We start from the raw sequence: 55,890 nt of genomic DNA, 5'->3' as shown, positions 1-55,890 counted from the left end.
GCCACCAGCACCGCCAGCGCGGCGAGCAGCGTCAGGTCACGCGATGGCTGCATGAAGCCCATCAGCGCGATACCGACAATCAGGAGAAGTTGGGTCAGCAATAACCAGCCACGCCTGCGGCCGAGAAACGGCGGCGTGTAACGGTCCATCAGGGGGGACCACAGAAACTTGAAAACGTAGGCCTGGCCGACGAGAGAAAAGAAGCCGATGGTTTTAATATCGATATTCTCTACCGCCATCCACGCCTGTAGTGTGCCGGAGGTGAGCGCCAGAGGCAGACCAGAAGCAAAGCCGAGTATCAGAAGTAGGGCAGAATTACGCCGGGTGAAAATGTGCAGATAGTGATTGGACATACGGACCTTAAATCGGGCCCGGCAGGACGCCGGGCCAGAGAGATTAACGCGCGTTTTGCTTAATGAAGTCGTTAACGCTGGTGTCCTGTGCCATGTCGGCAATCACGTCACCCAGTGTGTTGTTGACGACATTGGTGATTTTCTGATTAGTGGCAGAGAATGCGCCCTCAACACTGCTGGTCTGGCGATAATTCTTCACCTGCTTACTGCCATTTTTAGCGGTAGCAATGATAGAGATATCCGCTTTAGTGGTGATGCTGTAGCGCACGTTACCCTGGGTGACGTCGGCATACAGGCCGTTAACCACGATCTGCAGATCGACTGCGCCGCTTGGGCCAACCATGTAACCGCGAGCGGTCATCTGCTTCTCCAGCGTTTCCTGTAACAGGAAGCGCAGGTCACGGGTTGGCGTCAGCGTAATCAGCTGGCCATCACGGTTTACTTTCGCCAGTGCCTGATCGCTACGCTGGTCGGCCCCCGTAATACTAATGGTGATGCCCATCAGGCTTGGGTCGCGCTGCGGCAACTGAATTTTTGGTGAAATGTCGAGCGTATTGCTGCTCCCTGCGCAGCCAGCCAGAATAAACACGGCCAGCAGAGGGAAAAATAATTTTTTTAACATGCTTATTTTCTCGATTTCGTGGGTAGTATTGCTGACAAAACTGCCGTCATCATATCATTGCCTGTCGACAGGGGAAGCCCCGACAGGGCGTAAATTCATCGCGTTGCGAATTTTTCCGACTTCCGCGCGCGTAACCATTCGACCTCATCTCTGCCGCTACGTTGCATCACCGTATTTGAAAAGTGTATAGCGGCAGTAAATATTCGTTAATGTGCAGCGGTTTTGTAGAAAAACCGACTACGATTTAAAGGGATGGGGCGCAGTTCTCTGCATCAGAGGAGTTCAGGTATGATCCGTGAACAAATAGAAGAAAAGTTACGTACGGCGTTTTCACCCGTGCATCTCGAAGTGCATGATGAAAGCTATCGTCACAATGTTCCTGCAGGCGCAGAGAGTCACTTTAAAGTCGTGATTGTCAGCGACAGCTTTAACGATCAGCGTTTTCTTAGCCGGCATCGTGCCATCTATGGGGTACTGGCGGATGAGCTGGCGGGTAGCGTTCATGCGCTGGCATTACACAGCTATACCCTTAAAGAGTGGGCGGGGTTGCAGGATACCGTTCCGGCCTCACCAAACTGTCGCGGGGCCGGCACGCTGGCGTAGCCCGATGTCACAAACTGAAAAAACGGCCTCCGGGCCGTTTTTTTCATTTAAAGAGACTCAAAAACGCGACAGCCAGCAAATTCTTGCGGTTTGATGGCAAAAATGTAAAAAGTAGCGGGGTTTGGGCGAGTGTGTAGCCTCGACTCATCAGGACGTTGTCGCTATAATGCTGCGTCTATTTTTCCGGAATGTCTTCGGGACGCTTCTGTAAAACAGGGAATGTGGTTCTGACATCAGAAGCCGTCCCGGTTCTTAGATTCATCCTGCTACTCAACAGCAGGGTACGTCTGAAGTTGACCGAGCACGTGATTTTTTGAGGTAATAAGATGCAAGTTTCAGTAGAAACAACTCAGGGCCTGGGCCGTCGCGTAACGATTACCGTTGATAAAGATGTGATCGAAAAAGCGGTGAAAAGTGAGCTGGTCAGCGTAGCTAAGAAAGTACGCATTGACGGTTTCCGCAAAGGAAAAGTACCGATGACTGTTGTTGAACAACGTTACGGTGCTTCTGTTCGCCAGGACGTCCTGGGCGATCTGATGCAGCGCGGCTTTGTCGATGCGATCATCAAAGAAAAAATCAATCCGGCTGGCGCACCTAAATATGTGCCAGGCGAATACAAAACCGGTGAAGACTTCACATTCTCCGCTGAGTTTGAAGTGTACCCGGAAGTTGAACTGCAGGGTCTGGAAGCCATCGAAGTTGAAAAACCGGTGGTGGAAGTGACTGATGCTGACGTTGACACCATGCTGGACACCCTGCGTAAGCAGCAGGCCACCTGGAAAGAAACCGATGCCGCAGCAACGGCTGAAGACCGTGCAACTATCGACTTCTCCGGTTCTGTTGATGGCGAAGAGTTTGAAGGCGGCAAAGCGTCTGACTTCGTACTGGCAATGGGCCAGGGTCGTATGATCCCAGGCTTCGAAGAAGGTGTTGTCGGCCACAAAGCGGGCGAAACCTTTACTATCGACGTTAACTTCCCGGACGATTACCACGCTGAGAACCTGAAAGGTAAAGCAGCGAAGTTTGAAATCGTACTGAAGAAGGTTGAAGAGCGCGAGCTGCCAGAATTCACTGAAGAGTTCATCAAGCGCTTCGGCGTGGAAGATGGTTCTGTTGCAGGTCTGCGTGCTGAAGTGCGTAAGAACATGCAGCGTGAACTGAAAGGCGCCGTACGTAACCGCGTGAAAAATCAGGCAATCGACGGTCTGGTGAAAGCCAACGACATCGAAGTTCCTGCTGCCCTGATCGACGGTGAAATCGATGTGCTGAAGCGTCAGGCTGCACAGCGCTTCGGTGGTAACGAGAAGCAGGCTCTGGAGCTGCCTCGTGAACTGTTCGAAGAGCAGGCTAAACGCCGCGTTGTGGTTGGGCTGCTGCTGGGCGAAGTGATTCGCACCCACGAGCTGAAAGCTGACGAAGACCGTGTTAAAGCGCTGATCGAAGAGATGGCTTCTGCTTACGAAGATCCATCAGAAGTGATCGAGTTCTACAGCAAAAACAACGAGCTGATGAACAACATGCGTAATGTCGCGCTGGAAGAGCAGGCTGTTGAAGCCGTGCTGGAAAAAGCGAAAGTGACTGAAAAAGCCACTAACTTCCAGGAACTGATGAACCAGACCGCTACGGCCTGATCTTCAGACTTGTGAGTTGACGCGAAGCCCGCAGCCTTCTGGTTGCGGGCTTTTGTCGTTTATGGGCTAAAATCACACTGCTTTTATGGGCTATTTGCGCATTTAATCTGCAAAATATCGACTATGCTGCTTTTCCTGGTTAGCAGTTGATAAAAACGTTGTTATGCTTGAAATAGCGGGGGAACATCCCCAAATCGGTACAACGAAGTCATCAGACCCGATAACTGTCCGGACGGCATCGGGTGTAAGGCCTGGAATCATAGTGTTCCTGATCGCTCTCAAGTAGAATCACTACAGAGTGTTGCCAAATGAAATTTATCCAGGAGACGATAATGTCATACAGCGGCGAACGTGAACAAACTGCACCTCATATGGCTCTGGTGCCAATGGTGGTCGAACAAACCTCTCGCGGAGAGCGTTCTTACGACATCTACTCGCGCCTGCTGAAAGAGCGCATTATTTTCCTGACAGGCCAGGTCGAAGACCATATGGCCAACCTGATTGTCGCGCAGATGCTGTTTCTGGAAGCGGAGAATCCTGAAAAGGATATCCACCTGTACATTAACTCTCCTGGTGGGGTTATCACCGCAGGAATGTCGATCTACGACACGATGCAGTTCATTAAACCTGACGTCAGCACAATTTGCATGGGGCAGGCCTGTTCGATGGGAGCCTTCCTGCTGACCGCCGGGGCTAAAGGCAAGCGTTACTGCCTGCCTAACTCCCGCGTGATGATCCATCAGCCGCTGGGGGGGTTCCAGGGGCAGGCGTCCGACATTGACATCCACGCCCGTGAAATCATCAAAACTAAACAGATGATGAACGAGCTGATGGCGAAACATACCGGACAGACAATTGAAACCATTGAGCGTGATACCAATCGTGACCGTTTCCTTTCGGCCAGCGAATCTGTCGAGTACGGCTTAGTGGATTCTGTTCTGTCTCAGCGTAACTGATTTAACATGTTGTTGTAACAAGGTGCCGTTGCCTTCGCAGGTTGCTTTGGGAGCGGCCTGCGTAACTAACCCCTGGTGGGAAGGTGAGTGTGACAACTGAGGGGAAGTAAATGACTGATAAACGCAAAGACGGTTCAGGGAAACTGCTGTACTGCTCTTTCTGCGGCAAAAGCCAGCACGAAGTGCGTAAGCTGATCGCCGGCCCGTCGGTGTATGTCTGCGATGAATGCGTCGACTTATGCAACGACATTATTCGCGAAGAGATCAAAGAAGTTGCGCCGCACCGCGAGCGTAACTCGCTGCCCACGCCGCACGAAATCCGCCAACACCTTGATGACTACGTGATCGGGCAGGAACGGGCCAAGAAGGTGCTGGCAGTTGCGGTGTATAACCACTACAAGCGCCTGCGTAACGGCGACACCAGCAACGGTATCGAGCTGGGTAAAAGTAACATTCTGCTGATCGGCCCGACCGGCAGCGGTAAAACGCTGCTGGCCGAGACGCTGGCGCGCCTGCTGGACGTGCCGTTCACTATGGCGGACGCCACCACGCTGACCGAAGCCGGTTACGTGGGTGAGGATGTGGAAAACATCATTCAGAAGCTGCTGCAGAAGTGTGACTACGACGTGCAGAAAGCGCAGCGCGGCATCGTCTACATTGATGAAATCGACAAAATTTCACGCAAGTCAGACAACCCGTCGATTACCCGCGATGTGTCCGGCGAAGGCGTGCAGCAGGCGCTGCTGAAGCTGATTGAAGGCACCGTGGCGGCCGTACCGCCGCAGGGCGGGCGCAAGCATCCGCAGCAGGAGTTCCTGCAGGTCGACACGTCTAAGATCCTGTTTATCTGCGGCGGGGCGTTTGCCGGCCTGGATAAAGTGGTGTCGCAGCGCGTGGACACCGGCACCGGCATCGGTTTTGGTGCGTCGGTGAAGGGCAAGTCAGAGAAAGCGACCGAAGGCGAGCTGCTGGCGCAGGTGGAGCCGGAAGATCTGATCAAGTTTGGTCTGATCCCGGAATTCATCGGCCGTCTGCCGGTGGTGGCAACGCTGACCGAGCTGAGCGAAGACGCGCTGATCCAGATCCTGCGCGAGCCAAAAAATGCGCTGACCAAGCAGTACCAGGCGCTGTTTAACCTGGAAGGGGTGGAGCTGGAGTTCCGTGAAGATGCGCTGACGGCGATTGCGAAAAAAGCCATGTCGCGTAAAACCGGCGCCCGTGGCCTGCGCTCGATTGTGGAAGGCGCATTGCTGAACACCATGTACGATCTGCCGTCGATGGATGACGTGGAGAAAGTGGTGGTGGATGCCCCGGTGATCGAGGGCGACAGCGAGCCGAAGCTGATTTACGGCCAACCCGAAGCGCAGCAGGCATCAGGCGAATAACCTGATGCTATCGCAATAAAAAAGCCCGCAATCTGCGGGCTTTTTTTATGACTGCAAAGCCGTTAGGCTTTCAGTTCATCCCACTGGCTGATGACGTGGGTGGTAATACCGTAATCAACCGCCTGTTCCGGGCTCATCCAGTAGTTACTGTCGGTGTCTTTCTCGACTTTTTCCAGCGGCTGACCTGTCGCTTTGCTGATCAGCTGGTTAATGCGCGCACGTGCACGCAGCAGCTCTTTCGCTTCAATCTCAATATCAGAGACTTTACCGCGAACGCCACCCAGTGGCTGGTGGATCATAAAGCGGGTATTCGGCAGCGAGTAGCGATTGTCTTTATCCGCCGCGAGGAAGATGGTGATGCCCGCGCTGGCAACCCAGCCCGTACCGATGACCAGCACTTTGGGCTTCACAAATTTGATCATGTCGTGGATGGTATCACCGGCTTCGACATGGCCACCCTGGCTGTTAATAAACAGCTTGATCGGCTCATCACCCATCTCCTGCAGGATCAGCAGCTGTGCGGTGACTTTCTCGGCCAGTGCCTGATTGATCTCACCAGAAATGATGATAGAGCGTGACTGCAGTAGTTTATTCACTGCCAGCGATGAATTCTTCTCTTCCTGCCCGTTTTCTTCTTTATTCGGTTCTTGAGGCATGTTTTACACTCCATCGGATAATCATAAGTGACCAGAGTTTAGCATAATCCATTTAGCAGCTAAATCAACTGTAATATCAGGTCGCATTTGTCAATTAAAACATAAAGTTAAATGTTTTTCTCTCCGGTTTTTTCCCTCTTTGTTTGTTTTTTGTACCTGGTGAGCACGGTCATGTTTTTGGCGCCCTGTCACGCAACATGCGGGACTTTTACTCCCAATTGCAGAGGGAAATGGGCTATATTAAGCTCTGGTACGTGTAAATTTAGCAAGGCATGAGGTTAACTGATGACAGATAAGCGCAAAGACGGTTCAGGGAAACTGCTGTACTGCTCTTTTTGCGGCAAAAGCCAGCATGAAGTGCGTAAGCTGATTGCCGGCCCGTCAGTCTACATCTGCGATGAATGCGTCGACTTATGTAACGACATTATTCGCGAAGAGATCAAAGAAGTTGCGCCGCACCGCGAGCGCAACTCGCTGCCCACGCCGCACGAAATTCGCCACCATCTTGATGACTATGTGATCGGTCAGGAACGGGCCAAGAAGGTGCTGTCGGTCGCGGTGTATAACCACTACAAGCGCCTGCGTAACGGCGACACCAGCAACGGTATCGAGCTGGGTAAAAGTAACATTCTGCTGATCGGCCCGACCGGCAGCGGTAAAACGCTGCTGGCCGAGACGCTGGCGCGCCTGCTGGACGTGCCGTTCACTATGGCGGACGCCACCACGCTGACCGAAGCCGGTTACGTGGGTGAGGATGTGGAAAACATCATTCAGAAGCTGCTGCAGAAGTGTGACTACGACGTGCAGAAAGCGCAGCGCGGCATCGTCTACATTGATGAAATCGACAAAATTTCACGCAAGTCAGACAACCCGTCGATTACCCGCGATGTGTCCGGCGAAGGCGTGCAGCAGGCGCTGCTGAAGCTGATTGAAGGCACCGTGGCGGCCGTACCGCCGCAGGGCGGGCGCAAGCATCCGCAGCAGGAGTTCCTGCAGGTCGACACGTCTAAGATCCTGTTTATCTGCGGCGGGGCGTTTGCCGGCCTGGATAAAGTGGTGTCGCAGCGCGTGGACACCGGCACCGGCATCGGTTTTGGTGCGTCGGTGAAGGGCAAGTCAGAGAAAGCGACCGAAGGCGAGCTGCTGGCGCAGGTGGAGCCGGAAGATCTGATCAAGTTTGGTCTGATCCCGGAATTCATCGGCCGTCTGCCGGTGGTGGCAACGCTGACCGAGCTGAGCGAAGACGCGCTGATCCAGATCCTGCGCGAGCCAAAAAATGCGCTGACCAAGCAGTACCAGGCGCTGTTTAACCTGGAAGGGGTGGAGCTGGAGTTCCGTGAAGATGCGCTGACGGCGATTGCGAAAAAAGCCATGTCGCGTAAAACCGGCGCCCGTGGCCTGCGCTCGATTGTGGAAGGTGCATTGCTGAACACCATGTACGATCTGCCGTCGATGGATGACGTGGAGAAAGTGGTGGTGGACGCCCCGGTGATCGAGGGCGACAGCGAGCCGAAGCTGATTTACGTCCAGCCTGAAGCGCAGCAGGCATCTGGCGAATAAATAAACAAATCAATCCAGTTAGTTATCTGAAAAGGGGGAAAATGTTCCCCCTTTTACTTTTCTCGTAACCCCATCATTGAATCTATTCCGTTCATCCCCATATACTCAGATACCTGTGGGTCAAACTGCACTTTGTCTGGATGATGCGGTTCCCCTTACCCTGGCGGAAATTAAACTAAGAGAGAGCTCTATGAATCCTGAGCGTTCTGAACGCATTGAAATCCCTGTGTTGCCGTTGCGTGACGTAGTGGTTTATCCGCACATGGTCATTCCGTTGTTTGTCGGTCGTGAAAAATCCATTCGCTGCCTTGAAGCCGCCATGGATCATGACAAAAAAATCATGCTGGTCGCTCAGAAAGAAGCTTCAACGGATGAACCTGGCATTAACGACCTCTTCTCAGTCGGGACTGTTGCCTCTATTTTGCAAATGCTGAAACTCCCCGACGGCACAGTAAAAGTGCTGGTGGAAGGTTTACAGCGTGCACACATCACCACGCTGTCAGATAACGGCGAACATTTTTCGGCTCAGGCGGAATACCTGGAATCGCCTGAGATTGAAGAGCGCGAGCAGGAAGTGCTGGTGCGTACGGCGATCAATCAGTTTGAAGGTTATATCAAGCTGAATAAGAAGATCCCGCCGGAAGTTCTGACCTCGCTTAACAGCATCGACGATGCTGCGCGTCTGGCCGATACCGTGGCTGCACATATGCCGCTGAAACTGGCTGATAAACAGTCCGTTCTGGAAATGTCAGACATTAATGAACGTCTGGAATATCTGATGGCGATGATGGAATCGGAGATTGACCTGCTGCAGGTTGAGAAACGCATCCGTAACCGCGTCAAGAAACAGATGGAAAAAAGCCAGCGTGAGTACTATCTGAATGAGCAGATGAAGGCGATTCAGAAAGAACTCGGCGAAATGGACGATGCGCCAGATGAAAACGAAGCGCTGAAACGCAAAATCGACGCGGCAAAAATGCCGAAAGAAGCGCGTGACAAAACCGAAGCCGAACTGCAAAAGCTGAAGATGATGTCACCGATGTCGGCGGAAGCGACGGTTGTGCGTGGCTATATCGACTGGATGGTTCAGGTGCCGTGGAATGCGCGCAGCAAGGTGAAGAAAGACCTGCTGAAAGCACAGGAAACCCTGGATACCGACCACTTCGGTCTTGAACGCGTGAAAGATCGCATTCTCGAATATTTGGCAGTACAGAGTCGCGTCAGCAAAATTAAAGGCCCGATCCTCTGCCTGGTGGGGCCGCCTGGGGTAGGTAAAACCTCTCTGGGCCAGTCGATCGCCAAAGCGACCGGCCGTAAATACGTCCGTATGGCACTGGGTGGCGTCCGTGATGAAGCGGAAATTCGCGGTCACCGTCGTACTTACATCGGTTCCATGCCGGGCAAACTGATCCAGAAAATGGCGAAAGTGGGGGTTAAAAACCCGCTGTTCCTGCTGGATGAGATTGATAAGATGTCTTCGGACATGCGCGGTGACCCGGCTTCAGCTCTGCTTGAGGTGCTGGATCCGGAACAGAACATTGCTTTTAACGATCACTATCTGGAAGTGGATTACGATCTCTCCGATGTGATGTTCGTCGCGACCTCTAACTCGATGAACATTCCGGCACCGCTGCTGGATCGTATGGAAGTGATCCGCCTGTCTGGCTACACCGAAGACGAAAAACTTAACATTGCGAAACAGCACCTGCTGTCGAAGCAGATTGAGCGTAACGCGCTGAAGAAAAATGAACTGACCGTGGACGACAGCGCCATTGTTGGCATCATTCGTTACTACACCCGTGAAGCGGGCGTGCGTAGCCTTGAGCGTGAACTCTCCAAGCTGTGCCGTAAGGCAGTGAAAACCTTGCTGATGGATAAAACCATCAAGCACATCGAAATTAACGGCGATAACCTCAAAGATTATCTCGGCGTGCAGCGTTATGACTATGGCCGTGCCGACAGCGAAAACCGCGTGGGCCAGGTTACCGGTCTGGCGTGGACGGAAGTGGGGGGTGACTTGCTGACTATCGAAACCGCCTGCGTTCCGGGCAAAGGTAAGCTGACCTACACCGGCTCGCTGGGTGAAGTCATGCAGGAATCTATCCAGGCGGCACTGACCGTGGTGCGTGCCCGCGCTGAGAAGCTGGGCATCAACAGTGACTTCTACGAGAAGCGTGATATTCACGTGCACGTTCCTGAAGGCGCTACGCCGAAAGATGGTCCAAGTGCCGGTATTGCAATGTGTACCGCGCTGGTTTCCTGCCTCACCGGTAACCCGGTGCGCGCTGATGTTGCCATGACCGGTGAAATTACGCTGCGTGGTCAGGTCCTGCCGATTGGTGGCCTGAAAGAGAAACTGCTGGCAGCGCACCGTGGCGGCATCAAAACCGTGTTAATCCCGGACGAGAATAAACGCGATCTGGAAGAAATTCCGGACAACGTGATTGCCGACCTGGTGATTCACCCGGTGAAACGCATTGAGGAAGTTCTGGCCCTTGCGCTGCAAAATGATCCTTCCGGCATGCAGGTTGTAACGGTAAAAAAGTGATTTAAGGCAAACTCACTGTAAAACTACGGCTGGCAAGTGAATTGGTGCTTGCCAGCCTTTTTTTGTGCCGTTAAGTTAGGATGCTGTTAAGCCAGTGACGGCAAGGTTGCGGGTTGCTGAGGCTCAACAAGCTCGGGCTGAACAGCCATAACCAATGACGCACGTACGTTTCCGGTAGAAAGCCGGTAACAGTGTAAAAAATAAAAGAGGGGATGATTGAGTGAATAAGTCACAGTTGATCGACAAAATTGCTGCAAACGCCGATATTTCTAAAGCTGCAGCGGGACGTGTGTTAGATGCTTTCATCGGTTCAGTTACTGAATCTCTGCAGGCTGGCGATGAAGTGGCGCTGGTCGGCTTCGGGACTTTCTCTGTGCGTGAACGCGCTGAGCGTACCGGTCGTAACCCACAAACTGGCAAAGAAATTACCATCGCTGCAGGCAAGGTCCCTGGCTTCCGTGCCGGTAAAGCGCTGAAAGACGCCGTTAATTAAGTGCGTTGAAGCGTCGCAGAAGCAGATTTCTTCGGCGTTTTGAGGATCGCCAACGCGTTCTCATGTAACATACGGGGCACATCAGCAATCTGATGTGCCTTTTTTATGTTTCAATGACAAACGCGTGCTGCGGTTGTCTAAAATGGCTGAGTGCGTCCTCGGGAACGCGGGACGGCAGCGCAAGGTTTTACATTCACACTACAGCGGAGTGTTGTCACACCATGATGGACAATTTACGCGCGGCGTCGAACCATGTCGTGCTCAAAATTTTACTGGGCCTGATCATCCTGTCCTTTGTCCTTACCGGCGTAGGCGGGTATCTGACGGGCGGTAACGGTGATTACGCAGCCAAAGTGAACGGACAGGAAATCAGTCGCGCGCAGCTTGAGCGTGCTTTCAGCAGCGAACGTACTCGTCAGCAGCAGATGCTGGGCGAACAGTTCTCCGCACTGGCCGGTAACGAAGGTTACATGCAGCAGATCCGCCAGCAGGCGCTCTCTCAACTGATTGACGAAGTGTTACTCGACCAGTATGCCAAAGACATCGGCCTGGCCATCAGTGACGAGCAAATCAAGCAGGCGATATTTAGCCAGCCCGCTTTTCAGACTGACGGTAAATTTGATAACGCTAAGTACATGAGCCTGATCAGCAATTTGGGTTTCTCAGCCGACCAGTACGCGGAAGCACTGCGTAAGCAGTTGACTACCCAGCAGCTGATCCAGTCCGTGACGGGTACCGATTTTGTGCTGGGTAATGAAACGGATTCTCTGGCCGCGCTGGTTTCTCAGCAGCGCCTGGTGCGTGAAGTGACGATCAACGTCAACGCCCTGGTCGCGAAGCAGACCGTGACCCCGGAAGAGATCAACAACTATTACCAGCAGAATAAGAACAGCTTTATGACGCCTGAGCAGTTCCGTGTCAGCTACATCAAACTTGATGCAGCCAGCATGCAGCAGCCGGTAAGCGAGAGCGATATTCAGAGCTGGTACGATCAACATCAGCAGGAATACACTCAGCCGCAGCGCGATCGTTACAGCATTATTCAGACCAAAACCGAAGCGGAAGCGCAGTCGGTGGTTGACGCGCTGAAGGCTGGCGGTGATTTTGCCGCGCTGGCAAAAGAAAAATCAGCTGACCCGATCTCTGCCCGTAACGGTGGTGATATGGGCTGGCTGGAGCCGGCTACCACGCCGGACGAGCTGAAAGAGGCTGGTCTGAAAGAGAAAGGTCAGCTTTCTGGCGTGATTAAGTCATCCGTTGGCTTTATCGTGGCGCGTCTTGATGACATTCAACCGGCTAAAATCAAAGCGCTGGCGGAAGTTCATGATGAAATTGCTGCGAAAGTGAAGCAGGACAAAGCGATCAGCGCCTATTACAAACTGCAGCAGCAGGTCAGCGATGCCGCCAGCAATGACAATGAGTCACTGGCCAGTGCTGAGCAGGTTGCCGGTGTGAAAGCCGTGGAAACTGGCTGGTTTGGTCGTGACACTCTGCCTGCGGAGCTGAATTTTAAAGCCGTACAGGACGCGATCTTTAACGGCGCTCTGGTCGGTCAAAGCGGTACGCCGGGCAGCAACTCAGAGGTGATCAACGTTGATGGTGACCGCGCCTTCGTGTTGCGCATCAGCGAGCATAAGCCAGAAGCGGTGAAAGCGCTGAATGACGTGACCGCGCAAATCACTGAAACGCTGAAGCAGCAGAAAGCGAAGCAGGAAGCGAAAGCCCAGGCCGATAAGCTGCTGGCTGAGCTGAAAGCCGGTAAAGGCGATGAAGCCCTGAAAGCGGCCGGTCTGAGCTTTGGTGCTGAGCAGACGCTGTCACGCACGGGTCAGGATGCCCTGTCCCAGGCGGCGTTCACGCTGCCGCTGCCGTCAGAGGGTAAACCTTCCTTCGGTATTAGCGAAGATGCGCAGGGCAATGTGGTAGTGATGGCGCTCGATAAAGTGCAGAAAGGCACCATGCCGGACGCGCAGAAACAGGCGCTGGTCCAGGGCATAACCCAGAATAATGCTCAGCTGGCCTTTGCAGCGATGTTGAGTAATCTGCGTAAAGAAGCCAAAATCAAATACGGTGCGGCTGCGCAGGCACAGTAAGCCTCGCAAATTCACTGCAACTGATTGCAATACCAAAAGGCCGCTTATGCGGCCTTTTCCATTTCTGAAATCTGCCGTTTGCCGGGTGGAGAGCGTGGCGTTAGGGTAGCCATGCTGTCTAACACATGGAGGAAAACAGCATGTTAAATCGTACTTTACAGGCAATGACTTTTGTACTGTCAGTGGGACTGGCTTTGCCAGTGATGGCCAGCGTTGCACCGGCGCAGGAGAAAGCGGCGTTGGCTGAAGCCCCGGCAGCGGTGAGAAGTCAGGGGGATAACACCGCCCAGGTGAGTATTAACCATGCCACAGCGCAGGAACTGGCTGCCGTAATGAATGGTGTCGGGATTAAAAAAGCAGAGTCGATTGTGAGCTACCGGGAGAAATACGGCCCCTTCACTCAGGTGGACCAGTTGAAAGAGGTGCCGGGCATGGGGAACACGCTGGTGGAACGTAATCTGTCCCATCTTAAATTGTGATCCATCTTCCGGGTCAGTGATGCGCACTGCAAACTTTGCGTACTTGCTGCTAATCTCTAGGAGGTCATACCAGTTGGTATGGCCTTTTTTATCAATGAGGATCCCTGATGCAGACCACGATTAAAGTACGCGGCTATCACCTGGATGTTTATCAGCATGTGAACAACGCCCGCTATCTCGAATTTCTTGAAGAGGCGCGCTGGGCGTGGCTTGAACAGCATGAGGCATTCCACTGGATGAATCAGCACGGCCTGGCCTTTGTGGTGGTCAATATCAACATCAACTATCGTCGTCCGGCCGTGATGGGTGATGTGCTGATTATCGACAGTGAAGTGATCAGGCTGGGCGGGAAGAGTGGGGTGATGGGGCAGAAGGTGTCGCTGGAGTCTGACGGTAGCGAGGTGGCTGATGCGCTGCTGACGTTCGTTTGTATTGATCTGGACTCAAAGAAAGCCCTGCCGCTGGACGGTGAGCTTCGGGCGCACCTCGAAACCCTGTAGGGGCGAGGTCTGCCTCGCCCTGGCGTTAAATCACTGCAATCCGGTTTTGGTTTTCATTGCGAGCATAACGGCAGCCGGATTTTGCTGATACTCGTGCAGCCCGTTGGCGCGCAGATGACAGGCCGCACATTCACCGCAGCCGTCGCCCTGAATGCCGTTATAGCAGGTCAGCGTCTGGTGACGGATCAGGGGAAGCTGCTGCCAGTACTCGGCCAGAGCCCAGGTCTCTGCTTTATTAAGCCACATCAGCGGTGTCTCGAAACGGATATCGCGCGCCATGCCCAGGTTTACCGCCTGATTCAACGCTTTAACAAATTCGTCGCGGCAGTCGGGATAACCGGAGAAATCCGTCTCGCAAACGCCGGTGATCACCGCCTCGGCTTCAATCTGGTAAGCGTAAATCGCCGCGAAGGTGAGGAACAGGATATTGCGGCCCGGCACAAAAGTACTCGGCAGGCCGCTGGCATCCGGGTCGTAAGCCGGGACCGGGATGTTATCGCGCGTCAGGCTGCTGACGGCCAGCTCATTCAGCATGGTCACGTCCAGCACTTTGTGCGCACGCGCGCCCAGTGCCAGTGAAAGATCGCGGGCAATGTCGATCTCGGCGCGGTGGCGCTGTCCGTAATCAAAGGTTACGCAGTGGACCTCATCATACTGTTGTAAGGCCTGAATCAGACAGGTTGTTGAATCCTGCCCACCGCTGAACACCACCACTGCACGTTTCATACTTTGTCTTCCCCATTATTGTCTGGCGCTATGGTAATACCTCGCTGGCGAGAAAGGTATCCTCTTTTATTGTTCTGGTCGCCTGTGCCCCTGCTCATGAAATAGTAACTGGCGGCGGGATCCACGCACGGGAGAAATCAAACCAGCCCCATGCGTTCAGGTGAATGCCTTCCACATCCGGCGGTGCACTGACCTGGTAGCGATAGTTAAATAGCGGAGTGATAACGGCGTCATTCATCAACTGCTGATACAGCGTTTTCACGTGATGGTGGCGTTGTTCCAGCTGCGGGTAGTGTTGCACATCATCCAGCCTGTTGCGCAGTTGTTCCCAGCCAGAATCACCGGTCAGTACCGGCCACAGCGGGTCAAGGCGGAGCCAGCTCTCCAGCGTGAACACCGGCGCTTCACCAATCAGCCGGTCACCCATCACCAGATCGGCTTCTGCCAGCGCGGGATAATCCTGCCAGTTTTTTTGCGGATGAAAGCTGAGGCTCAGCGTGCATCCCTGGCTGGCCAGCAGCTGCTGCAATCTGGTGGCCATCGCATGCAGCTCTACCGGCAGGTGATAGTGCAGGCTCAGCCGTGCGGGCAGAACAATATCCGCATCTGGCTGCCAGTCCGGGATATGCCAGCCCGGCAGCATTTCACGGCTGGGGGTAATCAGCCCCTCCTCCAGCGGGAGCTGTTCGATAATGCCGGATTGATGTACCAGCGACATAATATGCCGGGCCTGTGCGGCCGAGAGTCCGGCGCGTTTACCAATTGCCAGATAACAAAAGCCGAGGCTGATACGCTGGCTGACCGGCTGCAGTGCGGTTAAATCCTGCTGCGCGCCGATAGCAATCTGTACCGGATGGCGACAGCTGGTTCCCAGTTCGGGGTCAAACAGCCGGGGCGCAATCCAGTATTCAATGGCCTGCATCAGAGGGTGAGTGGCGTGATACCAGCCGTGGCTTTCCAGCCGCACCAGTGAGGGCGAGTTGATCATCAGCCGCCACGGTCCCGCACCGATTTCCGGGTTCTCAGGATGGGGCAGCAGGCAGGGTACGCTCGCCAGCCGGTGAGCCAGCCAGTTATCGGGTCTTTGCAGGTCGATGCGCAGACAGAGTGCATGAGCCTCGCTGACGCTGATAACCCCGGACAGCAGGCGCTGGCCGCAAGGGCTGTCAAGGATCATCTCCAGCCGCTGCCGTAACTGCCCGGCGGTGACCACTTCGCCGTGGTGCCAGCGCAGCTGCGGGCGTAAAAAGAAGAACCAGCTCAGACCGTCATCGCTGACCTGCCAGTGGTGTGCCAGGTCGGGAACCGCTTCATCACCCGCCAGGCGGCTTAAACCGGCAAACACCTGATGGGCAAGGTGCTGTTCCGCACGGCCTGGCTGCATCAGCGGGCGTAGCGGATCCAGCGAGCGGTAATAAGGGATACGCAGCGTGGGCTGATTGTTCTGCCACTGTCCCCCCATGAAAGGCTGTAAAAGCTGGCTAAGCTGTTCCGTGGCCAGCGGCACCAGCTGCAGTGCATGCTGTGGATGGCCGTTGTCGAGCTGCTGCAACATCAGCTCACTGCGTAATGTCGCGGGGGACTGCAGGAAGGTCAGACAACCGCGTTTTCCTCGTCCGGAACTGGCCTGCCAGTCAAGCCAGCCGCTGTTCTGCCACTGGCTTAACAGCGTCCGGACGTGACGTTCACTGCAAAAGCAGCAGGTGGCGATTTCTGCGACGCTGGTGGACTGGGGCTGCCCTGCACTGTGCTGCCACAGGCGTTGATACTGGTTCAAACGGTTGATCTGTCTCATTTCACCTTAAACCCTAAACCCGGAACAGTTTAAAGAAACTATTCACTATTAGTTCCGTAAATACCAGAGGATACTCAGTACAAATAACCCCCCCCTTAAAGCGGAGAAAACAGAGTGCGTCTTGCTGCATTTGATATGGATGGTACGCTGCTGATGCCTAATCATCAGCTGGGGCAACAGACCCTGCTCAGCCTGCGTGCGCTGCAGGCGCACCCGGTACAACTCACCTTTGCCACCGGCCGCCACTACATGGAGATGCAGCCGCTGATGCGCGATTACGATCTGCCTGCATTCCTGATTAGCGGCAACGGCACGCGCATCCACGATCCTGCCGGTCAGCTGCTGCACGCCAGCGATCTCGCCCCCGAAGTGGCGCGGCTGGTGATCCACAGCCACTGGAATACCCGCGCCAGCCTGCACGTTTTCAACGATAACGGCTGGTTCACGCAGCATGATGTTCCGGAAATTTTAGCGGCCCATCAGCTTTCAGGTTTTCGCTACCAGCTTACCGACCTGCGAACGCTGCCTGAACATCAGGTGACCAAGGCCTGTTTCATTGCGGATTATCATGAGCTGTGTGAACTGAAAATCCAGCTGCGTGAGGCGCTGGGTGACAGTGCCCATCTCTGTTTTTCTGCTGCGGACTGCCTGGAAGTCTTACCGCTGAACGCGAATAAAGGCGCCGCGCTGACACAGCTAACCGCAAGGCTGGGGATATCGATGGCAGAGTGCATGGCATTTGGAGATGCAATGAACGATCTGGAGATGCTCGACGGCGTGGGTCATGGCTTTGTTATGCGTAATGCGATGCAGGAGCTGAAAGCGCAGCTCCCGCATTTACCGGTTATTGGTGATTGTGCGACACAGGGTGTGTCTCATTTCCTTAATCACTGGCTTACCACACCACACCTGGTCTATTCCCCCGAATAATCAGTTTTGGCCAGTGTACCGGGCACAGGATGCCCGGTTTTTTTATTTAACGCGCAGTGCGGGTTTGACCGCGATGTCAGCCTGACGGCTGCGGGCGCCGCGATACAGCGTCAGTAAAATCCCCAGCAGGAACGGTAACAGCAGCAGCAAAGATTCACGGCTGATACTGCTGCCGCTCAACTCACTTTCCAGCGCCACGGCAATCAGCGGGAAGACCAGAAACACCAGCGACGCCTGGAACGGTTTCGCGACCTGCTGCAGAGCAAAGTAGGCCAGAATACCGCCCACGCCAGCCACCAGGCCAAGGTAAGCAATTGCCGCTAACGCCTGTGGAGCAAAGGTGGTGTAATCCGGCGCTTCCGTCAGCCCCACCAGCGTCAGCAGCACACCCGCTCCCAGGCAGGGCAGGGCGTTATAGCTCAGCACTGAAATCCCTGTGCAGCGTTTCTTACACTGCACGTACATGACGGCGTGGATAAGCACGGCGGCAACCAGCGCGAGGATGCCCGTTATCTGGCTCTCACCGCTGTCGCGGGTTTCGTGCCACAAAATAGTGCTGAGAGCGGCAAGGCTGATTGCCAGCCCAACTAACTGTTGCAGCGACGTTTTTTCACGAAGAAACAGCAGTGAAGCCGCCAGTACCGCGGCAGGCATGGTGGCGAAAATAATCGCCGCCAGGCTGGAGGAGGTGTAGCGTTCGCCGTAGATCATCAGCGTAAAAGGAATCGCAAAATAGAACAGCATGACGCAGAGCTGGAAGCCACGCAGACCGGCCGGAAACAGCAGCGGAGCTTTTTTATAGCGAGCCAGCAGCAGCAACAGCGGGGCGGCACAGAGAAAACGTAATCCGGTGGCGAAGATAGGGGGAACGGTGGCCACCGTAATTTTCATCGCCATCCATGTGGTGCCCCATGTCAGTGCAACAGCCGTAAATAATCCGAGGATCAGCAGGTTACGGTAATGATTTTTGTTCATCTTGGTCATCCTTGAGAGTGGCAAAACAGAGGAACAGATTAACGGAACGCCTGGGGAAAAGGTTGCTATAATGATGCTGTGTTTTCGCTGTCGAGGAGAAAATTTTGCTACCAATACCGCTGGATAAAAAAGACCGTATGCTTTTAAACCTGCTCCAGCAGGATTGTACGCTCTCTCTGCAGGCGCTGGCGGATGCCGTCAGTCTGACCACCACCCCCTGCTGGAAGCGCTTGAAACGACTGGAGGATGAAGGCTATATTCGCGGCCGGGTGGCCTTACTTGACGGTGAAAAACTGGGATTGGGTCTGACAGCCTTTGTGCTGATTAAAACTCAGCAGCACAGTCGCGAGTGGTTCCAGCAGTTTGTGCAGGTGGTTCAGGCCATGCCGGAAGTCATGGGGTTCTACCGCATGGCCGGTGAATATGACTACCTGATGCGTGTGCAGGTGGCCGATATGAAAAGCTATGATGGTTTTTACAAACAGCTGGTCAATGGTGTACCGGGTCTGATCGATGTCACTTCGAGTTTCGCTATGGAAGAGATAAAATACACCACCGCGTTGCCGGTTGTGCTTTAACCGGTCGATAATCAGGACGTTTTTGTGCGACTTTTTAGCCAACTAAGCTGGTATTTTTTGCGTGAATGGCGCCGCTATGTCGGTGCGGTTCTGCTGTTAATTGTTATTGCCCTGCTGCAACTGCTTCCGCCACACGTGGTGGGGAAAATCGTTGACGGCGTCAGCCACGACGGTATGAGCCACCGCCAGCTAATGGTCTGGGTGGGCGTGATGCTGGCGACCGCGGTGGTGGTTTACCTGCTGCGCTACGTCTGGCGCGTTCTGTTGTTTGGCGCGTCCTATCAGCTGGCCGTGGAGCTGCGTGAAAATTTTTACCGTCAGCTCAGCCGCCAGCATCCGGAATTCTACTTGCGCCACCGCACGGGTGACCTGATCGCCCGCGCCACGAATGATGTTGACCGCGTGGTGTTTGCTGCGGGCGAAGGCGTACTGACGCTGGTGGATTCTCTGGTGATGGGGATGGCGGTGCTGATTGTGATGAGTACCCAGATCAGCTGGCAGCTCACTCTGCTGGCTCTGCTACCGATGCCGGTTATGGCGCTGGTGATTAAACGCTACGGCGACCAGCTGCATCAGCGTTTCAAACTGGCACAGGCCGCTTTCTCCTCGCTGAACGATCAGACGCAGGAAAGCCTGAGCAGTATCCGCATGATCAAAGCCTTTGGTCTGGAAGATCATCAGTCCGGCCAGTTTGCCGCCATTGCCAAAGACACCGGAGAGAAAAATCTGCGCGTAGCGCGCGTTGATGCGCGCTTCGACCCGACGATCTACATTGCTATCGGTATGTCGAACCTGCTGGCTATCGGCGGCGGCAGCTGGATGGTCTGGCATGGCACGTTAACCCTGGGGCAGTTGACCAGTTTTGTCATGTACCTGGGCCTGATGATCTGGCCGATGCTGGCGCTGGCGTGGATGTTTAATATTGTCGAACGTGGCAGTGCGGCCTGGACGCGGATTCAGTCGCTGTTGGCGGAAGCGCCTGCGGTCGTTGACGGCGATCGGCCGTTACCGGAAGGGCGTGGCCAGTTACAAATTGCCGTGCAGGCGTTCAGTTACCCCGGTGCACAGCAGCCTGCACTGCGTGATCTGAACGTAACGATTCAGCCGGGTCAGATGCTCGGTCTGTGTGGCCCGACCGGTGCCGGTAAAAGCACCCTGCTGAGCCTGATACAGCGCCACTTCGATGTCAGTCAGGGGGATATTCGCTATCACGATCTCCCTCTGCCACAGCTGCGTCTTGATGGCTGGCGCAGCCGCCTGGCAGTGGTCAGCCAGACGCCGTTCCTGTTCTCCGATAGCGTGGCTAACAACATTGCGCTGGGCCGCCCAGGCGCAACGCAGAGTGAGATTGAGCAAGCTGCACAGCTTGCTTTCGTCCACGACGATATACTGCGTCTGCCGCAGGGCTATGAAACTGAGGTTGGGGAGCGGGGCGTGATGTTGTCTGGTGGTCAGAAACAGCGTATTTCGATTGCCCGCGCCCTGCTGCTGGAGGCGGAAATCCTGGTGCTGGATGATGCCCTGTCCGCGGTCGATGGCCGGACTGAGCATCAGATCCTGCATAACCTGCGCAGCTGGGGCGAGGGGCGTACGGTGATCATCAGCGCGCACCGCCTGTCAGCCCTGACTGAAGCCAGCGAAATTCTGGTATTGCAGCATGGTCAGGTGGCGCAGCGGGGTAATCATGAGCAACTGGCTGTGGCGCAAGGCTGGTATCGCGATATGTACCGCTATCAGCAGCTCGAAGCCGCGCTGGACGAAGATGACATTGAGCAGGGAGTCGTGCCACATGGCTAATGTTACCCAACTGTGGCCTACCCTCAAACGGCTGCTTTCTTACGGTGCTCCGTGGCGTAAATCCCTGAGCCTCGCGGTACTGATGCTATGGGTGGCGGCTGCCGCCGAAGTGCTGGGGCCGGTGCTGGTCAGCTATTTTATTGACAATATGGTGGCAAAGCACCACATGCCGGTGGGCCTGGTGGTCGGGCTGGTGGTCAGCTTCCTGCTGCTTCAGCTGCTGGCCGCGGGGCTGCACTACTGTCAGGCGCTGTTGTTTAACCAGGCGGCGGTGGGGGTGGTTCAGCGTTTGCGCACCGATGTGATGGATGCTGCACTGCGCCAGCCGCTGGGCGCGTTTGATACCCAGCCGGTCGGGCAGATAATCTCACGGGTCACTAATGACACGGAGGTGGTGCGCGACCTGTACGTCACCGTGGTGGCAACGGTGTTGCGCAGTGCCGCACTGGTCGGGGCGATGCTGGTGGCGATGTTCAGCCTTGACTGGCGTATGGCGCTGGTAGCCATCACGATTTTCCCGGCAGTGCTGGTGGTGATGATGATTTATCAGCGTTACAGCACGCCAATTGTACGGCGCGTACGCAGCTATCTGGCGGAAATTAACAACGGTTTCAATGAAGTCATCAACGGTATGAGCGTCATCCAGCAGTTTCGCCAGCAGGCACGTTTTGGCGAGCGAATGGGGGAGGCCAGCCGCTCCCACTATCTGGCGCGTATGCAGACGCTGCGGCTGGACGGTTTCCTGCTGCGGCCATTGCTCAGCCTGTTTTCAGCAATGATCCTTTGCGGGTTAATGATGCTGTTTGGTTTCACCTCTGTGGGCAGCATTGAGGTCGGTGTGCTGTATGCCTTTATCAACTACCTTGGACGCCTGAATGAGCCGCTGATCGAACTCACCACCCAGCAGTCGATGCTGCAACAGGCTGTGGTGGCCGGTGAACGTATTTTTGAACTGATGGATGCACCGCGTCAGCCCTACGGCGAGGATAACGAGCCGCTGCGCAGCGGCAGCATCGATATTCGTGATGTGACCTTTGCTTACCGCAGCGGTCGCCCGGTCCTGACGGACATTAATCTCTCGGTGCCGTCGCGGCATTTTGTTGCGCTGGTCGGCCACACCGGCAGCGGCAAAAGTACGCTCGCGAATCTGCTGATGGGCTACTACCTGCTGAGTCAGGGTGAAATCTTGCTGGATGGCCGACCGCTCTCGTCGCTCAGCCATGGCACCCTGCGCGGAAGCGTGGCGATGGTTCAGCAGGACCCGGTCGTGCTGGCCGATACCTTCTTTGCGAATGTCACGCTGGGGCGGGATATTAGTGAAGACGCCGTGTGGCAGGCGCTGGAAACGGTGCAGCTCGCTGCGCTGGCGCGTGAGTTACCGGACGGCATTCACACCCAGCTGGGTGAGCAGGGTAATAATCTTTCTGTCGGGCAGAAACAGCTGCTGGCGATGGCGCGTGTGCTGGTTGCGGCGCCGCAGATCCTGATCCTGGATGAAGCCACTGCCAATATCGACTCCGGTACGGAGCAGGCGATCCAGAAAGCATTGCGTGCGGTGCGCGAGCGTACCACGCTGGTAGTTATCGCTCACCGGCTGTCCACCATTACCGAAGCTGACACTATCCTGGTGCTGCACCGTGGTCAGGCCGTCGAGCGCGGTAGCCATCAGCAGCTGCTGGCAGCCAAAGGGCGCTACTGGCAGATGTACCAGCTTCAACTGGCGGGTGAAGAGCTGGCAGCAGCTGAGAACGGTTAATTCTCTGCCGCTGCGCTGCACCAAATTCAGGCGAAAAAATACCCTGTAAACCCACAAATGCACTGCCCTGACGCATGGCGCACCTTTCTGGTGCGTTTTTGCTCATCTCCTTTCCTTACCGTCCTTCCAGGTGTGATCTGCGTCTCAGCTGCGGCTCAGACCAGCACTGACTAATCGTCTGAAAAATTCATATTTTTAAACTCTGGCACAGCCTTTGCTTTAATCATTTCGTGTCGCTGAAACAACCTGATTTTTTACCTGGAGGGGATCGTATGAAGCTGGTTACCGTGGTAATCAAACCGTTCAAACTGGAAGACGTGCGTGAAGCACTGTCGTCAATCGGCATTCAGGGTCTGACCGTGACTGAAGTCAAAGGCTTCGGCCGCCAGAAAGGACATGCAGAACTGTATCGCGGTGCTGAATACAGCGTGAACTTCCTGCCAAAAGTAAAAATTGATATCGCTATTGCCGATGACCAGCTTGACGAAGTGGTCGATGTCATAAGCAAAGCAGCCTACACAGGCAAAATTGGTGACGGGAAGATCTTCGTTGCAGAATTGCAGCGTGTCATCCGTATTCGCACCGGCGAAACTGACGAAGCAGCACTGTAATTCGGGGCTCAGAATTGTGATGGGATGGGACAAAATGAAAAAACTCGCTAAGTTTGGCCTCGCCGGTGTTGCGCTTTTACCGTCGCTGGCAATGGCTGCCGCTCCTGCGGTTGCTGACAAAGCTGATAACGCCTTTATGATGATCTGCACCGCGCTGGTGCTGTTTATGACCATTCCGGGTATCGCACTGTTCTACGGCGGTCTGATCCGCGCCAAAAACGTGCTGTCGATGCTGACTCAGGTCGCTATGACTTTTGCCATCGTCTGTGTGCTGTGGATGGTTTACGGTTATTCACTGGCGTTCAGCGAAGGAAATGCCTTCTTCGGTAGCTTTAACTGGGCGATGCTGAAGAATATCACGCCGACGGCGGTGATGGGGTCTTACTATCAGTATATTCATGTGGCATTCCAGGCTTCCTTCGCCTGTATTACCGTAGGGCTGATTGTTGGTGCCATCGCAGAGCGTATTCGCTTCTCTGCATTACTGATCTTCGTGGTTATCTGGCTGACCTTTGCTTACCTGCCCATTGCCCACATGGTCTGGGCCGGTGGTTTCCTGGCGGCTGATGGCGCGCTGGACTTCGCGGGCGGTACGGTTGTTCACATCAACGCTGCGGTGGCGGGGCTGGTGGGGGCTTACATGGTGGGTAAACGTGCCGGTTTCGGTAAAGAAGCGTTTAAACCGCACAACCTGCCGATGGTCTTCACCGGTACGGCGATCCTGTACTTTGGCTGGTTTGGCTTCAACGCCGGTTCTGCCAGCGCGGCCAATGAGATTGCTGGCCTGGCGTTCCTCAATACCGTCATTGCGACGGCTGGTGCGATGCTGAGCTGGACCTTTGGTGAGTGGGCGCTGCGCGGTAAACCTTCTCTGCTGGGTGTGAGTTCCGGTGTGATTGCCGGTCTGGTTGCCATCACTCCGGCCTGTGGTTATGTCGGCGTCGGCGGGGCGTTGATTATCGGTCTGGTCGGCGGACTGGCGGGGCTGTGGGGTGTCACTATCCTGAAAAAATGGCTGCGCGTTGATGACCCTTGTGACGTATTCGGTGTCCACGGCGTGTGCGGTATCGTTGGCTGTATCCTGACCGGTGTCTTCGCTTCTTCTTCACTGGGTGGCGTGGGCTATGCGGAAGGTGTGACCATGGGTCATCAGGTCTGGGTTCAGCTGTTCAGCGTGGGTCTGACCATTGTCTGGACGGCGGTTGTTGCCTTCATCGGCTTCAAAGTGGCCGACATGATTGTCGGGCTGCGCGTACCGGAAGAGCAGGAACGCGAAGGTCTGGACGTCAACAGCCACGGCGAGAATGCTTACAACAACTAAATCTGAGCGCTAAAAAATAACGAAAAAGCGGGCCAGCAGGCCCGCTTTTTTTATGCCTGATGTTAAGCACGCTGGCGAATAACGCCCTCCTGGACTGTAGACGCCACCAGCACCCCCTGCTGGTTCCAGAACTCACCGCGTACAAATCCGCGCGCGCTGGACGCCGACGTGCTCTCTACGCTGTACAGCAGCCATTCGTTAAGGTCAAAAGGGCGGTGGAACCACATTGAGTGGTCAATGGTGGCCACCTGCATTCCAGGTTCCAGAAAACCTTTACCGTGTGGCTGTAATGACACCGGCAGGAAGTTAAAGTCAGAGGCATAGCCCAGCAGATACTGATGGATGCGCTTATCCTCCGGCATGGTGCCATTGGCGCGCAACCAGGTATAGCGGGCCGGTTCACTGATATGCCCTTTTAACGGATTGTGGAACTCAACCGGACGGATCTCGAAGGGTTTTTCCGCCAGGAATTTATCCCGCGCCTTCTCAGGAATATAGTGCGCCAGCTGGCGGGCGATTTCAGTTTCTGAGGGCAGGCTATCCGGGCCGGGAGCGTCAGGCATGATTTTTTGATGTTCAAAACCTGATTCAGGACCCTGAAAAGAGGCGGTCATATAGAAAATAGGTTTACCGTTTTGCACCGCTTTCACGCGGCGGGCGCTGAAACTCTGGCCGTCCCGCAGGTTTTCGACATCGTAAATAATCGCTTTCTCACTGTCACCCGGGCGCAGAAAGTAGCTGTGGAAAGAGTGAATAATACGTTCCTGCGGCACCGTCTGTTTGGCAGCATACAGCGCCTGACCTACCACCTGCCCCCCAAAAACCTGACGCAGGCCCAGATCTTCACTCTGCCCGCGGAACAGACCTTCTTCCAGGGTTTCCAAATCCAGCAGGTTTAACAAATTTTGCAGCGCCTGGCCCATATGCAGTTCCTCAGTAATTTTTCCGTTACCAGTTTGCGAGATCCGACCAGTTAGCGTCAACGTCTCTTTATGCGATATGAGGGGGGAGGGAGATAATTCTGATTATCGTTGAGTCCAGGCAAAATCAGTAACTTGTGCCAGAATTAAAGCTACGCTGGCAGTTTAAGACTGCTTTTTTACGGCGAAGTGTCTGTCGTAAGCATTGATCGAAAGGAGAAACTATCAATGAAATTCTGGCATGTATTAAGTGGTGCGGCTCTGGCTGTGGCTATTTCAGGCTGTGCTGATAAAAGCAAAGATGTGCCTACCCCGACCCTTGGCTCGCAGGTGACGGGACAACAGGCAGTGATCAAACAGCCTAACGTCAGCGGTACGGTCTGGATCCGTCAGAAGGTCGCACTGCCGCCTGATTCGGTCCTGACAGTGACACTGTCCGATGCGTCGCTGGCGGATGCCCCGTCTAAAGTTCTGGCTCAGCGGGTTGTTCGCACCGAGGGCAAGCAGGCACCGTTCCAGTTCACCCTGCCGTTTAACCCGTCAGATATTCAGCCTAATGCGCGCATCCTGCTGAGTGCAGCGGTGGTGGTCGATGGCAAGATGGTGTTTATTACCGATACGGTTAAACAGGTGGTCACTACAGGCGGTACGCGTCAGGACCTGACGCTGGTGCCGGTTCCGTCAGTGGCAATGCCAACCCAGAGTGGGGCAGCCACCACCGTGCCGTCCACGTCACCTACGCAGGTAACGCCTTCAGCAGCCGTTCCGGCACCGACTTCGCTGTAATCAACATCGGGGCGGCATACCGCCCCACATCACCACTGCCAGCGATATTTCTTCAGGTCAATTCGCCCTTCACGCGATACCGCAATCCCTTCCTGCTGAAGTGCCGTGCGCTGTCGGGTGAGATCGTCCCCCACCAGAGAAATTTCACCTTTGCGATTTATCACACGATGCCAGGGTAGCTTGCTGCCGGCGGGCAGGCGTTTCAGCACGCCTCCGACCTGACGGGCTGCACGCGGTGAACCTGCCAGTTGAGCAATTTCACCGTAGGTGGTAACGCAGCCATAAGGAATGGCGGCGACAATCTGATAAATGCGTTGCTGAAAACTGTCATTTTCGGAATTCATGGGCGTCCGTAGCGGGGGAATAAGCGGCAGATCGTGCAAGAAACCAACGGTCATCAGGGGGCGGCTTGCAATTGGCGAGGGCATCATTGATAATGCCTGCGCTCTGGTTACCCAGGGCAATCAATGGGGGCCCGGTTGGTTCTCCCGCAATGCTAATTTGTGAACTCGGTCAGATCCGGAAGGAAGCAGCCGTAACAGATGACGCGTGTGCCGGGATGTAGCTGGCAGGGCCCCCACCCAATTCTGCCCTGTCCCGCTTTCCTGCCTCACTCTGTATACGCCAACATTCAATCTTTAACGTACAAACTTCCACACTGCGACGGGCACTTTGTCATACAGTTTATTCATTGTCAGTTCAGCCAGACGATGATCGGCAGCTGAATAGAATACCGCAAGTTCATCATCAGATAATTCGTATTTGTTTTTTTCGATAACGCGTTCAAGCGTGTCGATTGAACGACAACGCCTGAGGCGCATCAGATAATCAGTTTTTGTTAAAAGTTTGTCTGTCATTATTAAACCGTAATTGATTAATGGGTTGCTAAAAGGAATGGCTGGCCTGTATGCGACCGGTTGCACATTCTTCTGCAAAAATGTTGAACAGTCGCCTGGCTGATTTTTGCCAGCGCTGCAGGTCCTGAACATTAATGCCGTAATTACTGAACAACATGAAGGTGTCATCAAGGTATTCATCAATCTGGCTTATCAGATCGCTATCCTCAATGTGCTTAATTTTGTAATTCATAGTGAAGGCAGCAATATGCTCAATCAGGTCATTAAGCTGTAGATTGACAGCAGAGGTAGGATCGTTAACCCAGCCATGATGACTGTCACCCAGTGTTGCCAGGCTTTCATCGTACAGGCTTTCACATAAGAATTTAAGCTGGGCAATATCATGCCTTCTCGGTGAGTATTCGTCCATCTTTTTCCCCTCCTAAGCTTGCGAAACATGCCAGATGACCGCACTTTTAAACAGGTATGCCAGGAAGTGATAAATACATGTCAACTTTAAACATCTATACAAAATATAACGTAAGTTAATTAAACCCGGAGCTAAAACGCAATATTACAATTCATCTGACATTGCATGGCGATCGTTATCAATAAAATCAAACACCAGAGCATCCTGAGTGACGTTAAAATTCACCGACTGTGTCGTTGTTTCATACGCATCAATATCCAGGCAGGCGTTGAAGACGTTCCAGCGAAAACTATAGTTAAGTTTATAACGCGATTGCTGCAAATGTTCCAGGGAAATAATTTTGATGCTGTCGGGAACAATGTGTGCATTTTGTGAATACCATTCCAGAGAACCCACAAGGTCATCTGCTATTTTGGGAATTATCTGTCTTATGTGTTCGGTTAATTCTAGTGGATTAGGGTCAGTTTGACGATATTTTAACGGTACTGTTCTGCGCATTTTTTCCCCACAGAGTTAATTTTTACTAATCAGGGGCGTTTTTTTTAACGGCTAATTACACCATCTGATAAATGAAGTGTAGTCTATCATGATGATTTTTTTGTTAATTATTTTTACGCCAAATGCTTTTTTTGTGACAAGTGCTATAGCTTGTTGAGTTTTGTTTATATAAAAGCCCTCTGTCAGATGGCAAGACACTGTAATACTTAGATACAGTTTTACTTTACCTTCCCCGCCTCGTTTTAAGCTACTTTATTGTTATGTTATAACATATGAAGTCGCGAGTTTATGAACAGACCCCCTCTCTTTTTACGCGCAGGCACGCTCCTTTGCTGCCCGGCGTGGTTCCGTATGGTACTGACAGCCCTTCTTGTGAGCCTGCTGGTATTACTGACCTGGTGGGCGGCTCTCTGATGATCGTCCTGAATCAACTTGTCGTCGGCTATCAGCATCGTGCCGTCACGCCACCGCTGTCAGGGGAATTCGCCCGTGGCAGCATGACGGCGCTGGTGGGAGCCAACGGATGTGGTAAATCCACGCTGCTGAAGACGCTGTGCGGCATGTTACCCGCGATCAGCGGCTCGGCCCATTTTTCTCTGCCGCGTCCGTCTCTGGCCTGGCTACCGCAACATTCTGAGATTGAAAAAAATTTTCCTCTCACGGTATTTGACCTGGTTGCCATGGGGTTCTGGCGTCGCTGTGGATGGTTAAGGGGAATTTCGCGATCGCAGCGTCAGCAGGTTATGTCGGCCCTGGAGCGCGTTAATATGCTGCCGTTTGTCACTGCGGCGCCGGGCACGCTGTCCGGTGGGCAACTACAGCGCGTGTTATTTGCCCGTCTGCTGGTACAGGAGGCGGAGCTGCTGTTGCTGGATGAACCTTTCAGCGGCGTCGACAGCGATACCATTGAGTTGTTGCTACAGCTGCTCGCAGAGCGCCATCAGGCAGGTTGCACACTGATCGTGGTACTGCACGATATGGCCACGGTAGCGCAGCATTTTCCTCAGGTCCTTCGCCTGAAGGAGCAGCACAGTGAATGGTCATGTCGTGACTGTGGTGTTACCGGTCTGAGTTTTGGTCGTAGCGGAGGTGTCGGGGCATGATGCTGATACAACCTTTTATCGAATTTGGTTTTATGCGTCGTGCGCTGGTGGCCTGCATTGCGCTATCGCTCAGTGCAACGCCGCTGGGTGTTTTCCTTCTGCTGCGCCGTATGAGCCTGGTGGGAGATGCACTGTCGCATGCTGTACTTCCTGGCGCGGCGATTGGCTATTTGCTCTCCGGACTGTCACTGGTGGCGATGGGGGTTGGCGGGGCGATTGCCGGACTGACGGTGGCACTTCTGTCAGGGGCGGTCAGCCGTTACACCCCGCTGCGTGAAGATGCCAGTTTTGCCGGTTTCTATCTCGGTTCGCTGGCGCTGGGCGTTACGCTGGTATCGCTGCGCGGCTCCAGCGTTGACCTGCTGCACGTATTATTTGGCTCACTGCTGGCGGTTGATGTGCCTTCTATTGTTCTGGTCAGTTCCATCAGCGGGGCCTCGCTGCTGATTTTTTCCCTGATCTACCGGCCGCTGGTGATTGATGCTTTCGATCCCACTTTTCTACGTGCGCAAAATCGCTGGGCCTCTCCTCTGGTACACGGCATTTTTCTCGTGCTGGTGGTGGTTAATCTGGTCGCAGGATTTCAGGTCCTTGGCACGCTGATGAGCGTCGGGCTGATGATGCTGCCGGCAGCCAGTGCGCGCTTCTGGAGCCGTCATCTGTCCGGCACGCTGGCAGCGGCGATGATCCTCGCCACTGTGGCCAGCTTTGCCGGGCTGTACGGTTCATTTTATCTCTCACTGCCTGCCGGGCCGGCAGTGGTGCTCAGCGCCGCTATTTTGTTTTTTATTTCTATTTTAATCGGACCTTGCGGCGGCCTTTTCGCCGGGCGCAAAAAATTGTCTATGGTGAAGGAGTCAGTATGAAGAAGTTACCTGTAGCACTCGCGTTGTCGGCACTGATGGCGGCGCCGCTGGCGATGGCAAAAACAGTAGAGGCAGTCGCCAGTTTTACCGTGCTGGCTGACATAGTAAAAAATGTCGGAGGCGAACACGTCGCAGTCAAAAGCCTGGTCGGGCCAAACGGCGATCCGCATAGTTTTGAACCGACGCCCAAAGACAGCCAGGCGCTGGCTCATGCGGATGTTGTCTTTGTCAGCGGGCTGGGTATGGAAGGGTGGATGGATCGCCTGATCGGCGCGTCAGGCTATAAAGGGCAGACGGTTGTCGCTTCTACGGGTATCAACACCCGCAAAATGGAAGAAGACGGAAAGACGATTACGGATCCACACGCGTGGAACAGCATGCAGAATGGGGTGGTCTACGCCACCAATGTGATGAATGCGCTGATCGCTGCCGACCCGCAAGATGCGGACTACTTCCGTCAGCACGGTAAAGCTTACATTGAACAACTGAAGCAGCTGGACAGCTGGGCACAGAAAGAATTCAGCGTTATTCCACAGGAAAAACGTAAGGTACTGACCAGTCATGATGCATTTGGCTATTTCGGCCAGCGTTACGGGGTGGAGTTCCTTGCACCGGTTGGTTTCTCAACCGAATCTGAAGCCAGCGCCTCTGACGTTGCCGGGCTGATCACCCAGCTGAAGCAGGAAAAAATCCACGCGTACTTTATTGAGAATCAGACTGACCCGCGACTGGTGAAACAGATTGCCTCTTCCAGTGGGGCGACCTCCGGCGGGGAACTCTATCCGGAAGCGTTAACGGCAAAGGGTGGGGCTGCCGACAGCTATATCGCCGCGTTTAAACATAACGTAAATGCGATAGTCAGCAGTATGAAGTAACTGATTCTGAGCTCTCAGACAGCCCCCTCCATGAGGGGGCTGGCATTCAGAAGCTTCGGTGGTAGTTGACCAGTGGCAGAACCGGTACCGTAGCGTTGTTGGCAATATTCAGAACCCCAATCTGCAATCCTTCCAGATGTTTGGTGGCATTGATAATACCAAACTGGAATGAAGTGGTATCGGCATAGTTGAACGCGCCAAAATCGCTACCGCTTTCACCGCTAGACACGTTGATAGCCCCAAAGTTAACGCCGTTGACGTTATGAGCAACGTTGAGAGCACCAATATTGGCACCATCCACATCGTTAGCCACATTCACGGCCCCCAGGTTCATACCGGTGACATTATGTGCCATGCTGGCCACACCGATATTTGCCCCCGTAATGTCGCCAGAATAGTTAAATGGCGCAAGATTAGCTCCGGTGATATTACCCGACACGTTGACGAGCCCAAGGTTCAGGCCGGTGATATCACCTTCCGTCCAGTTACCCAGCGCACCGATATTCACACCGGTTACATTACCAGTGTGGCTGAGTGCGCTAAAGTTGACTCCTGAGGTGTCCTGCCAGGTCCAGTTGAAGGGAGCAATGTTGACGCCGTTCACCTGCCCCGTGGTGTAGTTAGCGATGGCTCCAATATTGACGCCATCGACGTCACCAGACTGCGTCACGGCCCCGAGGTTAACCCCCTGCACGGCTTGTGCCGCACTATACAACCCTAAGTTGACGCCGTAGAGGTTACCCACGCTGTTAGCGATCCCCAGGTTTACACCGCTGTCATTCCCTCCGTGCCAGTTAAACAGGCCCAGCGCCACACCATTCATACCATCATGGATGTAAGAACCAGCTGCGACTCCAAGCTGAAAGCCATTGAGCTGATCGAGCTCGCTGTATCCCAATATTGGCAGGTCAAACCCGTTTACGGTACCCGTTTTGCTGTTAAACAGGCTGCTGTGAAAGCCGTTAACTTCTGTATCTGCGGGGTAATTGGCAAATGAGGAAAGTTGAACGGGCGTTGCCTGACTCGCGACCGAAAACATCGCGCATGAGAGTAATAGAGTTAATGTTGAACGTTTCATTATGATATCCCTATTAAATTATGATGCGTAACATTACTGATTTATCGAAGACGTTGGCCTCATACCTAAACAACACTGCATCTGCACCATCGTCCGGTCACGATAAAACAACTTAACGACTTCGTATTTTAAGTTACTGATTTTAAAGTTGTTAATTTAGCTAAAAATGCCAGGCAGGTCGGCGGTGTGCAGAGTGAATGATGGGGGGGAGGCTAACCCAGGGGAAATTAAGGGGATTTACTGGTGCTTATTGAAAGGTGCTTACTTACAAATGCAGTAAACAGCATGAAAAGGGGCTAGCTTGCGCTATCCCCTCTGAAAGGACGAGACGACGAGGTCATCAGCGTTTTTTTCCACCCGTGCCCTGAACGGCTTTAAAGCGGGGATTACTTTTACAAATCACAAACACGCGGCCATGACGGCGAACAATCTTGCAATCTTTATGGCGTTTTTTGGCCGAAGCCAGTGAGCTTAATACCTGCATGATGGGTCCTTATTTTTTCATCGCACCAAGAAAACCACCGAAACGCTGACTGAAGCGTGCGGCACTGCCTTCTTTGCCAAATTCTTTCTGTTTACCGGTGTAGTAAACGTGTGAGGCAGAAGAGACGTCCAGCAGGACGTACGGCATCTGTTTGCCTTCGTGTTCGATCGTGCGGTCAGTTTTGATGGTGGAACCCACCACAAAGTAAGCATCGGCCGTAGTGTCATGGAACACCACCTGGCGGTAAGCAGGATGAATACCCTGTTTCATTATTTACCCTTAATGTAATGTTATACTATAACAATAGTATGCGACACTGAGGATTAAATTGCAACTGCAGAAGGGGCCGGGGAGGAGCAGTTAAATAAAAAAAGAGGCCACCCGAAGGTGGCCTCTTATTCACATCAGCGCTGAACGAATCAGTGGTGATGAGTATCTACAGGATGGCTGTGTTCCAGCTCCTCTTTGTTCTTACTGAAGCGGCGGCGAACCACCACAAAGAACACGGGAACAAAGAAGATAGCCAGCACGGTTGCGGTAACCATGCCGCCCATTACGCCAGTACCTACGGCGTTCTGAGCACCGGAGCCTGCACCGCTACTGATTGCCAGCGGCAGAACACCGAGGATAAAGGCGAGTGAGGTCATCAGAATCGGACGTAAACGCATACGTACCGCATCCAGAGTCGCCTCGACCAGTCCTTTTCCTTCTTTTTCCATCAGGTCTTTAGCAAACTCGACTATCAGGATGGCGTTCTTCGCCGACAACCCTATGGTTGTCAGCAGCCCCACGACAAAGTAAACGTCATTGCTCAGCCCGCGCAGGGTGGTGAAGATCAGCGCCCCGACGACACCCAGCGGTACAACCAGCATCACCGAGAACGGAATCGACCAGCTCTCGTACAGTGCCGCCAGACACAGGAACACCACAATCAGCGAGATAGCATACAGGGCAGGTGCCTGGTTACCCGACAAACGTTCCTGGTAAGACATACCCGTCCAGTCGTAGCCGATACCGGTTGGCAGTTTCGATGCCAGGTCCTGCATCAGGTCCATCGCTTCACCGGAGCTTTTACCCGGTGCCGGTTGTCCTAACAGCTCCATTGATGGCAGGCCGTTATAACGTTCCAGACGTGGCGAACCGTAAACCCAGTTAGCCGACGCGAAGGCGTCAAATGACACCATTTCGCCGCTGCTGGAGCGGACATACCAGTTGCCGATATCACCAGGCAACATACGGTAAGGCGCTTCACCCATGACATAGACTTTCTTCACGCGGCCACGGTCAATGAAGTCATTGACGTAAGAACCACCCCAGGCGGCTGCCAGCGTGGTGTTGATATCAGAAAGCGATACCCCCAGCGCCTGCGCTTTTTCCTGGTCGATAGAGAGTTTGTACTGCGGCGTATCTTCCAGACCATTAGGACGCACACCGACCAGCACATCCGGATGTTGGGCAATCATGCCCAGCAGCTGGTTACGCGCGGCGGTCAGTTTTTCATGGCCAAGGCCACCCTGATCGATAAGCTGGAAGTCGAAGCCTGTCGCCTGACCCAGTTCAACAATGGCTGGCAGGTTGAAAGGGATCACCATCGCATCTTTAATGGAGGAGAGTGCGCCCATTGCCCGCCCGGCGATTGCCGGAACCTTATTGTCGGCACCCGGGCGTTCATCCCACGGCTTCAGACTGACGAAGGCGAGACCGGTGTTCTGACCACGACCTGCAAAGCCAAAGCCGTTAACGGTAAACACGGAGTTTACCGTGGCTTTTTCTTTATTCAGGTAGTAATCCGTCACCTCATCCAGCACCTTCTGAGTACGCTCCTGGGTGGCACCGGCAGGAAGCTGGGCCATGGTCAGGAACACACCCTGATCTTCTTCCGGCAGGAAGGAGGTCGGCAGGCGCAGGAACAGGAAGGCCATGCCCACGACGATCAGCAGATAAATCACCAGGTAACGACCGGTGCTGCGTACGATGTGGCCTACGCTTTCGGTATAGTGATTGGTGCTCTTGTCGAACAGGCGGTTAAACCAGCCGAAGAAGCCGGTGGTCTTACCGTGGTCGCCTTTCGCAATCGGTTTCAGCATGGTGGCACAGAGTGCCGGAGTCAGAATCAGTGCCACGATGACCGACAGCACCATCGCGGAAACAATGGTAATCGAGAACTGACGATAGATAACGCCGGTAGACCCACCGAAGAAGGCCATCGGAATAAATACCGCTGACAGCACCAGCGCAATACCGACCAGCGCACCCTGGATCTGATCCATCGATTTACGCGTGGCTTCTTTCGGCGGCAGGCCCTCTTCGGCCATCACACGCTCGACGTTTTCCACCACCACGATGGCATCATCGACCAGCAGGCCGATGGCCAGCACCATCCCGAACATCGTCAGCGTGTTTATCGAGTACCCGAAGGCGCTGATAATCGCAAACGTGCCCAGCAGTACCACCGGTACGGCGATCGTTGGGATCAGCGTTGCGCGGAAGTTTTGCAGGAACAGATACATGACCAGGAACACCAGCACGATAGCTTCGACCAGCGTTTTCACTACTTCGTTAATAGAAATCTTAACGAATGGCGTGGTGTCATACGGGTAAACCACTTTCATCCCGGCCGGGAAGAACGGCTCAAGTTTAGTCAGTTCCGCTTTCACTGCGGCAGCGGTATCCAGCGCATTCGCGCCGGTTGCCAGCTTAATCCCCAGACCTGAAGCAGGTTTGCCATTGTAGCGGGCAATAATCTCGTAGTTTTCACCACCCAGTTCGATGTGTGCCACATCACTCAGACGCACACGCGAACCGTCGCTGTTCACTTTCAGCAGGATTTTGCCGAACTCTTCCGCCGAGGTCAGGCGCGTCTGCGCAATAATCGAGGCGTTAAGCTGCTGGCCCTGCACCGGCGGTGAACCACCGAGCTGACCTGCCGCCACCTGGGCGTTCTGGGTGTTAATCGCACTGATAACATCAACAGGCGTTAACGAGTAGTTGTTCAGCTTATGAGGATCCATCCAGATACGCATCGCATACTGCGCACCGAACAGCTGGGTATCACCGACACCGGACACGCGACTGATAGGGTCTTTAATATTTGACCCGACATAGTCGGAGAGGTCGTTCTGCGTCATGGTGCCATCGTCATTGATGAAACCGGCGACCATCAGGAAGCTACTGGAGGATTTCTGAACCTTAATCCCCTGTTGTTGCACTTCCTGCGGCAGCAGCGGCATCGCCAGTTGCAGTTTATTCTGCACCTGCACCTGGGCGATATCAGCATCCGTACCCGACTCAAATGTCAGAGTCAGCTGCAACGTCCCGGAGGAGTCACTGCTTGAACCCATATACATCATGCCGTCGATGCCGTTCATGTTCTGTTCGATAACCTGCGTGACGGAGTCCTGCAGCGTTTTCGCATCAGCACCTGGGTAGGTTGCTGTGATCTCAATTGCCGTTGGAGCAACGTTAGGATATTGCTCGATCGGCAGTTTAAGAATCGACAGCGCACCCGCCAGCATAATAATGATGGCGATTACCCAGGCAAAGATGGGGCGATCGATAAAAAACTTAGCCATGTCTCAGCGGCTCCTGTTAAGACTTCGGTTGTTCAGACTTCGCCTGAGACTCGGTGCCTGCTTTGGCGTTGTCATCGCTGACTTCCTGAGGCGTTACGGGTGCACCAGGTTTCACGCGTTGCAGACCGGTCACAATCACACGATCGCCTTCTTTCAGACCGTCAGTTACCAGCCATTTGTCACCGAATGCCTGGTCGGCAGTCAGATTACGGACTTCAACCTTATTATCCGCGCCTACCACCATGGCCGTAGCCTGGCCGGTTGGTGTGCGGGTCACACCCTGCTGAGGAACCAGCAGCGCGTTCGGGTTGGTGCCTTCATCCAGACGGGCACGGACGAACATGCCAGGCAGCAGAGTGTGGTCCGGGTTAGGGAACACGGCGCGCAGCGTAATGGAACCGGTGGTTTCATCAACGGTGACATCAGAGAATTCTAATGTTCCGCTCTGCGCGTATTCGCTACCATTTTGCATCAGGAGCTTAACTTCAGCTTTGCCGTCGGTCTGCTGCAGTTTGCCGGAGCTCAGCTCGTTGCGCAGGCGCATAAAATCTTCGCTGGACTGGGTCACATCAACATAGATCGGGTCGAGCTGCTGAACGGTTGCCAGCGCAGTGGTCTGCCCACTGGCAACCAGCGCGCCTTCCGTTACTGACGATTTACCGATGCGTCCGCTGATAGGCGAGGTCACACGGGTATAAGCGAGGTTGATGCGGGCATTTTCCAGAGAGGCCTGAGCCACCTGAACGGCAGCCGCGGTCTGGCTTTGCGTAGCCATGGCGGTGTCGTAGTCCTGCTGACTGATGTACTTCGTGCCCAGCAACGGTTTATAGCGTTTGACGGTTAATGCGGCGATTTGTGCATTAGCCTGAGCCTGTGCCAGATCACCTTTCGCGCTATTGTAAGAAGCCTGGTAAGTGGCAGGATCGATCTGATACAAGGATTCGCCCGCCTTGATATCACTTCCCTCTACAAAATTGCGTTTCAGAATAATGCCTGACACCTGTGGGCGAACTTCAGCAATTCGGAACGATGAGGTACGACCTGGCAGGTCGGTTGTAATTTTTAGTGGGGCGCTTTTCAACGTCTTGATGCCCACTTCAGGTGCCTGTTGCTGTCCGGCCTGCTGCGAATCTTTGTTATCACATCCCGCTAGCACTAAGCTTCCTGAAAGCATCAGAACGGCCGCCAGAGGCGTTAACCCTCTGTTTTTGTTCATAAATAAACCTCGAGTGTCCGATATCGATTGTTCAATGGATCACAAACCCATAAACCCATTGCTGCGTTTAAATTATGGTCGTGCTATGGTACATACATTCGAAAATGTATGTAAGTCTAACCCTTTGTAAATAACACCCTCATGGCACGAAATACCAAACAACAGGCGCAGGAAACGCGCAATCACATCATCGATGCTGCTATCGAGCGCTTTTCTGAATATGGCGTTTCTAAAACGTCACTGGCTGATATTGCCTCAAGTGCTGGCGTGACGCGGGGTGCAATCTACTGGCATTTCAAAAATAAAACCGATTTGCTTAATGAAATTTGGGCGCAGTCCGAATCCGGACTGGCGGACCTGGAGCTTGAGTATCAATCAAAATATCCTTCTGATCCACTTTCTGTGCTGCGTGCAATGTTGCTGTATGTCCTTGACGCAACAGCCAGTGACCCCAGACGACGTGCACTTATGGAAATTATTTACCATAAATGTGAATTTGTCGGTGAAATGACTACCCTACAGCTGATGCAGCAAAATCTCTATCTGGAATGTTACGAAAAGATAGAAGATGTTTTAGCTCAGTGTATTGATGCAAAACAACTCCCGGAAAACCTCGACACCCGGCGTGCTGCGATTGTGATGCGCGGCTATATCAGCGGCATTATGGAAAACTGGTTATTTATGCCGGAAAGCTTTGATCTGGCGGGCGATGCCCCGCAGTTAGTTGCGACGCTCATTGATATGCTGCTGCTCTGCCCGACGCTGCGCAAGCCAGTATAACTCTCCGATTATGAACGTCTGGCGAGTTTTTGTTCAAAATCCCGCTGTACGATCGCCAGCGCTGCCAGCACCGTTTCTGGCGCTATCTGATTCTCTTCCAGCAACATGATCAAATCGACAGCAAGTTTAACGTCCTCAGACGCGGTTTCCAGTGACATAGCTTCTCCTGTTGAGTAACCTGGGCGAACCACGCTCAGATACGTAAAATTTTGACCACCACCATCATCGCCAGACCGCCGGCTAACGCCATCAGCATTGCTCGCGGGTCAACGGATGCCAGCGTACCGTAACTGGCATAGGTACTGATATAGCCGCCGATCAACGCACCAACAGCAGCAAGCACCAGCGTTGGCATCATACCGCCCGGTCGTCCGGGGAAGAAATAGCGGGAAACAAAGCCCACCAGTAAACCGATAACCAGCCAGGAAATCAGTCCCATTGTTTGCCTCCATCCACAGGAAAATGTGACTAGTATAGCCGTTACTCAGGCCGGGCAGTGGGGTGTTTAGCCGTTGCGTTCACGGTTTTCAATCCCGCGTTCGATGCGCTTCAGCGCCTGCAAACAGCGCTGCAGTCTGCCCTCCAGCGCGGCGACTTCACGCTGCAACTGCTGTTGCTGTACCAGGGTCTCCTGCACCCCCAACAGACTTTCCCGATCGCTAATCATGGCGCGTAAACGGCGTTCGAAATCCTGATGCTCGGCCAGTTTCTCATACAGGTTTTCTCTGACGGGCGTCGGCCGGGATTCGCTGCTGCGCAGTTTTTGCGTCGCCAGCTCGCGCTGTAATGCACTCATCTGCAGGACGACGCGTTCCGCCATCCATGCCACGCTTTCGCTGCGGTTATCCTTCACGCTTTGCTTCAGTTGCGCCATCGTCTGGCGAACTTCCAGCAGATAATCGCCCAGCCGGGTGGTGTGGCAGTGAAACAGCTGGATATCAAAGCGAGCCCTGGCGGTGCGATTGTTAGCATGGGGTTCCACGGCCTGCGCAAGCTGTTCAAGCTGCCTGTCCAGTTGTTGTAGTAAATCTGCGCTTTTCATTTTGTTCTCCGTGGCAGCAATGCTCTGTATGATAACCTGATTCGGGGACAGTTTTTCGGGCGAACCATGCAACGTTATTTTTTGATTGTTTTAGGCTGGATCGCCGTGGTGTTGGCTACGCTGGGGGTTGTCCTGCCGCTGCTGCCAACCACGCCATTTTTGTTGCTGGCCGCCTGGTGTTTTGCCCGCTCTTCACCGCGCTTTCATCACTGGCTACTACACCGTTCGGTTTTTGGCCGCTATCTGCGCCACTGGCAGCAGCACCGGGCGATGCCGCCGGGTGCAAAGAGCAGGGCGATGGTGTTTATTTTGATCACTTTTGCTTTTTCGCTGTGGATGGTCAAGATCCTCTGGGTACGCCTGCTGCTGCTGGCGATCCTCGGCGCTCTGCTGATCTTTATGATCCGCCTGCCGGTGGTTGATGACGAGCAAGAAAAGCCGTGATTTCTGTCAATGCGGTTGCAATTGTCCGGCGCTTTGCATAGATTTGGTCGTTTTCGTGCGTGGCTTCCCCTCAACGTCTGAATTTCACCCGACAAACAGTGTCGCTGTGTGAAACGAAGCTGCGCGAGTCAGATTTGTATTTACCAGGCATAACATTATGACCGCGACTGCGCAGCAGCTTGAATTGATTAAAAACAGTATCAAAAGCATCCCGGATTATCCAAAGCCGGGCATTCTCTTTCGTGATGTCACCAGCCTGCTGGAAGATCCGACGGCGTTTGCACTGAGCATTGAGCTGTTAGTTGAACGCTATCGTCATGCTGGCATCACGAAAGTGGTGGGCACTGAAGCGCGTGGTTTCCTGTTCGGTGCGCCCGTCGCGCTCGGGCTGGGCGTGGGTTTTGTTCCTGTGCGCAAGCCGGGCAAACTGCCGCGTAAAACCTTTGCAGAAACTTACGAGCTGGAATACGGCACGGATACGCTGGAACTGCACTGTGATGCTATCCAGCCGGGTGATATCGTGCTGGTGATTGACGATCTGCTGGCAACCGGTGGCACGATTGAAGCAACGGTGAAACTGATCCGTCGTGCTGGCGGCAGCGTGAAAGACGCCGCTTTCATTATTAACCTGTTCGATCTGACCGGCGAATCGCGTCTGAAAGCGCTCGGTATTGAAAGCTACAGCCTGGTGAACTTCCCCGGTCACTAAGCCTCTGGGGGCCGGGTTTCCGCCCGGTCCCGAAGATTTGCTAAGCCCCGCCCCCATTTCCCGAAAGCAAAAAATGCGCCCCTTCTCCGTTGGGCACGATTCGCTGCGACCCGATCATTCGCTGCTTTAGAATACGACGGCAATCAACGCGACGCCTGTCAGAAAATCGTATTCATGGAAGAAGAGGAAGATGAAAAAAATTGTCACCGCGCTGCTGTTTTTGTCACCAGTGGCGGGGGCTGCGGAATCAGTGCCCGATGTGGAACCCCCTTTAGAACAGCCCTACTATCAACCTGAAAAGATCGGGGGTTTGCATACTATTACGCTTGGGTTTGCTGACAGCCACATCCGGCATTTTAAAAATCTGAAAGGGGTCAACGCGAAGTATCGTTATGAGATCCCCGATCTGCCACTCAGCGCTATGGTGTCCTTCACGGCCATGAGTACCCGGGGCAGCCAGTCTTTCGACGAGGGGGCCGTAGTGAAAAACCACCGGGTGCGTTACTACTCCCTGATGGTCGGTCCAGCTTTACGTGTGACCCCGTGGGCCAGTCTCTATTTTCTGGGCGGGCCCGGTTGGGAGAGCAGCACGAATAAAACCAACTACTATCATAGCGAAAAGGGCGACTGGAGCGGGCGTTATAAAATCTCTCACGCCCGTTTTGCCTGGGGGACGGGCGTGCAGTTAAACCTGATTGATAATCTGGCGGTGGATGTCGGCTATCAGGCGGGCCGCGTCCAGAAAACGTCCAGCAATGGTTTCAACATCGGGGTCGGCTATCGTTTCTAATCTTCTCCGGTGTTTTCATCCTGTTCCGGAATAAATCCTTCCCCCTTTCTCCCTGCTCAGCCATGACATCATGGCTTTTTTTTGCCCGTTATCCCATCAACCGGCCGTGATAAAGTAACAGGAATAAGACGGGGAAGCCGATAAACTGTTATAGTTGCCCGGTCTGGTTTATCACAACCTTAATGCAATTATTCCAATCGATGATGAAGTCTTAATGAGCTATCAGGTACTGGCCCGCAAGTGGCGCCCACAAGCATTTACTGATGTTGTCGGTCAGCAACATGTTCTGACCGCGCTGGCTAACGGTTTGTCCCTTGGCCGCATCCATCACGCTTATCTGTTTTCCGGCACCCGTGGCGTCGGCAAAACCACCATTGCCAGGCTGCTGGCAAAAGGGCTGAACTGTGAAACCGGCATCACCGCCACGCCCTGTGGACAGTGCGATAACTGTCGCGAGATCGAGCAGGGTCGTTTTGTTGACCTGATTGAGATTGATGCGGCTTCCCGTACCAAGGTGGAAGACACGCGCGATCTGCTGGACAACGTGCAGTACGCTCCGGCGCGCGGCCGCTTCAAAGTTTATCTGATTGATGAAGTTCACATGCTCTCGCGTCACAGCTTCAATGCACTGTTGAAAACGCTGGAAGAGCCGCCTGAGCACGTAAAATTCCTGCTGGCGACCACCGATCCGCAGAAGCTGCCGGTCACCATTTTATCCCGCTGTCTGCAATTCCATCTGAAAGCGCTCGATCAGGAGCAGATTCGTGGTCAGCTGGAGCATGTACTGCACGCAGAACAGATTAGTGCCGAAACCCGCGCGCTTCAGATGCTGGCGCGCGCCGCAGACGGCAGCATGCGTGATGCGCTGAGCCTCACTGACCAGGCGATCGCCATGGGGCAGGGGCAGGTCACCACCGCGACCGTCAATGATATGCTGGGCACGCTTGATGACGAGCAGCCGCTGGCGCTGATCGAAGCGCTGGTGCATGCCGACGGTGCCCAGGTCATGGCACTGCTCAACCAGGCGGCGGCTCGCGGCGTAGAGTGGGAAGCCCTGCTGGTGGAAATGCTCACCCTGCTGCACCGTATCGCAATGATCCAGCTGCTGCCCTCCGCGCTGGGTGATGATATGGTCGCCATTGAGCAGCGTCTGCGCGAGCTGGCCCGCGTGTTGCCTCCTGCCGATGTCCAGCTTTACTATCAGACACTGCTGGTGGGCCGCAAAGAGCTGCCGCTGGCGCCCGATCGCCGTATGGGTGTCGAAATGACGCTGCTGCGTGCGCTGGCTTTTCATCCTAAAGCGGTGATTGCCGATCCGGTCGCGCGCCCGACCATGGCGTTACAGACATCGCCAGAGAAGGCGGCGCCGGTACAGGGTGCGGCCCCCGTAAACCCGCCGTCACCACCACCACCGGTTCAGGAAGCGCCGCCTCCTCAGGGATTATCCGACGCTACCAGCCAGCTCCTGCAGGCGCGAACACAGCTGATGCGTCATCAGGGGGCGAGTAAGCCAAAAAAGACTGAGCCGGCAGCGCAGGGTGCGCGGCCGGCGAGCTCGGCCCTGGAGCGGCTTGCTGCGGTTACCGAACGCGGGCAGCAACGCCTGCAACAGGCCGAAGCCGTACCGGTAAAGGAAGAGGCGTATCGCTGGAAGGCGCAAAACCCCACGGAAGTGAAAGCCGAGCCGGTGGCGACACCTAAGGCATTACGTACCGCGCTGGAGCATGAAAAGAATCCGGAGCTGATGGTCAAGCTGGTCGCGGAGTCGCTGGAGCGCGATGCCTGGGCCGCCGAAATTTCGGCACTCAGCATGCCTAAACTGGTACAACAGCTGGCGTTAAACGCCTGGAAAGAGCAAACCGCCAACGGCATTTGCCTGCATTTGCGTTCCAGCCAGCGCCATCTGAATTCGCCTTCGGCGCAAAAAGCGCTGAGCGATGCCTTGAATGCGGCTGCCGGGCACCCCATTGAATTAACGGTGGTGGAAGATGATAATCCTGCCGTGCTGACGCCGCTGGAATGGCGGCAAAAAATCTATGAAGAGAAACTGGCGCAGGCGCGTCAGTCGATTATCACAGATACTCATATTCAGACGCTGCGTCGGTTTTTCGATGCCGACGTGGACGAAGAAAGTATCCGACCTGTTTAACCCGCCGCATCGCAGCTACGTTGATGCGGCCTGAGCTGAAGAGAGAGAACTTATGTTTGGTAAAGCCGGATTGGGCAACCTGATGAAGCAGGCCCAGCAAATGCAGGACAAAATGGCCCAGGTGCAGGAAGAGATTGCTGCCATGGAAGTGACCGGTGAATCCGGCGCTGGCCTGGTCAAGGTCACGATTAACGGTGCGCATAACTGTCGCCGCGTGGAAGTGGATCCAAGCCTGCTGGAAGATGATAAAGACATGCTGGAAGACCTGGTTGCGGCGGCCTTCAACGATGCAGCGCGTCGTGTTGCTGAAACGCAGAAAGAGAAAATGGCGGCGGTATCCAGCGGTATGCAGCTGCCACCCGGCTTCAAGATGCCATTCTGATGCAAACCAGCCCGCTCCTTGAAGCATTAATGGAGTCGCTGCGTTGCCTGCCGGGCGTTGGGCCGAAGTCGGCTCAGCGCATGGCATTCCAGCTGTTACAGCGTGACCGCAGTGGCGGTATGCGCCTGGCGCAGGCGCTGACGCGGGCGATGTCGGAAATCGGTCACTGTTCCGATTGCCGTACCTTCACCGAGCAGGAAATCTGTACCATCTGCGCCAACCCCCGGCGTCAGCAGAATGGTCTGATCTGCGTGGTGGAAAGCCCGGCAGATATCCATGCCATCGAACAGACCGGGCAGTTTGCCGGTCGTTACTTTGTGCTGATGGGGCATCTGTCACCGCTGGACGGCATCGGCCCGAACGACATCGGTCTGGACCGTCTGGAACAGCGGCTGGAAAAAGAGACGATTGTTGAAGTGATCCTCGCCACCAACCCGACGGTGGAAGGAGAGGCGACTGCCAACTACATTGCCAGCCTGTGTGAACAGTATGGCGTGGAAGCCAGCCGCATTGCTCACGGGGTTCCGGTGGGCGGTGAGCTGGAGATGGTGGACGGCACGACGCTGTCGCACTCGCTGGCTGGACGTCAAAAGTTTAAATTCTGAACAATCAACGGCACGAGCCCTTCGTGCCGTCTTGAAATCCCTGTTGTCACCCCCATCTAGTATCTCAACGTTCATCATCTGTTTTTAGTTGAGGTAGCAATGACCATGAAAGGACAAGAGACACGTGGCTTCCAGTCAGAGGTTAAACAGCTTCTGCACCTGATGATCCACTCACTCTATTCAAACAAAGAAATCTTCCTGCGTGAGCTGATCTCCAACGCCTCAGATGCCGCTGATAAGCTGCGCTTCCGGGCGTTGTCTACCCCGGATCTGTACGAAGGCGATGGCGATCTGCGCGTGCGGGTGGCGGTCGACAAGGAAAACCGTACCCTGACGCTGAGCGATAACGGCATCGGGATGCGTCGTGACGAAGTCATTGAAAACCTGGGAACGATTGCGAAATCGGGTACCAAATCTTTCCTCGAATCGCTGGGTTCTGACCAGGCGAAAGACAGCCAGCTGATCGGCCAGTTTGGTGTCGGCTTCTACTCGGCGTTTATCGTCGCAGATAAAGTATCCGTGCGCACCCGTGCTGCCGGGGCCGCTGCCTCTGAAGGCGTTTTCTGGGAGTCTGCCGGTGAGGGTGAATACACCATCGCCGACATTGAAAAAGCCGATCGCGGCACCGAAATCACCCTGCATCTGCGCGAAGGCGAGGACGAGTTCCTTGATGCGTGGCGCGTGCGCAGCATCATCAGCAAATATTCCGACCATATTGCGCTGCCGGTAGAGATTGAAACCCACAACGAAGAAGACAGCACCACCACCTGGGAAAAGATCAACAAAGCACAGGCACTGTGGACGCGTAACAAGTCAGACATCAGCGAAGACGAATACAAAGAGTTCTACAAGCACGTTGCCCATGACTTTGCCGACCCGCTGACGTGGAGCCACAACCGTGTAGAGGGCAAGCAGGAGTACACCAGCCTGCTGTATATCCCGGCTCAGGCTCCGTGGGATATGTGGAACCGTGACCACAAGCACGGCCTGAAACTGTATGTGCAGCGCGTGTTTATCATGGACGATGCAGAACAGTTTATGCCGAACTACCTGCGTTTCGTTAAAGGTCTGATCGACTCTAACGATCTGCCGCTCAACGTCTCGCGTGAAATCCTGCAGGACAGCCGTATTACCCAGAGCCTGCGCGGAGCACTGACTAAACGTTCTCTGCAAATGCTGGAAAAAGTAGCGAAAGATGACGAAGCAAAATATCAGTCATTCTGGCAGCAGTTTGGTCTGGTGCTGAAAGAGGGCCCGGCGGAAGACAGCAGCAATGCGGAAACCATCGCTAAACTGCTGCGTTTCGCCAGCACCAGCAGCGAAGGTGCGGCGCAAACCGTGTCGCTGGAAGATTACGTCAGCCGCATGGTGGAAGGGCAGGAGAAGATTTACTACATCACTGCCGACAGCTATGCCGCCGCGAAAAGCAGCCCGCACCTGGAGCTGTTCCGTAAGAAAGGAATTGAGGTCCTGCTGCTCTCCGACCGTATTGACGAATGGATGATGAGCTACCTGACCGAATTCGACGGTAAGTCATTCCAGTCTGTCAGCAAAGCCGACGATACGTTGAGCAAGCTGGCTGACGAAGAAACCGAAGAGCAGAAAGAAGCCGAAAAAGCGCTGGAACCGTTCGTCGAGCGGGTGAAAACGCTGCTGGGTGAGCGCGTTAAGGAAGTGCGTCTGACGCACCGTCTGACCGATACCCCGGCTATCGTCACCACCGAAGCCAACGAAATGACCACCCAGATGGCGAAGCTGTTTGCCGCTGCGGGCCAGGACGTGCCAGAGGTGAAATACCTGTTTGAGCTGAACCCGGACCACGCGCTGGTGAAACGTGCTGCCGATACTCAGGACGAAGCTCGCTTCGCTGAATGGATCGAGCTGCTGCTGGAACAGGCGCTGCTGGCGGAAAAAGGGTCGCTGGATGATCCAAACCAGTTTATCCGCCGCATGAACCAGCTGCTGCTGGGATAAAAACGGTGATACGTCTTGCCAGCTTGCTGGCAAGACGTATTTCTTGAGCATAAGTCGCTCCGATTTAGCACCTTCTACGCTGGCTTACCCTGCAACCGATGCCTCTTCCAATAGCCACCGCCTGAACAGATCGATCTCCGTTTCCTCTTTGCGCGTTGCTTTCACCATCATCCACGTTGCCCGATCCACCTCAGCAAACCCCAGAGGAGCGATCAATGCCCCTTCACGGATCTCTTTTTTCACCAGGATTTGTGGCGTCATGATAATTCCCATGCCATTACGCGCGGCCTGAATTGCCAGCGTCAGATTGTCAAAATGACGGCCTGCCCAAAAATCGCCGTGCGCACCGGTTTTTTTCGCCCATTCAGCCCAGGCATGCAGTTTGGTATCGGCATGAAGCAGTGGCAGCTTAGAAAAATCCGTCTGGTAAGTGAAACACTCGCTGAACTTTGGAGCGCACACCGGGCCGATGTAGTCGACGGTAATCAGCGTGGCGGCAATATCTTCCTGCAGCGGTTGCTCATGGCTGAGGATCAGTACATCAGTTTGTCCACTGCGTACCCGCTCAATGTCGATATGAGTCTGAAAGGTGAGGGCGACATCACCATGACGCTCAGTAAAGCGGCTGATGCGCGGGATAAGCCACTGAGCAAGGAAGCTGGGCGCACAGGAGACGATCAGGCTGTGCTGATTAGGTGCGCGGATTTTTTCACAGGTATTTTCAATCTCGCGGAAAGTCTGCACACAGCAGATCTTCAGCCGTTCACCGTCCGGGGTCAGCTGCACCCGGCCACTTGTGCGTAAGAACAGCGGTTTTCCCAGCCATTCCTCTAACTGCTTGATTTGATGGCTGACTGCGCTGTGTGTCACATGCAACGACTGTGCCGCCAGGCTAAAGCTCTGGTGCAGAGCCGCCTGGTGAAAGTAGCGCAGCGCACGCAAGGAGGGAAGACCAGACATGACAAAACCTTGTTAGAAAAACTAACAAGGAGTGTCGGTTTATATCATTTTCATGTCCAGCAGAATTTGCCTACTCTGACTTCCAATCCGGGGTGCTGTCCTGTCAGCCACCAGCAACTCCCCCCTTCTGGTTTCTTCTTTGTCACGGTCGTATTTTCCCCTTACCAGTCCACGATTAAATCCATCATCTAAGCGAAGGGAAGGAAAATGACAAATCAGAACTCAGTAAAAACACAGCTCGTCATGTTCACCGGCGGCCGTGACAGTACGCTGGCAGCCTGTTATCTGATGTTACAGGGTATCCCGGTTCATCTCTGGTCAGGTAACAGTGGATGTTCACTGCATCGTGGCATCCTGTCACACCGTGTTGAGGAACTAAAAAGCCGGTTCGGTCACCTGGTTGTTGCTCATACTGTTGCTGATATTAGTGGCGCTTTCCGTTCGATTGCGATCGAGTCTCTGGAAAGCGACATTCTGAAATACCGGAAAAACCTGGTATTGCTGGGGGAGAAACTGGCTATTCACGCTCATCTGGTGGACTTCTGCCACCGCAACGACATAAGCACTATTAATGATGGCATTACTCATTACCAGATGGAGTTCCCGGAGCAGCGCCAGGTCGCGAAGACCTTCCTGATGGAGATGATGGCGCAGTACGGCATCAATTATCAGTCGCCAGTTTATGAATTTGCGCAGTCGGCAGATGACGTGAAATACCGTCTGCTGCAATTGGGCATCTCAACCAAGTCTCTGGAAGGCATTAGCATCTTTGCCGACAGTTTCTCTACGCCCGGGGATGATGTGATCCTTAACTATCTGCATGACAAAGCCCCATTGGCACACAATATCGTCCGCTTCCTTTCTGGCGAAACGAGGATGACCCCGATGCTGAAAACCAGCGCTGCTGCCTGAGTCTGACATCAGACGTGACGTAACTAACGGGTTACGTCACCTGGAGCCTGAGATGAAAATAATCGTTAAATGTGCGGCCATTATCATGAATGAGGGGGCGCTATTGCTGGCCAGAAAACGCGGGACGGAGATATTTATTTCCCCTGACGGCAAGCCTCTGACTGGAGACGCTCATCTGAGCTGTACGACGTGTCGTGCGAAGAAATTAAAACATTCCGGCCGTTTGGCCTGTTTCACGGTAAGGCGGAATCCGAAGAAATGGTCATTGAAAATCATCCGCCTGATGAAATCGCGGTCGGCTCGATCTTCCGCGATAACGTTACGCCACTCATTTTCCAGCAAGAGTTGATTAACTAATGGACGCATCCTCACTTTCCCCCCAGCTACAACAGATCCACGGCGATCGGTTCTTTAAGCGGGCATCTTTGCTGAGAGACGAACTGCGTGAAGAGCTGACACGCGTCTATCAACTGCAGGATTACGATCTGTTTTTCGTGCAGTCGGTACGCGTCGGACTGGTGATCCTGTCGCATCTGTTTCATAAACAGGAAACCACGCTGTGCCTGGCAAAGCATGCCCACTATCAGCCGATCACCGAGCTGTTCAGTCCCCCCGTGTCCTATTTTAACGGGCCCGGCAGCGTACCGATCATTACGCACGTCAATCCGTATACCGGTGAAGTCAACAGCCTGAAAGATTGCAAAGGGAAGGGCGTGGTGGATGCGTCACACAGCTTCGCCACGAATCGCCACGGCGAGCTGACGGGCGACAGCTCCATTTTTGTCGCTCCCCTGCATAAACACGCGTCGTTAACCATCGGGCTGGCGATTATTGCCCTGCGCCCGGAGCACTTCAGTACCCTGATGCGCAGTGAGCTGCGCCTGTTTGAAGAGTCCACGTCGTCGGCGAAACCGCTGGAAGAGGCGCTGGAAAATGTGCGCAGCCACAGCTGGCAACCGTTCAACGTAGCGCAGGCTGGAACGGTAGCGCTGAAAGATTTAGCCGGAATGGACTTTACCTCTATCAGCGCGCCGGATTTGCCGTTCAGCTGTTTTCCGGTTCCTGCCCTCAGCGAGCGTCTGCAACAGCGGGTGAAAGCGGCCGGAGCCAGCTATTTTCCCCAACAAAAAACGCTGCGTCTCTCCTGCTGGGTGCGCGGAGATGGCCGTCAGCCGGTTGATATGGGCGAAACGATTGAACAGGAATTACGTCACCTCTGGGGGCGCTATGAAAACGACTTCTGTCGTTAATGGCAAGATCATCACGGAGCCCGATGCGCGATAACCGTGCCCTTCCTTGTGGACAGCGGGCCAAAATGGTATGTTCTTGCCCTCAGATAAAGTGATCAATCAAGCGATTCGCAAGGGGATTTACGCAATGCGTATTATTCTGCTCGGAGCTCCGGGTGCAGGTAAAGGGACTCAGGCTCAGTTCATTATGGAGAAATACGGTATTCCGCAAATCTCCACGGGTGACATGTTACGCGCCGCTGTTAAAGCCGGTTCAGAGCTGGGCCAGAAAGCCAAACAGATTATGGACGACGGTAAGCTGGTGACCGACGAACTGGTTATTGCGCTGGTTAAAGAGCGCATTGCCCAGGAAGACTGCCGCAACGGTTTCCTGCTGGACGGTTTCCCGCGTACCATTCCTCAGGCTGATGCCATGAAGGAAGCCGGTATCAAAGTGGATAACGTGCTGGAATTCGCGGTGCCTGACGAACTGATCGTTGACCGCATCGTTGGCCGTCGCGTTCACGCGCCGTCTGGCCGTGTGTATCACGTCACTTACAATCCGCCGAAAGTGGAAGGTAAGGACGATGTGACCGGTGAAGAGCTGACGATCCGTAAAGACGATCAGGAAGCGACCGTACGTAAGCGCCTGGTGGAATACCACGAAATGACCGCGCCACTGATTGCTTACTACAGCAAAGAAGCGGCCGAAGGTAATACTGCGTACCACAAGATTGACGGCACCCGTAAAGTGACAGAAGTCAGCGCCGAGCTGGCTAAAATCCTCGGTTAATGTGACAGGTCGTCTGTGAGCCAGGGTTTCCCTGGCTCAATCGCAGCAATTGGTTTATCCCCCGCTTTTTTCCGCTAGAATAAGTCTCGTTTCATCCCCGACGATGCAGTAAAAAGGAATAACAATGAGGCAAGACAAGCCCGGCGTATTACTGGTTAACTTAGGCACACCTGATGCCCCAACGACACCTGCCGTAAAACGTTATCTTAAACAGTTCCTTAGCGATAAGCGCGTGGTCGATGCTCCGCGCTGGCTGTGGTGGCCGATCCTTAATCTCGGTATTTTGCCTATCCGCTCACCGCGTGTGGCGAAACTGTATGCCTCCGTATGGATGGACGATGGTTCACCGCTGCTGGTGTTCAGCAAGCGTCAGCGCAATGCGCTGGCCGCACGGCTGGATATGCCGGTGGAGCTGGGGATGAGCTACGGGAACCCGAGCCTGAAAAGCGCTATCGACAGCCTGATGCAGCAGGGCGTTAACCGCCTTATCGTACTGCCACTCTATCCGCAGTTCTCCTGTTCGACCGTGGCGGCGGTGTGGGACGGTATTACCGAGGTATTTGCCGGTTACCGCAGCCTGCCATCCGTGCAGTTCATCCGCGACTATGCCGAACACCCGGCCTATATTGCGGCGCTGAAAGCCTCGGTAGAGCGCTCTTTTGCGCAGCACGGTAAACCTGACCTGCTGGTAACCTCATTCCACGGCATCCCGCAGCGTTTTGCCAATGAAGGCGACGACTACCCGGAGCGCTGTTATGACACCTTTAACGCGCTGACGGCGTCACTGGGGCTGGGCAGCAGTGAAGCGATGCTGACCTTCCAGTCACGCTTTGGACGTGAGCCGTGGCTGATGCCCTATACCGATGAAACCATGAAATCACTGCCTGCCAAAGGCGTGAAGCATGTGCAGATTATGAGTCCGGGCTTTTCCTCTGACTGCCTGGAAACACTGGAAGAGATTAATGGAGAAAACCGTGAAATCTTCCTGCATGCAGGCGGGACGCGTTTTGAGTACATTCCGGCGCTGAATGATGATGAAGAACATATCACCATGATGCTGGAGCTGGTGAACCAGTACCGCTAAAACAGGGGGGCATTCGCTGCCCCACCGTCGTCACAGAGCACAATTGTTGTTATGATTGCGCTCTGATCCCCTCTTGTAGTCTGCAAATATGAAATTCCCCGGTAAGCGTAAATCCAAACACTATTTCCCCGTCAGCGCGCGCGACCCTCTGCTGCAACCGGTTCAGCCGGAAAATGATGCCGCTAACAGCTGGATTGTCGGCATCGATCAGATCCTGGTTGATATCGAAGCGAAAGTGGATGACGATTTTGTCAGCCGTTACGGGCTGAGTCTCGGCCATTCGCTGGTGATTGAAGATGATATTGCCGAAGCGCTGTACGCTGAGCTGCATGACAATAATCTGATCACTCACCAGTTTGCCGGGGGCACCATTGGCAATACGCTGCACAACTATTCGGTGCTGGCCGATGACCGCTCGGTGCTGCTGGGGGTGATGTGTAACAACGTGCAGATTGGGGGGTATGCTTATCGCTACCTGTGTAATACCTCCAGCCGTACCGACCTGAATTATTTGCAGGGGGTCGATGGGGCGATTGGCCGCTGTTTCACGCTGATTGGCGATAACGGCGAACGGACTTTCGCCATCAGTCCGGGGATGATGAACCAGCTGCAGCCGCAGAGTATCCCTGAAGAGGTGATCGCCGGCGCTTCGGCGCTGGTACTGACCTCTTATCTGGTGCGCTGCAAGCCGGGGGAGCCGATGCCGGAAGCGACTATGCAGGCGATTCACTGGGCGAAGAAACATAACGTTCCGGTCGTGCTGACGCTGGGGACAAAATACGTGATTGCCGACAATCCGCAGTTCTGGCGCGATTTCCTGCGTGAGCACGTCTCCGTGGTGGCAATGAACGAAGATGAAGCATATGAGCTGACCGGAGAGCGTGACCCGCTGCAGGCGGCGAATATCGCGCTCGACTGGGTAGACCTGGTGCTGTGTACGGCGGGGCCTAACGGTCTGTATATGGCGGCCTTTACCGAGGAGTCCGGGAAGCGCACCACGCAGCATCCACTGCTGCCGGGAGCCATCCCGGAGTTCAACCAGTACGAATTCAGTCGCGCCATGCGTCACCAGGATTGTACTCAGCCGCTGCGTATTTTTTCTCATATTGCGCCCTACATGGGCGGGCCTGAGAAGATCATGAATACCAACGGGGCAGGGGATGGTGCGCTGGCGGCTTTGCTGCACGATATCACCGCCAACAACTTCCACCGTTCAAACGTGCCGAACTCCAGCAAGCACGGGCGCAATTACCTGACCTACTCTTCGCTGGCACAGGTGTGTAAATACGCTAACCGCGTGAGTTATCAGGTGCTGAACCAGCATTCGCCACGCCTGACGCGCGGGCTGCCAGAGCGGGAAGACAGTCTCGAAGAGTCATACTGGGAGCGGTAAGAGGCAGAATGAGGGATTGTGCCGGTCATCGGCACAGTCGGCTCCCACAGTGTGTTGTAGGGGCCGACCTTCTTTTCCGGTCGGCCCGCGCAGGGATTCAGGTCACCCTTACAGGATTTAAATTGGGCATTCCGCCGGTGTTTCCACCGGGCTGAGCAGCAGCAGATTCAGCATACTGTTGGCGATTTCGCGTTCGCCCATCACCACGCGATCTGCCCCGCGCTCCATGATGTAATCCACCTCGTCGTCATAGTGCGCACGGGCGATAATCTCAATATTCGGACGTGCTTCCCGGGCAGCCACGACAATCTCCCCGGCTTCGTAGCCGTTAGGAATCGTCAGCAGTAGCCAGCGCGCACAGTCCAGACGGGCCAGCTCCATAGTATCGCTGCGAGCCGCATTGCCCAGTACGGCTTTAATTCCCTGTTCGCGCAGGGCCTCGACGCGAGGCCGGCTGTTCTCGACCACCACAATGGGAATACCCGCTTCCATCAGGCGGCTGCCGAGCAGACTGCCCACGCGGCCAAAACCAACAATCACCGCGTGATTACACAGGTCGACCGGGATCTGCTTCTCTTCTTCGATAGCCTCTTCCATTGTCTGTTCTTCGATGGTTTCGCTTTTTTCCAGATAGCGTTCCAGCAGAACAAAAAGAATCGGGTTGAGCATGATCGACAGGATAGCGCCCGCCAGCACCAGATTACGTCCGCTCTCCGGTAAGATATTCAGCGAGATACCCAGCCCGGCAAGGATGAAGGCAAATTCACCGATCTGCGCCAGGCTGACGGAGATGGTCAGCGCGGTGCGCCTGGAGTGGCCAAACAGCATCACCAGGAACAGAGCCACCAGCGACTTGCCTAAAACAATAATTGCCAGCGCACCCAGCACGGCCAGCGGCTGCTGGATCAGGATCATCGGGTCAAACAGCATCCCGACGGAGACGAAGAACAGCACGGCGAAAGCGTCCCGCAGCGGCAGCGTATCGTGAGCGGCACGATGGCTCAGCTCTGATTCGTTCAGCACCATACCGGCGAAGAAGGCGCCGAGCGCAAAGGAAACGTCAAAGAACTCGACCGCGCCAAAGGCAATACCCAGCGCCAGTGCCAGGACGGAGAGGGTAAACAGCTCACGCGAGCCGGTGGCGGCGCTGCGGGCGAGGATCCACGGCACCACGCGGCGACCCACCACCATCATCAACACCATAAACGCCACCACCTTACCGATGGTGATCACCAGGTCGAACAGGATCATCGTGACGCTGGCGTTTCCTTCTTCAAACAACCCGGCCAGAGCGGGTAACAGCACCAGCGCCAGCACCATCATCAGGTCTTCAACAATCAGCCAGCCAATCGCAATCTGTCCGCGCTGGCTGTCAATCAGCTGCCGTTCTTCCAGGGCACGCAGTAGCACCACGGTACTGGCGGTGGACAGACAGAGCCCGAACACCAGGCCCGTCATCATTGGCCATCCCAGCGCCCACGACAGCCCCATGCCTAACAGCGTGGCGGCGGCAATCTGTGCAACGGCACCCGGAATGGCTATCGACTTTACCGCCATCAGGTCTTTCAGGGAGAAGTGCAGACCCACGCCGAACATCAGCAGGATCACACCCAGTTCAGCCAGTTCCGGGGCCAGATTAGTATCTGCCACAAAACCTGGGGTAAATGGCCCGGCGAGCACGCCAGCTAACAGATACCCAACAAGAGGAGAGATGCGCAGGCGGTTAGCCAGCATTCCGAAGAGGAAGGCGAGGACTAAGCCTCCGACAATCGTGGTGATAAGCGGTGTGGTGTGGTGCATATCCTCTCCTTTGAATGGAAATGTGTCCGATTGTAAGTTTTTAGTGTATGGCAAATTCTGACGATCTGCTTGTCATTATTAGCAATAATGGCAAAAAAACTGAATCATTGTGGCAAAGTGGTCAGAGAGTGCGATTTTAGACACTTATCAAAGTATGAAGCAGACATTACAGGAGAGTGACCCGGTACTAAAAACATTCATTAGCACCGGGATGGGACTATTTACGGCGGTTATCAGGCAGGAAAGCGGTAAGAATGCCAAGAAGTGGCAGGTAAGCACAGATTTGGTAGACCAGCTCTATGCCCTGATGATCGGCGACCACGCCCAGCAATGCTGCACCCAGCCCACCCATGCCGAAGGAGAACCCGAAGAACAGCCCGGAAACCATACCAATACGTCCCGGCATCAGCTCCTGGGCATAAACCAGAATGGCAGAAAATGCGGATGCCAGTATAAAGCCTATCACCACCGACAGTGCGCCGGTCCACCACAGGCTGACATACGGCAGCATCAGCGTGAACGGGGCCACGCCGAGGATAGAGACCCAAATCACCCGCTTACGGCCAATTTTATCGCCAATCGGGCCACCGATGACCGTTCCGGCTGCTACCGCGAACAGGAACAGAAACAGATGCAGCTGAGCATCCTGGATGGTCAGTCCGAATTTGTGCATCAGATAGAAGGTGTAAAAGCTGCTCAGGCTGGTGAGGTAGAAGTATTTAGAAAAAACCAGCACCAGCAGAATCGTCATAGCGAAGATGACCTGACGTCGCGGCAGCAGGTTGACTGCCGGGGCGGCCTGACCTTTCGCCACACGATTCTGGTGTTGATACCAGCGGCTAATCTGCAGCAGCACGACAATAGCCAGCAGGGCCGCCAGTGAGAACCAGGCGACATTACCGCGACCATAAGGTGCGATGATCAGCGCTGCCAGCAGCGGGCCAAGCGAGCTGCCCAGATTACCACCGACCTGGAACAGCGACTGTGCCAGACCGTGCCGCCCGCCGGATGCCATACGCGCGACGCGGGAAGATTCAGGGTGGAAAACTGATGAACCGGTCCCCACCAGCGCCGCCGCCAGCAGAATCATCGGGTAAGTGCTGGCCATCGCCAGCAGAACCAGCCCGCACAGCGTAAACCCCATGCCGACCGGCAGTGACCAGGGCTGTGGGTGTTTATCAGTAAAGTGACCAATCACCGGCTGTAGCAGCGAGGCGGTCATCTGATACGTCAGTGTGATCAGGCCGATCTGTACAAAGGTGAGCGAAAAATCCTCGCGCAGCAGCGGGTAGATCGCCAGAATCAGCGACTGGATCATATCGTTGAGCAGATGAGCGACGCTGATCGCGCCGAGAATACCAAAAGCCGTACGCTTCACCGGCAGGTCTGGTGAAGGGAGCGTGTCATTACTTGCCATTAAAATTAACCTGTCATCGGAATTTGTTTTTATGGGGAACCACTGAAGGATGTGTCCCTGCCTGCATTATAAGGCGGAGGCATTACCGTTCAGACCTCATCCTGCTGCATAATCAGTCGGGTGTCACAAAAAAATAATCTTTTTTCGTCGTTAGGGTTGTTCAACAAGGAGGGTCAGAGTGCCATTATTTAAACGAAGTCTCGCCAGCGTGCTGACGGTTGCGTTATTGAGCGCGCCGCTGGTGGCTCAGGCGTGGGTGAAAGATCGTACCTATAAATTCACCGTGCTGCATACCAACGATCACCACGGTCGCTTCTGGAATAACGAGCAGGGCGAGTATGGCCTGGCCGCGCAGAAAACCATGATGGATCAGATCCGTTATGAGGTGCAGGCGC

56 protein-coding genes, 1 other RNA gene and 1 other annotated feature (2 of these 58 running past the window's edge) are annotated in these 55,890 nt (G+C 54.4%); of the genes, 35 read left to right on the top strand and 22 right to left on the bottom strand.

Annotated features, from left to right (window positions below; translation table 11 throughout):
- Together ampG and ABEH87_RS09190 are read right to left on the bottom strand one after the other, a co-directional pair.
- Positions 1–353: the 5' end (the start) of a muropeptide MFS transporter AmpG gene (ampG, locus tag ABEH87_RS09195; RefSeq protein WP_346575897.1), read on the bottom strand. 1,132 nt of this gene lie to the left of the window's left edge; 353 of the gene's 1,485 nt are visible here — the first part of the coding sequence; it begins with the start codon at positions 351–353; the stop codon falls past the left edge of the window.
- A gap of 43 nt (positions 354–396) precedes the next feature.
- The gene (locus ABEH87_RS09190) at positions 397–975 is read right to left on the bottom strand and encodes a lipoprotein (protein WP_346575895.1); all 579 of its coding nucleotides are present in this window, start codon (positions 973–975) and stop codon (positions 397–399) included.
- A gap of 288 nt (positions 976–1,263) precedes the next feature.
- Between ABEH87_RS09190 and bolA the strand changes: the two genes are divergently transcribed.
- The 4 genes from bolA to clpX (ABEH87_RS09170) all read left to right on the top strand — a co-directional run bounded on the left by bolA (position 1,264) and on the right by clpX (ABEH87_RS09170) (position 5,550).
- Entirely contained in the window at positions 1,264–1,578 is a 315-nt protein-coding gene (bolA, locus tag ABEH87_RS09185) for a transcriptional regulator BolA (RefSeq protein ID WP_346575893.1), read from the top strand.
- A gap of 326 nt (positions 1,579–1,904) precedes the next feature.
- Entirely contained in the window at positions 1,905–3,209 is a 1,305-nt protein-coding gene (gene tig / locus ABEH87_RS09180) for a trigger factor (protein ID WP_346575891.1), read from the top strand.
- A gap of 332 nt (positions 3,210–3,541) precedes the next feature.
- On the top strand, positions 3,542–4,165 hold the full coding sequence (clpP, locus tag ABEH87_RS09175) for an ATP-dependent Clp endopeptidase proteolytic subunit ClpP (protein ID WP_154752377.1): 624 nt from the start codon (positions 3,542–3,544) through the stop codon (positions 4,163–4,165).
- 110 nt (positions 4,166–4,275) lie between these two features.
- On the top strand, positions 4,276–5,550 hold the full coding sequence (gene clpX, locus ABEH87_RS09170) for an ATP-dependent protease ATP-binding subunit ClpX (RefSeq protein WP_346575889.1): 1,275 nt from the start codon (positions 4,276–4,278) through the stop codon (positions 5,548–5,550).
- Between the two features lie 62 nt (positions 5,551–5,612).
- Here clpX (ABEH87_RS09170) and ABEH87_RS09165 read toward each other — a convergent pair whose 3' ends face one another.
- A complete protein-coding gene (locus ABEH87_RS09165; protein WP_346575887.1) occupies positions 5,613–6,206 on the bottom strand; it encodes an ATP-dependent Clp protease proteolytic subunit in 594 nt (197 codons plus the stop codon).
- Between the two features lie 285 nt (positions 6,207–6,491).
- Between ABEH87_RS09165 and clpX (ABEH87_RS09160) the strand changes: the two genes are divergently transcribed.
- The 6 genes from clpX (ABEH87_RS09160) to ABEH87_RS09135 all read left to right on the top strand — a co-directional run bounded on the left by clpX (ABEH87_RS09160) (position 6,492) and on the right by ABEH87_RS09135 (position 13,879).
- Entirely contained in the window at positions 6,492–7,766 is a 1,275-nt protein-coding gene (clpX, locus tag ABEH87_RS09160) for an ATP-dependent protease ATP-binding subunit ClpX (RefSeq protein ID WP_346575885.1), read from the top strand.
- 190 nt (positions 7,767–7,956) lie between these two features.
- Positions 7,957–10,314: an endopeptidase La gene (gene lon / locus ABEH87_RS09155; protein ID WP_346575883.1), complete on the top strand. Its 2,358-nt coding sequence runs from the start codon at positions 7,957–7,959 to the stop codon at positions 10,312–10,314.
- Positions 10,315–10,534: 220 nt separating this feature from the next.
- Entirely contained in the window at positions 10,535–10,807 is a 273-nt protein-coding gene (hupB, locus tag ABEH87_RS09150; RefSeq protein WP_346575881.1) for a nucleoid-associated protein HU-beta, read from the top strand.
- 221 nt (positions 10,808–11,028) lie between these two features.
- Positions 11,029–12,900: a peptidylprolyl isomerase gene (ppiD, locus tag ABEH87_RS09145; protein WP_346575879.1), complete on the top strand. Its 1,872-nt coding sequence runs from the start codon at positions 11,029–11,031 to the stop codon at positions 12,898–12,900.
- 140 nt (positions 12,901–13,040) lie between these two features.
- Positions 13,041–13,379, top strand: a complete 339-nt coding sequence (locus ABEH87_RS09140) for a helix-hairpin-helix domain-containing protein (RefSeq protein WP_346575877.1) — start codon at positions 13,041–13,043, stop codon at positions 13,377–13,379.
- A gap of 107 nt (positions 13,380–13,486) precedes the next feature.
- Positions 13,487–13,879: a YbgC/FadM family acyl-CoA thioesterase gene (locus ABEH87_RS09135; RefSeq protein ID WP_346575875.1), complete on the top strand. Its 393-nt coding sequence runs from the start codon at positions 13,487–13,489 to the stop codon at positions 13,877–13,879.
- Between the two features lie 30 nt (positions 13,880–13,909).
- Here ABEH87_RS09135 and queC read toward each other — a convergent pair whose 3' ends face one another.
- Both queC and ABEH87_RS09125 read right to left on the bottom strand, forming a co-directional pair.
- Positions 13,910–14,605, bottom strand: coding sequence for a 7-cyano-7-deazaguanine synthase QueC (queC, locus tag ABEH87_RS09130; RefSeq protein WP_346575873.1), 696 nt, complete (start codon positions 14,603–14,605; stop codon positions 13,910–13,912).
- A 94-nt stretch (positions 14,606–14,699) separates the two neighbouring features.
- Complete coding sequence (locus ABEH87_RS09125) at positions 14,700–16,400, bottom strand: SgrR family transcriptional regulator (RefSeq protein WP_346575871.1); 1,701 nt, start codon at positions 16,398–16,400, stop codon at positions 14,700–14,702.
- Between the two features lie 114 nt (positions 16,401–16,514).
- On the opposite strand from ABEH87_RS09125, the gene cof reads away from it, so the two are divergent.
- Entirely contained in the window at positions 16,515–17,330 is an 816-nt protein-coding gene (gene cof, locus ABEH87_RS09120) for an HMP-PP phosphatase (protein ID WP_346575869.1), read from the top strand.
- Between the two features lie 42 nt (positions 17,331–17,372).
- Here cof and ABEH87_RS09115 read toward each other — a convergent pair whose 3' ends face one another.
- Positions 17,373–18,314: a DMT family transporter gene (locus tag ABEH87_RS09115; protein ID WP_346575867.1), complete on the bottom strand. Its 942-nt coding sequence runs from the start codon at positions 18,312–18,314 to the stop codon at positions 17,373–17,375.
- A gap of 95 nt (positions 18,315–18,409) precedes the next feature.
- Here ABEH87_RS09115 and ABEH87_RS09110 point away from each other — a divergent pair, with 95 nt between their 5' ends.
- The 5 genes from ABEH87_RS09110 to amtB all read left to right on the top strand — a co-directional run bounded on the left by ABEH87_RS09110 (position 18,410) and on the right by amtB (position 24,368).
- The gene (locus ABEH87_RS09110; protein ID WP_346575865.1) at positions 18,410–18,883 is read left to right on the top strand and encodes an Lrp/AsnC family transcriptional regulator; all 474 of its coding nucleotides are present in this window, start codon (positions 18,410–18,412) and stop codon (positions 18,881–18,883) included.
- A 24-nt stretch (positions 18,884–18,907) separates the two neighbouring features.
- On the top strand, positions 18,908–20,680 hold the full coding sequence (locus ABEH87_RS09105; protein ID WP_346575862.1) for a SmdA family multidrug ABC transporter permease/ATP-binding protein: 1,773 nt from the start codon (positions 18,908–18,910) through the stop codon (positions 20,678–20,680).
- Positions 20,673–22,436 (top strand): SmdB family multidrug efflux ABC transporter permease/ATP-binding protein, encoded by a 1,764-nt coding sequence (locus tag ABEH87_RS09100; RefSeq protein WP_346575860.1) that lies wholly within the window; start codon positions 20,673–20,675, stop codon positions 22,434–22,436. Before ABEH87_RS09105 ends, ABEH87_RS09100 begins: the two co-directional genes overlap by 8 nt.
- A gap of 272 nt (positions 22,437–22,708) precedes the next feature.
- A complete protein-coding gene (gene glnK, locus ABEH87_RS09095; protein ID WP_007886947.1) occupies positions 22,709–23,047 on the top strand; it encodes a P-II family nitrogen regulator in 339 nt (112 codons plus the stop codon).
- A gap of 34 nt (positions 23,048–23,081) precedes the next feature.
- A complete protein-coding gene (gene amtB / locus ABEH87_RS09090; protein WP_346575858.1) occupies positions 23,082–24,368 on the top strand; it encodes an ammonium transporter AmtB in 1,287 nt (428 codons plus the stop codon).
- Positions 24,369–24,430: 62 nt separating this feature from the next.
- On the opposite strand, the gene tesB is transcribed toward amtB, so the two are convergent.
- Complete coding sequence (tesB, locus tag ABEH87_RS09085) at positions 24,431–25,291, bottom strand: acyl-CoA thioesterase II (RefSeq protein WP_346575856.1); 861 nt, start codon at positions 25,289–25,291, stop codon at positions 24,431–24,433.
- Between the two features lie 225 nt (positions 25,292–25,516).
- On the opposite strand from tesB, the gene ABEH87_RS09080 reads away from it, so the two are divergent.
- Positions 25,517–26,074, top strand: coding sequence for a YbaY family lipoprotein (locus tag ABEH87_RS09080; RefSeq protein WP_346575854.1), 558 nt, complete (start codon positions 25,517–25,519; stop codon positions 26,072–26,074).
- A gap of 29 nt (positions 26,075–26,103) precedes the next feature.
- Here ABEH87_RS09080 and ABEH87_RS09075 read toward each other — a convergent pair whose 3' ends face one another.
- Complete coding sequence (locus ABEH87_RS09075; protein ID WP_346575852.1) at positions 26,104–26,418, bottom strand: MGMT family protein; 315 nt, start codon at positions 26,416–26,418, stop codon at positions 26,104–26,106.
- Between the two features lie 133 nt (positions 26,419–26,551).
- Between ABEH87_RS09075 and ffs the strand changes: the two genes are divergently transcribed.
- Positions 26,552–26,648, top strand: an RNA gene (gene ffs, locus ABEH87_RS09070) — signal recognition particle sRNA small type.
- A 64-nt stretch (positions 26,649–26,712) separates the two neighbouring features.
- Here the strand turns inward: ffs and ABEH87_RS09065 are convergent.
- The 3 genes from ABEH87_RS09065 to ABEH87_RS09055 all read right to left on the bottom strand — a co-directional run bounded on the left by ABEH87_RS09065 (position 26,713) and on the right by ABEH87_RS09055 (position 27,838).
- The gene (locus ABEH87_RS09065) at positions 26,713–26,931 is read right to left on the bottom strand and encodes an HHA domain-containing protein (RefSeq protein WP_004156337.1); all 219 of its coding nucleotides are present in this window, start codon (positions 26,929–26,931) and stop codon (positions 26,713–26,715) included.
- A 28-nt stretch (positions 26,932–26,959) separates the two neighbouring features.
- On the bottom strand, positions 26,960–27,340 hold the full coding sequence (gene tomB, locus ABEH87_RS09060; RefSeq protein ID WP_346575851.1) for an Hha toxicity modulator TomB: 381 nt from the start codon (positions 27,338–27,340) through the stop codon (positions 26,960–26,962).
- 144 nt (positions 27,341–27,484) lie between these two features.
- Positions 27,485–27,838, bottom strand: coding sequence for a hypothetical protein (locus ABEH87_RS09055; RefSeq protein WP_346575849.1), 354 nt, complete (start codon positions 27,836–27,838; stop codon positions 27,485–27,487).
- 413 nt (positions 27,839–28,251) lie between these two features.
- Here ABEH87_RS09055 and ABEH87_RS09050 point away from each other — a divergent pair, with 413 nt between their 5' ends.
- The 3 genes from ABEH87_RS09050 to ABEH87_RS09040 are packed head-to-tail and all read left to right on the top strand — an operon-like array spanning position 28,252 to position 30,682.
- Entirely contained in the window at positions 28,252–28,941 is a 690-nt protein-coding gene (locus ABEH87_RS09050) for an ABC transporter ATP-binding protein (RefSeq protein WP_346575848.1), read from the top strand.
- Positions 28,938–29,807, top strand: a complete 870-nt coding sequence (locus tag ABEH87_RS09045) for a metal ABC transporter permease (RefSeq protein WP_346575846.1) — start codon at positions 28,938–28,940, stop codon at positions 29,805–29,807. The genes ABEH87_RS09050 and ABEH87_RS09045 overlap by 4 nt, the downstream gene beginning before the upstream one ends.
- Positions 29,804–30,682, top strand: a complete 879-nt coding sequence (locus tag ABEH87_RS09040) for a metal ABC transporter substrate-binding protein (RefSeq protein ID WP_346575844.1) — start codon at positions 29,804–29,806, stop codon at positions 30,680–30,682. The genes ABEH87_RS09045 and ABEH87_RS09040 overlap by 4 nt, the downstream gene beginning before the upstream one ends.
- A gap of 46 nt (positions 30,683–30,728) precedes the next feature.
- On the opposite strand, the gene ABEH87_RS09035 is transcribed toward ABEH87_RS09040, so the two are convergent.
- The 5 genes from ABEH87_RS09035 to ABEH87_RS09015 form a co-directional block, all read right to left on the bottom strand.
- Positions 30,729–31,505, bottom strand: a complete 777-nt coding sequence (locus ABEH87_RS09035; protein ID WP_346575842.1) for a hypothetical protein — start codon at positions 31,503–31,505, stop codon at positions 30,729–30,731.
- 595 nt (positions 31,506–32,100) lie between these two features.
- Positions 32,101–32,244, bottom strand: coding sequence for a type B 50S ribosomal protein L36 (gene ykgO, locus ABEH87_RS09030; protein ID WP_062745007.1), 144 nt, complete (start codon positions 32,242–32,244; stop codon positions 32,101–32,103).
- Between the two features lie 9 nt (positions 32,245–32,253).
- Complete coding sequence (locus tag ABEH87_RS09025; protein WP_346575839.1) at positions 32,254–32,514, bottom strand: type B 50S ribosomal protein L31; 261 nt, start codon at positions 32,512–32,514, stop codon at positions 32,254–32,256.
- 149 nt (positions 32,515–32,663) lie between these two features.
- Positions 32,664–35,816: a multidrug efflux RND transporter permease subunit AcrB gene (gene acrB / locus ABEH87_RS09020; RefSeq protein WP_346575837.1), complete on the bottom strand. Its 3,153-nt coding sequence runs from the start codon at positions 35,814–35,816 to the stop codon at positions 32,664–32,666.
- A 16-nt stretch (positions 35,817–35,832) separates the two neighbouring features.
- Complete coding sequence (locus ABEH87_RS09015; protein ID WP_346575836.1) at positions 35,833–37,032, bottom strand: efflux RND transporter periplasmic adaptor subunit; 1,200 nt, start codon at positions 37,030–37,032, stop codon at positions 35,833–35,835.
- Between the two features lie 141 nt (positions 37,033–37,173).
- Here ABEH87_RS09015 and acrR point away from each other — a divergent pair, with 141 nt between their 5' ends.
- Positions 37,174–37,812, top strand: coding sequence for a multidrug efflux transporter transcriptional repressor AcrR (gene acrR, locus ABEH87_RS09010; RefSeq protein WP_346575834.1), 639 nt, complete (start codon positions 37,174–37,176; stop codon positions 37,810–37,812).
- Positions 37,813–37,820: 8 nt separating this feature from the next.
- Here the strand turns inward: acrR and rsmS are convergent, their stop codons facing one another.
- From rsmS to ABEH87_RS08995, 3 genes are all read right to left on the bottom strand, one after another.
- Complete coding sequence (gene rsmS / locus ABEH87_RS09005; protein WP_346575833.1) at positions 37,821–37,970, bottom strand: pleiotropic regulatory protein RsmS; 150 nt, start codon at positions 37,968–37,970, stop codon at positions 37,821–37,823.
- A 35-nt stretch (positions 37,971–38,005) separates the two neighbouring features.
- The gene (locus tag ABEH87_RS09000) at positions 38,006–38,251 is read right to left on the bottom strand and encodes a hypothetical protein (RefSeq protein ID WP_346575832.1); all 246 of its coding nucleotides are present in this window, start codon (positions 38,249–38,251) and stop codon (positions 38,006–38,008) included.
- A gap of 66 nt (positions 38,252–38,317) precedes the next feature.
- The gene (locus ABEH87_RS08995) at positions 38,318–38,854 is read right to left on the bottom strand and encodes a primosomal replication protein (protein ID WP_346575830.1); all 537 of its coding nucleotides are present in this window, start codon (positions 38,852–38,854) and stop codon (positions 38,318–38,320) included.
- Between the two features lie 66 nt (positions 38,855–38,920).
- Here ABEH87_RS08995 and ABEH87_RS08990 point away from each other — a divergent pair, with 66 nt between their 5' ends.
- The 7 genes from ABEH87_RS08990 to htpG all read left to right on the top strand — a co-directional run bounded on the left by ABEH87_RS08990 (position 38,921) and on the right by htpG (position 45,907).
- Positions 38,921–39,298: a DUF454 family protein gene (locus ABEH87_RS08990; RefSeq protein ID WP_346575828.1), complete on the top strand. Its 378-nt coding sequence runs from the start codon at positions 38,921–38,923 to the stop codon at positions 39,296–39,298.
- A 157-nt stretch (positions 39,299–39,455) separates the two neighbouring features.
- Entirely contained in the window at positions 39,456–40,007 is a 552-nt protein-coding gene (gene apt / locus ABEH87_RS08985; protein ID WP_346575827.1) for an adenine phosphoribosyltransferase, read from the top strand.
- A 190-nt stretch (positions 40,008–40,197) separates the two neighbouring features.
- Entirely contained in the window at positions 40,198–40,797 is a 600-nt protein-coding gene (locus tag ABEH87_RS08980; RefSeq protein ID WP_346575825.1) for an Ail/Lom family outer membrane beta-barrel protein, read from the top strand.
- Positions 40,798–41,011: 214 nt separating this feature from the next.
- Complete coding sequence (gene dnaX, locus ABEH87_RS08975) at positions 41,012–42,946, top strand: DNA polymerase III subunit gamma/tau (RefSeq protein ID WP_346575823.1); 1,935 nt, start codon at positions 41,012–41,014, stop codon at positions 42,944–42,946.
- Positions 42,291–42,352: a sequence feature (DnaX frameshifting element), on the top strand. Its footprint overlaps the gene before it by 62 nt.
- A 52-nt stretch (positions 42,947–42,998) precedes the next feature.
- Positions 42,999–43,328: a YbaB/EbfC family nucleoid-associated protein gene (locus tag ABEH87_RS08970; RefSeq protein WP_017799391.1), complete on the top strand. Its 330-nt coding sequence runs from the start codon at positions 42,999–43,001 to the stop codon at positions 43,326–43,328.
- The gene (recR, locus tag ABEH87_RS08965) at positions 43,328–43,933 is read left to right on the top strand and encodes a recombination mediator RecR (RefSeq protein ID WP_154752341.1); all 606 of its coding nucleotides are present in this window, start codon (positions 43,328–43,330) and stop codon (positions 43,931–43,933) included. Before ABEH87_RS08970 ends, recR begins: the two co-directional genes overlap by 1 nt.
- Before the next feature lie 99 nt (positions 43,934–44,032).
- Positions 44,033–45,907, top strand: coding sequence for a molecular chaperone HtpG (gene htpG / locus ABEH87_RS08960; protein ID WP_346575820.1), 1,875 nt, complete (start codon positions 44,033–44,035; stop codon positions 45,905–45,907).
- Between the two features lie 84 nt (positions 45,908–45,991).
- Here the strand turns inward: htpG and ABEH87_RS08955 are convergent, their stop codons facing one another.
- Positions 45,992–46,867, bottom strand: coding sequence for a LysR family transcriptional regulator (locus ABEH87_RS08955; protein ID WP_346575818.1), 876 nt, complete (start codon positions 46,865–46,867; stop codon positions 45,992–45,994).
- A 207-nt stretch (positions 46,868–47,074) separates the two neighbouring features.
- Here ABEH87_RS08955 and ABEH87_RS08950 point away from each other — a divergent pair, with 207 nt between their 5' ends.
- From ABEH87_RS08950 to ABEH87_RS08930, 5 genes are all read left to right on the top strand, one after another.
- A complete protein-coding gene (locus ABEH87_RS08950) occupies positions 47,075–47,779 on the top strand; it encodes a hypothetical protein (protein ID WP_346575816.1) in 705 nt (234 codons plus the stop codon).
- A gap of 356 nt (positions 47,780–48,135) precedes the next feature.
- The gene (locus ABEH87_RS08945; RefSeq protein WP_346575814.1) at positions 48,136–49,029 is read left to right on the top strand and encodes a DUF6024 family protein; all 894 of its coding nucleotides are present in this window, start codon (positions 48,136–48,138) and stop codon (positions 49,027–49,029) included.
- Between the two features lie 127 nt (positions 49,030–49,156).
- Complete coding sequence (gene adk, locus ABEH87_RS08940) at positions 49,157–49,801, top strand: adenylate kinase (protein WP_346575812.1); 645 nt, start codon at positions 49,157–49,159, stop codon at positions 49,799–49,801.
- 124 nt (positions 49,802–49,925) lie between these two features.
- Positions 49,926–50,885, top strand: coding sequence for a ferrochelatase (gene hemH / locus ABEH87_RS08935; protein WP_346575810.1), 960 nt, complete (start codon positions 49,926–49,928; stop codon positions 50,883–50,885).
- Between the two features lie 88 nt (positions 50,886–50,973).
- A complete protein-coding gene (locus ABEH87_RS08930; protein ID WP_346575808.1) occupies positions 50,974–52,278 on the top strand; it encodes an inosine/guanosine kinase in 1,305 nt (434 codons plus the stop codon).
- A gap of 117 nt (positions 52,279–52,395) precedes the next feature.
- Here the strand turns inward: ABEH87_RS08930 and ybaL are convergent, their stop codons facing one another.
- Entirely contained in the window at positions 52,396–54,078 is a 1,683-nt protein-coding gene (ybaL, locus tag ABEH87_RS08925; protein WP_346575806.1) for a YbaL family putative K(+) efflux transporter, read from the bottom strand.
- A gap of 217 nt (positions 54,079–54,295) precedes the next feature.
- Complete coding sequence (locus tag ABEH87_RS08920) at positions 54,296–55,495, bottom strand: MFS transporter (protein WP_346575804.1); 1,200 nt, start codon at positions 55,493–55,495, stop codon at positions 54,296–54,298.
- Between the two features lie 178 nt (positions 55,496–55,673).
- Between ABEH87_RS08920 and ushA the strand changes: the two genes are divergently transcribed.
- A protein-coding gene (gene ushA, locus ABEH87_RS08915; RefSeq protein ID WP_346575802.1) for a bifunctional UDP-sugar hydrolase/5'-nucleotidase UshA crosses the window boundary here: on the top strand, positions 55,674–55,890 show its 5' portion. Its footprint extends 1,520 nt past the window's final position; the window shows 217 of its 1,737 coding nt (coding positions 1–217); its start codon is at positions 55,674–55,676; its stop codon lies beyond the right edge, outside the window.

Origin of the sequence: Erwinia sp. Eh17-17, assembly GCF_039675725.1 — a bacterium.
GTDB lineage: Bacteria > Pseudomonadota > Gammaproteobacteria > Enterobacterales > Enterobacteriaceae > Erwinia.
Note: the sequence above shows the minus strand (reverse complement) of the source record. Positions and strands in the feature narration are given on the sequence as shown.

What these genes read in the sequence shown, in the direction of transcription:
- rsmS (WP_346575833.1), bottom strand. Translation starts at nt 37,970, where the DNA reads ATGTCACTGGAAACCGCGTCTGAGGACGTTAAACTTGCTGTCGATTTG.
- ABEH87_RS09190 (WP_346575895.1), bottom strand. Translation starts at nt 975, where the DNA reads ATGTTAAAAAAATTATTTTTCCCTCTGCTGGCCGTGTTTATTCTGGCT.
- ABEH87_RS08955 (WP_346575818.1), bottom strand. Translation starts at nt 46,867, where the DNA reads ATGTCTGGTCTTCCCTCCTTGCGTGCGCTGCGCTACTTTCACCAGGCG.
- ABEH87_RS09035 (WP_346575842.1), bottom strand. Translation starts at nt 31,505, where the DNA reads ATGAATGGTGTGGCGCTGGGCCTGTTTAACTGGCACGGAGGGAATGAC.
- ABEH87_RS09125 (WP_346575871.1), bottom strand. Translation starts at nt 16,400, where the DNA reads ATGAGACAGATCAACCGTTTGAACCAGTATCAACGCCTGTGGCAGCAC.
- dnaX (WP_346575823.1), top strand. Translation starts at nt 41,012, where the DNA reads ATGAGCTATCAGGTACTGGCCCGCAAGTGGCGCCCACAAGCATTTACT.
- amtB (WP_346575858.1), top strand. Translation starts at nt 23,082, where the DNA reads ATGAAAAAACTCGCTAAGTTTGGCCTCGCCGGTGTTGCGCTTTTACCG.
- ABEH87_RS09115 (WP_346575867.1), bottom strand. Translation starts at nt 18,314, where the DNA reads ATGACCAAGATGAACAAAAATCATTACCGTAACCTGCTGATCCTCGGA.
- ppiD (WP_346575879.1), top strand. Translation starts at nt 11,029, where the DNA reads ATGATGGACAATTTACGCGCGGCGTCGAACCATGTCGTGCTCAAAATT.
- ABEH87_RS08970 (WP_017799391.1), top strand. Translation starts at nt 42,999, where the DNA reads ATGTTTGGTAAAGCCGGATTGGGCAACCTGATGAAGCAGGCCCAGCAA.
- clpP (WP_154752377.1), top strand. Translation starts at nt 3,542, where the DNA reads ATGTCATACAGCGGCGAACGTGAACAAACTGCACCTCATATGGCTCTG.
- recR (WP_154752341.1), top strand. Translation starts at nt 43,328, where the DNA reads ATGCAAACCAGCCCGCTCCTTGAAGCATTAATGGAGTCGCTGCGTTGC.
- glnK (WP_007886947.1), top strand. Translation starts at nt 22,709, where the DNA reads ATGAAGCTGGTTACCGTGGTAATCAAACCGTTCAAACTGGAAGACGTG.
- lon (WP_346575883.1), top strand. Translation starts at nt 7,957, where the DNA reads ATGAATCCTGAGCGTTCTGAACGCATTGAAATCCCTGTGTTGCCGTTG.
- ABEH87_RS09065 (WP_004156337.1), bottom strand. Translation starts at nt 26,931, where the DNA reads ATGACAGACAAACTTTTAACAAAAACTGATTATCTGATGCGCCTCAGG.
- queC (WP_346575873.1), bottom strand. Translation starts at nt 14,605, where the DNA reads ATGAAACGTGCAGTGGTGGTGTTCAGCGGTGGGCAGGATTCAACAACC.
- ABEH87_RS08950 (WP_346575816.1), top strand. Translation starts at nt 47,075, where the DNA reads ATGACAAATCAGAACTCAGTAAAAACACAGCTCGTCATGTTCACCGGC.
- ABEH87_RS08945 (WP_346575814.1), top strand. Translation starts at nt 48,136, where the DNA reads ATGGACGCATCCTCACTTTCCCCCCAGCTACAACAGATCCACGGCGAT.
- ABEH87_RS09055 (WP_346575849.1), bottom strand. Translation starts at nt 27,838, where the DNA reads ATGCGCAGAACAGTACCGTTAAAATATCGTCAAACTGACCCTAATCCA.
- ybaL (WP_346575806.1), bottom strand. Translation starts at nt 54,078, where the DNA reads ATGCACCACACCACACCGCTTATCACCACGATTGTCGGAGGCTTAGTC.
- adk (WP_346575812.1), top strand. Translation starts at nt 49,157, where the DNA reads ATGCGTATTATTCTGCTCGGAGCTCCGGGTGCAGGTAAAGGGACTCAG.
- hemH (WP_346575810.1), top strand. Translation starts at nt 49,926, where the DNA reads ATGAGGCAAGACAAGCCCGGCGTATTACTGGTTAACTTAGGCACACCT.
- ABEH87_RS09100 (WP_346575860.1), top strand. Translation starts at nt 20,673, where the DNA reads ATGGCTAATGTTACCCAACTGTGGCCTACCCTCAAACGGCTGCTTTCT.
- ABEH87_RS09080 (WP_346575854.1), top strand. Translation starts at nt 25,517, where the DNA reads ATGAAATTCTGGCATGTATTAAGTGGTGCGGCTCTGGCTGTGGCTATT.
- tomB (WP_346575851.1), bottom strand. Translation starts at nt 27,340, where the DNA reads ATGGACGAATACTCACCGAGAAGGCATGATATTGCCCAGCTTAAATTC.
- ykgO (WP_062745007.1), bottom strand. Translation starts at nt 32,244, where the DNA reads ATGCAGGTATTAAGCTCACTGGCTTCGGCCAAAAAACGCCATAAAGAT.
- ABEH87_RS09025 (WP_346575839.1), bottom strand. Translation starts at nt 32,514, where the DNA reads ATGAAACAGGGTATTCATCCTGCTTACCGCCAGGTGGTGTTCCATGAC.
- ABEH87_RS09000 (WP_346575832.1), bottom strand. Translation starts at nt 38,251, where the DNA reads ATGGGACTGATTTCCTGGCTGGTTATCGGTTTACTGGTGGGCTTTGTT.
- tig (WP_346575891.1), top strand. Translation starts at nt 1,905, where the DNA reads ATGCAAGTTTCAGTAGAAACAACTCAGGGCCTGGGCCGTCGCGTAACG.
- ABEH87_RS09140 (WP_346575877.1), top strand. Translation starts at nt 13,041, where the DNA reads ATGTTAAATCGTACTTTACAGGCAATGACTTTTGTACTGTCAGTGGGA.
- clpX (WP_346575885.1), top strand. Translation starts at nt 6,492, where the DNA reads ATGACAGATAAGCGCAAAGACGGTTCAGGGAAACTGCTGTACTGCTCT.
- acrB (WP_346575837.1), bottom strand. Translation starts at nt 35,816, where the DNA reads ATGGCTAAGTTTTTTATCGATCGCCCCATCTTTGCCTGGGTAATCGCC.
- acrR (WP_346575834.1), top strand. Translation starts at nt 37,174, where the DNA reads ATGGCACGAAATACCAAACAACAGGCGCAGGAAACGCGCAATCACATC.
- ABEH87_RS09135 (WP_346575875.1), top strand. Translation starts at nt 13,487, where the DNA reads ATGCAGACCACGATTAAAGTACGCGGCTATCACCTGGATGTTTATCAG.
- ABEH87_RS08995 (WP_346575830.1), bottom strand. Translation starts at nt 38,854, where the DNA reads ATGAAAAGCGCAGATTTACTACAACAACTGGACAGGCAGCTTGAACAG.
- ABEH87_RS09040 (WP_346575844.1), top strand. Translation starts at nt 29,804, where the DNA reads ATGAAGAAGTTACCTGTAGCACTCGCGTTGTCGGCACTGATGGCGGCG.
- ABEH87_RS09045 (WP_346575846.1), top strand. Translation starts at nt 28,938, where the DNA reads ATGATGCTGATACAACCTTTTATCGAATTTGGTTTTATGCGTCGTGCG.
- ABEH87_RS09075 (WP_346575852.1), bottom strand. Translation starts at nt 26,418, where the DNA reads ATGAATTCCGAAAATGACAGTTTTCAGCAACGCATTTATCAGATTGTC.
- tesB (WP_346575856.1), bottom strand. Translation starts at nt 25,291, where the DNA reads ATGGGCCAGGCGCTGCAAAATTTGTTAAACCTGCTGGATTTGGAAACC.
- ABEH87_RS09050 (WP_346575848.1), top strand. Translation starts at nt 28,252, where the DNA reads ATGATCGTCCTGAATCAACTTGTCGTCGGCTATCAGCATCGTGCCGTC.
- htpG (WP_346575820.1), top strand. Translation starts at nt 44,033, where the DNA reads ATGACCATGAAAGGACAAGAGACACGTGGCTTCCAGTCAGAGGTTAAA.
- ABEH87_RS08980 (WP_346575825.1), top strand. Translation starts at nt 40,198, where the DNA reads ATGAAAAAAATTGTCACCGCGCTGCTGTTTTTGTCACCAGTGGCGGGG.
- ABEH87_RS08930 (WP_346575808.1), top strand. Translation starts at nt 50,974, where the DNA reads ATGAAATTCCCCGGTAAGCGTAAATCCAAACACTATTTCCCCGTCAGC.
- bolA (WP_346575893.1), top strand. Translation starts at nt 1,264, where the DNA reads ATGATCCGTGAACAAATAGAAGAAAAGTTACGTACGGCGTTTTCACCC.
- ABEH87_RS08920 (WP_346575804.1), bottom strand. Translation starts at nt 55,495, where the DNA reads ATGGCAAGTAATGACACGCTCCCTTCACCAGACCTGCCGGTGAAGCGT.
- ABEH87_RS09015 (WP_346575836.1), bottom strand. Translation starts at nt 37,032, where the DNA reads ATGAACAAAAACAGAGGGTTAACGCCTCTGGCGGCCGTTCTGATGCTT.
- clpX (WP_346575889.1), top strand. Translation starts at nt 4,276, where the DNA reads ATGACTGATAAACGCAAAGACGGTTCAGGGAAACTGCTGTACTGCTCT.
- ABEH87_RS08990 (WP_346575828.1), top strand. Translation starts at nt 38,921, where the DNA reads ATGCAACGTTATTTTTTGATTGTTTTAGGCTGGATCGCCGTGGTGTTG.
- apt (WP_346575827.1), top strand. Translation starts at nt 39,456, where the DNA reads ATGACCGCGACTGCGCAGCAGCTTGAATTGATTAAAAACAGTATCAAA.
- ABEH87_RS09165 (WP_346575887.1), bottom strand. Translation starts at nt 6,206, where the DNA reads ATGCCTCAAGAACCGAATAAAGAAGAAAACGGGCAGGAAGAGAAGAAT.